Here is a 57671-nt window from a genome sequence, read left to right as displayed (position 1 = left end):
GGAATTTCTCTTCCTGATGTGCCTTTTGTTCCGTAGATGTCTCCGTAAAATACGTCTGGATAGCCGCTTTCACGAGTCAGAATAAACGCATAAGCCAGCGGTTTGAACCAGGTTTGAACGGTTGATTCAAGAGATTGCCCGGGCTGTGTGTCATGGTTGTCGACAAAGGTGACAGCCTTCGTCGGATACTTGCCTGTAACGGTTCCGCTCAGGAGATTTCTCATATCATAGTATCCGCCCTGTGATGAAGCTGCCTGGAAGTTATAGTGAAGCGGAACATCAAAGACGGACTGATTGAAGCCGGTTTTGTTTAAGTAATTTTCAATTGCTCCTAGGTTGTTTTGCCAATATTCCGCAACGGTGAACATTTCTTTTCCTGTATTGGCTCTGACAGAATCAACCCAGTCTTTTAAGAAGGAAAACTTGATATGCTTTGCAGCATCAATCCGGAAACCGTCGAGCCCGACTTGATTGGTGTACCATGTTCCCCAGTTTTTCATCTCGCTTACAACGCTTGGATGGTCGTAATCAACGTCCGCATACATTAAGTAATCATAATTGCCGTTCTCGCCTGAAACCTCCCAATCCCATGCTTTGCCGGTTCCTCTAAGTTTATAAATGCGGCTCAGGCTTCTTGACTGATCCCAGTCAACACCGTCAAAATAGGCCCAATTCCATTTAAAGCTGCTGTACGTGTTGCCGCGTCCAGGAAAATTAAACCCGGTCCATGCCTGAATTTGATAATCACCGGAAGTTTCCTGGTTTCGGTTGCTTGGATTCACTTCGACAGCTGTCACCTGTTCTGTGTTGTCAGCACCAGCTTTATGATTCATCACGACATCACCGTATACTTGAATGCCAGATGAATGAAGTGTGCCGACAGCAGACTGCAACTCCGCTTTTGTACCATATTTTGTACGAACGGTGCCTTTCTGGTTGAACTCGCCAAGATCATACAAATCATATGGGCCGTAGCCGACATCCGACTGGCTTGTCCCTTTGTAGGCAGGCGGAATCCATACAGAAGTGATCCCGGCATTTGATAAATAAGAAGCATCTGCGCGCAAACGGTTCCATTGCTGGCCGTCATTAGGAAGGTACCATTCAAAGTACTGCATCATCGTTCCATTTGTCGAAGCAGCGTAAGATTTTCCTCCTCCTTGGAAAAATAATGCAACCGTTAGCACAAAAACAAGCAGCACACCCAACCCTTTTCTTCTCAACCGATCCCTCTCCTTTCATCTGGTAAAGCGCTTACATGAATAAATATAAATGGAAGGGGAGCTGATTGTATATGAGTGAAAGGAAGGATTTGTAAGTAAGGGGAGAGGGACTTTTGGGCAATAAAAAAGCCTTGGGAGAGGAACCTCCCCAGGCCGCTATATATTCAATTTCCAAAGCTCTTTTCCATCATGAAAATACACATTTCCTGCAGAATCAGCTGCTGCTTGCTTTGTCCCTTTTCGTAAAACCGACGTTTTATAGGACTTCATATCAAGTTTAAAAAGGATTCCCTCAACTGTGCCATACACATTCCCGTCTTTCCCAATAGCCAGAGAAGCGTTAGGAGTGTATCCTGTAACCTTTGAGGAAACAGGACGGACAACTAAAACCTTCCCATTAGTGAAAACAAATACGCTGCCATCAGCCATTCCCACCAGCCTGCCATCTTTCAAAACTGTTAGAGCCGAAATAAACTGCACATGCTTAAATGGGAGCTTGATCACTTCAGGCTTAGCTCTGGTATTCCCCGCTGGCAAAGCGAACAGGACGGCATTCGTTGTGTTTTTATTAACGCTGCCTTTTCCGAAAATTGAGGTGCCGGCGTAAATCATTTTGCTTCCAGGATGATAGGCAAGAGAGGCGATGCTTTGATCCTTGATGATCTGGTGTCTGACAGAAGATTTATGTGCCGATGTGTCATAGATAATAAGTGCCCCGCCTGCAAGGCCTGCTCTTGGTGCTGTTCCAAAGGCAATTTTGCTTGTGCCCTCAATTGAAGCGGCTGCCATCGGGCGATCCTGTCCGTTTCCGTCATAGGTCGCAACCTGCTTTGGATTACGGCCGCTGATCCATGCAGAGGAAGGATTATATTCCAGTATTTTTGCTCCAGGGTAAACGCCAAAATACAATATTTCATTAAGAGATGTCATACTTTCCATCTGTCCGATTGCCTCCTGACGGACGGTCTTATTCGCTGAGGCCTGGTAAGTACCCATTTTCCCATTCAGAAAGCCTGAGCTGTAAATCTTTCCGTCACTGCCTGCTCCTATTTTATGGAGCTCTACAGGTTGCTCAGGGAGAGATAAATTGAGATTGGAATAGGAGCGGTCACCAAGCTGATAAGTAAAATACCGGTCTGAGTTGCCGACTTTTCCGGTGAGGATGTCTCCTGATACTCCAGGCATTTTAATAAAATCAAGCGATACAAGACTTGTCGGAATCCGGTTATTTACAACCTGTACTGATTTTCCTGTTCTTAAATTGTATTGATAAAGGGAGGTTCCGCTGCCATAATAAACTGCATTTTCAGATGGTGCTTTAGCGGAAACACCTTTAGATGTGGCGGATAATTCTTTCACAAACTTCTTCGTTTTTGCTTCAAAAACGAGGATTTTTGCCGCTGGATTCAGTTTGACAAAAACATAGCCTCCAGCTGTTTGGATATCGTCAATTTGCTTTTGGCCTTTGTATTTCGCCGGCAGAAAACTTTCTTTTTTTCTTGATTTTATATCGTAAGCGACGAGCGCGGCAGGGGAGCCGGCACCAATGAACAGTTGGCGATTCGCAGCATCCTCCTCAACGCTTTTTGCTTCCGTTTTGCCTGCTAATACAGTACCAAGATCCTTAAACCCTTTGCCTTGTATGTAGCTGAACAGCTTTCCTTCATTGCCGGAAACGCCGTACACTGTTTTGCTGGAAGAGCTGTAGGTTAGTCCCCAGATAGAAGTGCCATTCTTGGTTGTTGCTTTGCCGAGCTTTGTCATTTTCATCGTGTTCGGATCGTAGCGGAACAATAGCTCTCCTGGTGTTGTTCCAATCCAAACATTGTCGCGGTCGGCCTTAATGGACCAGCCAGCTGTTGAGCCATCAAGTGATTCTATGTCAACCAATTTTCCGGTAGTCAGGTTCGTGACAGCGAGTTTCGCTGGCAGCCCCTGAAGAACGGTATACATGAAAGGCTCTCCCTTTTTGTTTAAGGCGCTGGCAGCAGCCGTTGCATTTAAACTGGTAATCTGGGGACCTATTTTTTTGAAAGATGGTGCTGAGCTTGAGACAGGCTGGAAGATCAAGCTGGAAAGCACCAACATTGATATAATTACTGAAACCTTTTTCACTTACTTTCCTCCGTTATCAAAGTATGATTTATGTATATTATATCGGTATATTATACCGATAGTTTACATATAAAAAGTAAAGTTTACCTAAATATGTAAAAAAGTGAACTTTCGAACCGATATATGAAGGGGAATTATCATGCAGGTTTGGAGGAAGAGGAATGCCTAAAAGCACTAAAAAGCAGCAAAAAGCACAGCAGGAACTTATTAGTTTACTTACGGTCGGGGCAGCGGCAGGGGCATACTGGATGACTAAATCATTTATAGCAGCAGGTATCATACTTTTTTTACTGCTTGGAATTTTAATGGCAGTCATTCTGCTGCTCAAAGCAGATAGAGAGAAAAAGCTCCGGCAGTCTGGCATTCAGGAAATTGATAACATGGATGGCATTCAATTTGAGAATTATTTAGCTGCTTTATTCAAACAGTTAGGCTATTCGGCGAAAGTTACCCCTTCTGGAGGAGATTATGGCGCAGACCTGATTCTTCAAGGGGAAAAGGGGCGGATTGCTGTTCAGGCAAAACGCTATAAAAGCAAGGTAGGCATTAAGGCTGTACAGGAGATTGCTTCAGCAAAAGCCTATTATTCAGCAAATGAGGCATGGGTAGTAACGAACAGTGAATTTACAGCTCAAGCTAGAAATTTAGCTTTGTCTGCTCATGTTCGGCTAATCGGCAGAGATGAATTGATTCAGCTGATATTGAAAACTAAAAAAGCATCTTAAAAAAAGTCCAGACAGCAAATCCTGTCTGGACTTTCTTATTATGCATACTGTTCGTTATATTTCTCGTTGAAACGATCCTGGCCGCGCAGCAGATACAGAACTCCTTCAATAACCCCAAGCACTTCTGGAATTCCTGTCCAGCAAAACAGAATATAAAGGAGACCTTGTCCTGGTTTACCTAAATAAAATTTGTGTATTCCAAATCCTCCAGTAAAAATGCCAAGTGCAGCTGCGATATATTTGTTCTTCATTTTTCCACCTCTCCTCAAATTTGTTTGTTACAGTAACATTAGCCTGTATTGGGGAGGGGCAAACCTAAATAATTTGCTGTAATGTTTTAACACTCCCTCTCACTTTGGAAGTAAACATTATTTTCTTGCCTAAATAGATAAATAGGCCGCTAAACCCAGATAATAACTGAGTGGTTTAATCCGGTTAACAATTAGGATTAAAGATACCGTTAAAAATAGGCACATATAACTATATTTAGCGGAAAGTGAAAAAAATTTTGCCATTACCTTTTAAATTTTTAAAATAAAATTAACAAAAAAGGATTATTTTATGTTAATATTAGTTCGAAAGACCCGAGATGTTAAAGCTTCAATAGTCTATTATTAAATTAGCAGCCAGCTTTAATGTTTCAAGCAGCAGTTTGGTTTTCCCTTTCAAATCAAATAAAAGAAAGCCTTCCATTTATGTGGAAGGTTTTTCTTTTGCAATAAGAAATTTTTTACATTATGGTAATGTTTCTGACATTAATCCTTAATTTTCCTTTGGTATTTTGTTTAGAGTACACAACCGCTGCTTTTGTCCTCAGATTATCTGCGTTTTTGTCACATGCATCTCTTTCGACCTGTTAATGGAAATTTTTGAGTCTTTTTTCCCTATCTCTCCATGACATAATTATTATGTTTTGGTAGAATATACAATTATAACTGTTTTGGAGGCATTATTTTGAAGTTTCTTCGTGCATTGCTCGCAACTATCGTCCTTGGATCACTTCTTACATATCCCACACTGGCTTCTGAAGGTCCCTTTGAAAATCTTGGTCCGCAAGTTCAATATGTGAATGTCATTAAGGGGAAGGCCGGGCTGACTCAATACGGCCAGCCGATTTATTATGCCCTTTTGCAGGGGGAGCCTGCAAAGCTTGCTGTTGTAGACCTTCAGTCCCAAAAGATTCTGGATATCGAGACCCTGGAAGGCGCTAAAGCAGCCTGGTCCATAGAGGTCACACCTGAAAGAAAAGTATACATAGGAACGACTCCGAATGAGCATGTGTATGAGTACAACACAGACTCAATGGAAATGAAGGATCTTGGAAAAGCATCAGATAATACGGATACAACGATATGGGATATGGCTTACGATACGAAGAACAATCGTCTGTTCGGCGTCACTTCCTATGGCGGAAGAGTCTTTTCCTACAGTGAAGGAAAAGGGTTCAGTTCACTTGGACGTGTCGTTGACGGCAAGCAGTATGCCAGAAGCGTAGTTTATGATGAAACTCAGAATGTTTTATATGCAGGAGTGGGGTCGCCGGCCTCCCTTATTAAATGGAACTTAAACACAGGGGAAAAGACAGATATCCTTCCTTCTGAGTATACTTCGTCAGCTTCTGTCTACGATTTGGATCTAGTGAATGGCAAGCTTTTTGCCAAAATGGAAGGCTCAAGCACAATGCTTGTATTTGATACCGCTAAAGATCAGGTCGAGCATGTGTTAAATGCCGATTCCAGAGGGGTTTCAAATGTATGGAATGGGAATAACGTTTTTTACAGCAGTGCAGGCAAGCTGTTTCAATACAACCTGGATACGAAAGAGTCAACCCCTTTAAATTCCAACCTTTACGGAGCAAGTGCTGTTTCCCTGGACATTGTGAATGTAAATGGGCAGCCAAATCTCCTTGGTCTGTCTGGAAATGGCGGGAAATTTTACAAATATAATCTATTGCAAAATCGGTTCTCTTATTCCAATTTAAAGCTTCCAGCTCAATCGGTGGAAATTTACCGCGTTGGCGAGGGCGTTGATGGGTCGATCTACAGCACCGGATTTATTTCCGGCAAGCTCGGTGTATACAACCCGAAAGACAATTCTACTGAAATGCTGGAAGGGCTTGGGCAGGTAGAAGGGTTTGGAAAGCTGAATAATTCTGTGTACTTTGGCGTTTATCCAAACGGCAAGCTTTATGAATATGATACATCAGACAAATGGAGCAGCGGCTCAAATCCAAAAGAAGTTCTGAATTTGAGCAGCCTTGGACAGGACCGGCCTGTATCAATTATCCCAGATGATGAAAAGCAGAGGCTATATATTGGCTCCATTCCGAAAAGAGGTCAGGCGCAGGGTATGTTTACGGTGTTTGATCCTAAAACAAGAACGATTCAATATCAGCAGCCTCTTGCTTATGAACAAAGTGCCTCTTCTATGGCATACGACCAAAACAACGATATGCTCTATATGGGAACAAGTGTCTATGACGGCAGCGGAAAAAAATCAGATGAGAGCGCAAAGCTTTATGCAATCGATACAAAAGATGAAGGCTATAAATTAAAAGAAATCGAAATTCCTGGCGGATATTCCATCATGCTGAGTGCCCTGACGGTAACGGAAGATGGCAGGGTATGGGGAATTATTGATAATAAGCTGCTTGTTTACGATCCAAAAACGGACAAGTCTTTAGTCTTCCCGATCAGTTCTGATCAGATTAAGGGAATGTTCAAAAATGAGAGCCTGCTGATCGGAAAGGACGGAATGCTTTACGGCACACTGCAGGGCATGCTGTTTAAAGTAGATCCGTCAACTTACCATATTTCAAAATATAGTCAAAGCAACGTGTTCCATCTAGCAGCTGATAATGATGGAAACCTGTATTACAACAGCGGTGCCAACCTTTGGAAGGTAAACACGGACCGGCTAACCAAAGAGGACGAACTGGATACGGATAAGCTTACGATCCCGAACGTCTCTGATTCAGATTCGCCGTTTCCTGTAGCGAGGGTTTATTCCAAACAGCCTCTTATCCTCTACAAAAAGAGCGGGGATTCGATGATTCCAGTGAAAACATTGGCGCCAAACAAATTTTACAGGGTTTATGGAACCTATAATAATTACTATCACGTAGGAAATCAGCATTATTTTTATTCTGAAAAGTACAAGATGTCCACCTATGTCGGCCGCATCTTCACTTTATCAAATTCGCAAATTCTAAAGCCCGATGGATCGGTATTCAGAGATATCAAGCCTGGAGAGGAAATTAGGGTATACAGCTATGACGAGCAGAGCTATGAAGTCGGCAACGGCTACAAAGTGATGAAGTCAGGCGATATTTCCTACTACGTTGGTACGTTGAAGCTGACAAAAGATGCCATGCTCTTTAAATATGGCGAAACTCTTCCAGAATTGAAGCTCTCAGCTGGAGAAGAATATGAAATCCTGAAAACGGACGGAAATAAAATGGAAATTGGAAATGGCCTGTATATCGAGTTCAACAAAGACGGTATGGAATACAGTAAAAATTAATGTGATGAAAAGCCAGGGAAGAAAACTCTCCCTGGCTTTTTATATTTTTAAGATAGTATCTAACAAATTTTAACGTAATAAGTAAATGTTTAAAAATTGGATGGTCAGGTAAACGGTGATCAAAAATTCTAATAAAAGGGATATTTAGGAGGCAAATAGGGGTGTGTAATTGTATAATATTGCAAAAATACATCAATACTTAAGCTAATTGTAACTTTATTGTAATATAACGCCAATATGTAACTTAACTGTTAAACTACTGGCTCTTTCTCTCATGTATACTAAAAAAGTGCAAAAGGAGGAAGAACATGAAAAAAATGAAGAAACCAGCCATCGTTTTAGGATTAGCTTCATCGTTACTTTTTGGTTCATATCTGCCAAATGCCATAACACATACAGCTCACGCCGAATCTGTATCGGTCGTTGATATAGGAAAAAAATACATAGGTGTTCCTTACAAATATGGGGGCACAAGTCCTTCAACAGGATTTGACTGTTCAGGATTTATTGGATACATTTTCAATAAAGCAGGAATCAGCCTGCCGCGAACAGTTTCCTCTATGTATAGTTCAGGAATTGTAACAAAAGTCAGCGCTAAGCAGCCAGGAGATCTAGTGTTTTTTGCCACAACCTCTTCTTCAGCCTCCCACGTGGGCGTTTATGTAGGAAACGGGCAATTTATGCATGCTTCTACCTCTCAAGGCGTAACCATCAGCTCTCTCAGCAACAGCTACTGGAACCCAAAATATTTAGGAACAAAGCGTGTAGACGCTTATAGCGCAGTACTGGGTGCTTCTGCAGAAAACTACACTCAATCAGCTAAAGACCTATGGTCAGACATTCAGAAAAAATATAGCGGCAGCGCTTCAATCACCCGTTTAGAATCGACTACATTAGGGGAATACAATAGGTTAAAGTCTAAAAGTTCAAGCACGGAATTCAAGACTTATGTGAACCGTACAGCCCATATGATCGACGGCGTGAAAACAGGCCTGAATCTTGACAGCAGCAGAAGACAGCTGAACAGCAGTATGATCAGCCCTCAGGTTCTTAACAACAGCACTGCTGCAAATTATGATGACTTGTCTTATCAAATTAAGAAAAATGAACGTGTTATTGGAAAAGTTTACGGCGCTTCTAACCGCAAAGTGCTCAATGACCATTTTGTCACATCAGCTAAAATTGTAAAGGAATCTGTTAAATATGAGGTTTCTATGCACAGACTGATGAACGATATTGAAGGCAATATCAAAAAAGGCAGCAAAACAATGGCCAATGAACAGTTTGCTATGCTAAACAGGTTAGAAAGAAGAGCAGTCGACATCAAAGCTGCCGGCAACAAACTTCATCCAGGAAGCTATGCAGCTCAAAGCGGCATAAACCAGGATTTGAAAGCGCGCAAAGCATCACTCCAAAAACAGCTATAATTTCATAGAATAGGAGATACTGAAATTCTCAGTATCTCCTATTTTTTATGCCGTTGGAAAAAATTTCATGGTAAACTAGTAAACGAGCATATTAGGGAGGTTTACTAGTTTTGAAAAAATTGATAAGTACGATGCTGGCTGCTTCTATTGTTTTGGTGCCTATGGCGGGTAAAGCGAACGCTGTTACTAATGAATTAAACATGACGGCTAAAAAAGAACTGCTGACAGAGACAGCACTGAAATACCAAATACCGCCTGAAATTTTGAAAGCAATTGCACTAAGGGAATCAAACTTTACGCAATTTAATGGTGATGGCTCACCTTATATGAATCCTGTTGATAAAGGGATCGGGATTATGCAGGTTACGCCTTCTACTTTCAGTGAATCAGAGAAACAAAGCCTGCAAATGAATGAAGACCGGCTTAAAACAGATACTCAGTATAATATTGAAATGGGAGCAAAAATCCTAAAGTTAAAATGGGACCTTGGAGGAACTAAGCTGCCAAAAGTGAACAGCGGCAATCCTCTGTATTTGGAAAGCTGGTACTATGCCTTGATGGGGTATAACGGTGTCTCAGCATCAAATAATCCCACTGTCCCTCAAACGAATCCCTATCAATCGCAAATTTATCAGCTGCTGAAAAACAGCCAGATTAAAACACAGGGCATCCCGACAGATCCAAGCAAATTTGGATTTGATGACCAGGGCAGACTGACAGGAACTGCTTTACAGTGGGACTATGCTTATACACCTTCAATGAATACCTCTCATTCTGGAAAGGTTATTTTTACAAATCAGGATGGCGCTAATCTGCGTGCAACTCCAGATGGGACTGTTGTTGGACGTATTGCTGGAAATGAAAAGATAGAAATTCTGGATGATCACCCTGTGGAGTCTGCCAGTCTATATAATCTTTTTTCCTATTACAAAGTAAAAGCAGATGGTAAAACAGGATACATGTCATCCTCTAATTTCAAGCTGCTGCGTTTTCCGCTTCCTAACCCTGAGAATTTGTCAGGGCAAAAAGAAGCCTATGCAAGACTTGTTATTAAAGCTGACACACCGATCGTTAAAAAAGAAAATGGCGTGTACAAAACTCTCAGAATGGCTAAGACCGGTGAAGGGCTGCGCGTCTACACCATTGATGGGGAGTACTATGGTTTAGGAGCCAACTTATTTGTTAAGCAGAATAGGAATGCAGCTGATCTAGTAGTTGGCTTGCTTCGAGTTAATAACCAATTCATCTATTTGAAAGATATTACGGATAAAACCTATGTGGCGATGGATAACAAAGTGTACGCCAAACACGCTGGCAAAGATGAATTGATTCTTGGCAAGGCTGTTGTTATGAAGGACATTGCGATATACAATGCCAGCGGGAAAGTCTTCCGCACCGGCAAAACAAAGGAACGCCTGCGTGTTTATAAGATTCTGCCAGATCGTTATGAAATCGGCGGCGGATACTATGTGAAAAAGCAAAATGTAGATTATTATCCTGTATTTTAGAGTACAGGCTGCAGGTACCGGGATTTCCCCGGTATTTTTTTATGGAGAATTCATACCGAAGCAGCGGTGTCGGCATCTGGTGAAAATAATGGCTGTTTTGGTGAATATAACAGCCGTATTGGTGAATATCTGCTTAAGAATGGTGAATATGCCGGCTGGTTCGGTGAATATGACAGGGTGCAGAGAAAGAAAAATGAGTTTTGGCTGAGTAAAAAGGCATTTTGCCCATCACTATTAGGGGCACAATCATTTGAAATAACCCCAAACATGTCATGAGCTCTTTGAAACCGGCCTTTAATTAAAAAATCCCTCCCCTAAAAACAAAAAACCCGCCCCAAAGAGGCGAGTTTTCTTACCTAGGCACAACCTTCCGAATCACCGGGATAGACTGCATGACTTTAACTACCACAAAGCTGATCGCAATCGTGACAGCTGTCATAATGGGTATCCCAACTAATGGATGAAACGTAAAAGCATCAAGACCTAAAAACTTGGCAAGCAGAATGAAAATGAATGGATGAACCAAGTAAATCCCGAGGCTCGCTTTGTTAATCGGATCCATCCACTTCATAACGCCTGCATTTGATTTCAAATTAGCGCTGATATCCTTAAACAGGATAAAAACAGCTGCAGAAACAAAAACAGTTGAAACATTTAAGTAATGGTAGAAGAAGCCATCAAAGGTTCCCTGATTTTCCGTTGTAAGAAAAAAGGTTCCGGCAAAAGTAAGCACTAATCCAACTAAGCCGACAAGATAATAGAAAATCTTGCTCGCGCGGCTGAAGGAGTAGGTGAAAAAGTAGTAGCCCATAATAAAGTAGCCGATGTATCCGCTCGCAGGATACGCATCCATTCCGATTTTAATATGATAAAACTTGCTGACAAAGCTGAAGACGCAAGTGGAAACGAACCAAAGAATGATAAACAGCTCGAGGTTCCTGCGGGACGTATTTCCAATGAAGTCTTTTAAAATCGGAGTAATGACATAAAGTCCGATAATGACATACATAAACCACAAATGGTAATAAACTTTGTCTTCCAGTACAGCTTTCGCCGCAGCGGCAGGACTAGGATCAAGCTTCCCCGTTTTGATTTGAATCGCAAGGTAGAAGATGCTCCAGGCCGCGAATGGAATAAAAACTTTAATAGCACGTTTTTTGAAGAAAGTCTGCAGCGGCTCCCTCTTGTCGGGGTTCAGCAGCAAAGCGCCGCTCATCATGAAAAAGATAGGAACACACCAGCGTGTAAGGGTGTCAAACACATGCCCGACCCACCATTGATTTTGCGGAAGGTCTTTGTATTCATATAGTATTGGTGCAGCTGAGTGAAGCATCACTACGCCGATGGTAGCGATTACTCTCAGCCAGTCAAAGTATACAATTCTGTTTTTTGCCATCTCATCACCTGCTCGTCCTAGTATACCCCATCATTATATATCCCCAATATTCGCATTTTAAACCTCCTCTTGCAATGCAAGTATTTCCAGCCGGGCAAGGATAAGAGAAAGTGGTATAATGAAGCATAGGTGCTGAAATTTAACAGTCTTGCACAGTACCTTCCAAAAAAGAATAGAACTGGAGTGAAGAATATGAAAAAGCTTGCCTTATGCACAATGGCGGTTGCAGGTCTTCTGTTTGCCTCTCAGGGAAATTCTGCCCTTGCTTCTACCGGGAGTGCTGCAGCAAATGAAGGGGCCAGCCTTCAAAAAGAGACACTTCAATTTGGAGAGCTTATTAAAAAAGGGGACTTGTACTCTATTAACAGCAGCTATGACTCTTTTACATATCAGCTGAAGCAAACAGAGAATGCAATTGGGAAAGTGGCGGGTCAGAAAAACCGCGACAAGCTGAACGAGACATACGTCCGTCCGGCAAAAATTGCAAAAGAGCGTGTCATCTATGAAGTCTCTGAATATCGGCTGATTCATAAAACAGGCATTGACCTTTTAAATAACGAGACAAGTCTTGCAGGCAAAAAAACGAGGATGCTGGGCAGATTGGCTGAAAGAGCCATTCAAATTAAAGCAGCCGGCTATTATGCGTCTATCCCTTCTGCTATTCCGCAGTTTTTAAGCGCCTCAAAAGGGCAGCTGGATAACGGCAAATTTGTTGATGCGGGAAAAGGAACAGTTTCACGGTTTGATTATGAAGTGTTCATTTTGACCAACATGCAGCGTGTAAAATATAAACTTTCGCCGCTGACACTTGATGTGGAGCTTTCTGGAGTGGCGAAGAAAAAATCCGAGGATATGATTGCAAAAGGTTATTTTGATCATCAATCACCGACCTATGGCTCTCCATTCCAAATGATGGAAGCTTTTCATATACCTTATCATTATGCAGGCGAGAACATTGCAATGGGATATAGGAGCCCTGCAGATGTCGTGCAAGGCTGGATGAACAGTAAAGATCATAGAGAAAATATTTTAAAGGAAACTTACAATCGTATTGGTACAGGCTACTCACAAAATTACTGGACTCAAATGTTTGTAGGCAGATAGATAACTGAAAAATCCCCGCTCTCTTAATGGAGAGCGGGGATTTTTTTGGTTAAGTAGGTCTATATAACCAAAATAGAATAAACTATTTACCCTCATTCTTAACAAATTAAACCAAAAACTATGTAAAAATTCACATATTATCCATACTAAATTTACAAACTTAAAATTAAACTCATACTGGCTTAATATTCTGAGAATATAATTACTTTGATTTGAGAAAGATGTCAGTTTTCTGCATCAAAGGGAGAATTTGGCAGAACTTCTTGAGGAGAAAAGAATATAAGGAGGCGTAAAGATGAAACGAGAGATTACGAGTTTGGTTATTGCATCTGCAGTGATCACCGGAAGTGCATTTAGCCCCGTTATGATAAAAGCTAGTGCAGCAAGTGTTCAGCAGAAGCAGACAGTTGGACAGGAAACGGCCTTGCTTAATGGAAAGCCGATGACTGTTCACACAACAGTTTGGAACAAACAAAAGCTTTATTCAGTAAACGATTTGGCTAAAGCTCTTTCAGCAAAAGTACAGTATGACAAAAAGCTGAAAGCAACAGTAATCTCTATAGGTACTGGCAAAAGCAAGCAGTCAGTTACTGTAAAATCAGGCACAAACGAAGTAGCAGTAAACGGCAAGAAGGTTAAATTACAGGCACCGCCTAGACTTGTTGGAAAGACAATCTTCATGGACGCGAAGACTTTCGTACAAGCTTTCGGCGGCGGTATATTAACAGATAAAAATCTATTAATATCTCAAATGGGCAGCTTCAAAATGGCAGCAGCGAAAATCAATGTAGACAGCAGTGCAAAAGCCATTAAATCTCTAAAAATGAATGGCAAGTACTACTACTCTGTACAGGAAACGGCTGCAGCACTTGGAGCTAAAGTTTCTGTTAAAGGAATCACAATTACCTTAACAAAAGAAGGCAATACTTCAGTAATTAATTTATCACATAATATTATGGAGGTTAATGGTAAATCTGTCAACCTGCATTCATACCCGGTTATGGTAAAAGGAACTGTCTACGCTGACCTGCTTGACATTGTCAATGCCATTGATGCCGATATGATCAAAGGCGAAAACGGCTATGAACTAAGAAAAATCAAACTGCTTGGCGGCGACAGCTTTGCTCCGATCTGGATCAACAGCAATACCCTTTTAGTGACAAACGACAATGGCATGGATGAAGTAACTTACATGCTGGATGCGAAAACTAAAAAGACTGTTAAAATATTCAACGGAACAGAATTCACTGTTTCCCCTGACCGCAAGCAGGCTATCTACTCTGATCCAAACGGCTTTGCTCATCTAGTTAACCTTTCAACTGGAGAGGACAAGCAGCTGAGCGCAGAAGAGGATTCTATCAAAACAGAATACGTTTGGGCAGCTGATGGTTCAAAAGTATACATGTTCCAAAATGATAAAGCTGATCAAATCGGAATGCTTGATCTTACAACAGGTACTGCAACAAAAGTGTTCGCTGATTCACTAGCTTATAAATCTGACCTTAAGCTTTCTGCAGACGGCAAGAAATTGCTATATGTAGTCGGCAAAGAAGGAAAGACAACCAACACAACAGATGGCACTGATGTTGACAACATCGATATGACAGGCACAGAGCCTCAAGTATATGTTATTGACCTGACTGCAAAGGAAATCAAGCCTGAAGCTGTCACAACTGGCACTGAAAACAAAGTGTCACCAGTATTCCTTCAGGACGGCAGCATCATTTACATCAGCTCCAATCCTGACAGTGAAACAGAACTTCCAGTATTGAAAAAGATCAATGCAGATAAATCAGAAACAGCTCTAGTATCTAATAAAGATATTATTTCTCTTCAGCAGAATGAAGAAGGCAAGCTGTTCATCCTGACTGCTGAGGCAGCTGGTTCTGCTGTTTATGAAGTGGACACTGCTTCTAAAAAGCTTACTCAATTGATGAAGACTCCTGCTGAACTGACTTCAATCAATGTATCAAAAGAAGGCATTGCAGCAACAACTGCAGGTCTTGCTGGAGATAAAGTTGTTCTCTATGTAAATGGTAAATTAGCAGATTTAACAAAATAATTTTATTAAAGGAGAAGATGAAAAATGAAATTAGTAAAACGTTTATCCGTTTCCGCTGTTGCTGTTGCCGCTGCTGTAGGTTTCACATTCGGAGGTTTCAATCAAGCTGATGCTGCAAGTGTTTCTGGTAAAGTAACGGTTGCAGGTTCAACTGCCCTGCTTCCACTGACACAGGCTGCTGCAAAAGAATTCAAGCGCTCTAACCCAAGAGTTTCTATCTCTGTATCTGGTTCTTCTTCCATTGCTGGTCCTCAATCTGTACAAAAAGGATCGGCTACAATTGGAGCTTGTGACTGGAATGCAACAACTGCTGTTCCTGGATTCAGCGCATTCAAAGGTTTGACTGCTTACAAAATCGCTGTTATCCCATTTGCTACAATTGTTAACTCTAAAAACCCAGTGAAAAACCTTTCCACTTCACAGCTTCAAGGAATTTTCACAGGAAAAATCACAAACTGGAAGCAAGTAGGCGGAAACAATGCACCAATCGTTGTTGTAAACCGTAAATTTGGTTCTGGTACTCGCGTAAACTACAACTTGAAAGCTCTTAAAGGCGCTAAAATGATGACAAGCGGCTCTCATTACCAAGAAGCTGGAAAAAGCGGTGAAATGGTTACAGCTGTAACGTCTAATGCTAATGCAATCGGTTATGTTGACCTTCCATATGTAAAAGGCGGAATCAAAGCTGTTTCTTACAACGGTGTAGCTGCTTCTGTATCTAACATTCAAAAAGGCAAATACCCTGTATGGGGTACTGGCTACCTATTGACTAAAGGAAAAGCAAAAGGTGCTAACGCTGCGTTCATTTCTTATGTAACAGGTTCTAAGTTCCAAAACGGTTCTTTGAAAAAATTGAAATTCATCCCTGTTAAATCTGTACGTTAATCTATAATTTGATTCATTTGCTTGATTACTAACCCCCTTTTAAATTAGAGAGCCAGCCTCACCCATTTTGTGAGGCTGGCTTACATTAGTGCTGGAGGAATTTAAGGCATGGCGAAGATCGAACAAGAACTGCCGGCAGATCTGCTCAGTGTCAGCGGCAGCAAGAACCAATCCAAATATGTAAAGAACCGCCTCTTTAATCTTTTTGCGATTTCAAGTGCACTCATTCTAGGACTTGTCCTGCTTTCCATTATTGTGTTTATTGGAAAAACAGGTTTGCTCGTTTTTAAAGATGTCTCCCCGATGGAGTTCTTCTTCTCATTAAAATGGGATCCTGACAACGCCCAAAAGTTTGGCGCCGGTGTATTTATCATTGGAACTGTTGCTCTAACCGGACTCACTCTCCTGCTCGCAACACCTATTTCCCTGGGTTTGGCTGTTTTTACTGTCGAAATTGCACCAGAGTGGCTGAAGCGGCTCATGAGACCTACCCTTGATTTGCTTGTTGGTATTCCTTCTATTGTATATGGCTACCTGGGATTAACGATTTTAATTCCGTTTATCCGCCAAGTGACGGGAAGTGCAGTAGGAAACGGACTTTTTGCAGCTGCACTAGTCTTGACCATTATGGTTCTTCCGACCATTACAAGAATCAGTGATGATGCGCTAACAGCCGTTCCCCGTGAGCTGCGGGAGGCAAGCTATGCTCAAGGAAGCACCCGCTTTCAAACGATTTTCCGCGTGATGCTCCCAGCAGCAAGAGAGGGAATTTTTACCGCCATTATCCTTGGCATGGCCCGATCCATTGGTGAAACAATGGCTGTCGTTATGGTCATTGGGGGAGCCGCACAGCTTCCGCCGGACTTGTTTACTTCAACACACGTTTTAACGAGCTACATTGTCAGCTTTATTGTTGACGTTCAGACAGGCTCTACTTATTACAATGCGCTTTACATGATGGCATTCCTGCTGCTTGTCATCTCAACGCTTATGATTGTGATGATCCGCAAGATTCGGACAAAAGGGGTTTCATAATGGAGACAGTTGGATTTAAGAAAAAAAGAAGCCAGTCGCGATATATGGTCGATAAGGTCTTTACCTATTTACTATGGGTTTTGATGGCCGTCATTTTCATCGTGATTTTTGCGATGCTCTTTAAAATTATGTTTAAAGGAGTCATGCTGACGAGGCCGGACTTTTTTTGGAAGCTGCCGGATGATATAGAGGTAGGCGGGGGAATTGGACCGTATTTGTTCAACTCTTTTTACGTGCTGATCATCTCTCTTATTATCTCCATTCCGATTGGAATTGGTTCAGGCATTTATCTGTCTGAATATGCTCCTCAAAACAAAATGACAGAGTTTATCAGAACGTGCGTTGAGAGTCTCGCTTCCGTTCCTTCGATTGTGTTTGGTCTTTTTGGCTATATGATTTTTGTTGATATCTTCGGAGTCGGGCAGACATTAATCGGAGCGGGAATTACCCTATCGCTGCTGAATCTGCCGGTTATTGCCCGTGTTACAGAGGAAGCGATTCAGGCAGTCCCGAACGAGCTGCGCGAAGCTTCTTATGCTATGGGAGCAACTAAATCCGTTACCATTTACCGGGTTGTCATCCCGGCCGCTCTTTCCGGTATTTTAACAGGGGTCAGTCTTACAGCATGCCGTGCTTTTGGTGAGTCAGCCATTATTCTCCTTGCTGGAGGAACTGATTTCTCTGGAGCACTTGCCGACTTTAACCCGCTGTCACCAGGCGGAACGCTGCCAGTCTATCTTTGGTATGTGCAGTCAACAGCACTTGTTGCAGATGCTCCGCAGATTGCAGACAAAGCTGCAGCTATTCTCGTTATTATCGTGCTTGCCATCAGCCTTCTCACCCGTATTCCGATATGGCTGAAGGAAAGAGGCATGAGAAGAAAAACATCAAAATAAAGAAAATAGGCTGCCCCAGTCCAATAGAGGCAGCCTGCTTTTTGCTAGTGTGCTTCCTGAGGGAAATGGAGGAGACACCAATCTTTTGTTTCTTTATCGGCAAAAGACGCTTCTGCACTAGTGCGGTAAATCTCTCTGTAGTCCTCTTCAGTCATCAGAAGTACCTGGTTTACGATCTCACATTCTTTTGCCATTGTCGTATCGGAGACTGTGCGGTTATCTGTATTAATGGTGACTTTGATGCCATCCTGGTAAAACTGATAAATGGGGTGGTCGCGAAAATGCTGTACGGCCTTTGTCTGAATGTTGCTTGTCGGACACATTTCAAGCACAATCTGCTTTTCTTTGACAATTTGGTAGGCTTCAGGGCAGTCCTTAATAAACACACCATGCCCGATTCGTTCAGCACCCAACAGTTCAACTGCCTCAAGAACGTTTTTGCCGATCCCTGTTTCACCTGCATGGATCGTGACTCTGTAGCCTAATTCCTTCGCCAGGGAAATGGGCTTAATGAATTTTCCGCAAAATCCTTCTTCTTCAATCGCGCATAAATCAATTGCTGCGACGCCTTTTCCGAGAAACTTCGCTCCCTGATTTACCACTTCAAAGGCCTTTTCCACAGACATCGACCTCATACAGGAAAGAATGAGGTTCCCCTTTATTTCATAGTGTTTTTCCGCATCCCGCATTCCCTCTATCACACTTGCAACCACATCTTCTATGGTGAGTCCTTTTTCCGTGTGCAGCAGCGGCGCAAAACGGACCTCCATGTATTTCACGTTTTCCATGGCGGCATCTTCAAATAGTTCAAAGGCTATTCTTCTTAAATTTGCTTTTGATTGCATCACAAGGTTCGGCAAATAAAAGGCAGTTAAATATTCCTCGAGGGATTCGCACTCTAAAGGGGCGATGAGGTGGTTCTGCAATTCTTCTTTTCTATAAGAAGGCAGAGGGATGCCTTCCTTTAAGGCAATCTCAATAATCGTTACAGCCCGCAAGCTGCCGTCCAGATGACAGTGAAGTTCAATTTTAGGCAATGATAGAAAGTTCATGTTTTCCTCCTTCTATATAAAAAAGTATAAAAAATTCCTGATTAAGAAGAAAATACACATGATGTATCTTCTCCGTAATCAGGAATTTCGGTTCCTGGTAGAGACCTCCAAACCATATTATTGGAGTTATACGAATTAAGAATCTTATGAGCTTTTTAGAAATCATATTAAACACTGTCTCTAAAGTCAATACGTGTGGCAGGTTATCTGACAGACTGCATTATTCAGCAGGCGGATAGGCCTTCCATTTGGAAAGATCCATTTCTTCTTTCGTTAAAAGAGAATGTGAAAATACGAAATTCCAAGGCTTGCTTGTATTTTCCATCACCGTCAGGCCGCCTGTTTGAAAGACTCCTCTTGCAATAATGTCCCCTGACGCATCTTCAATCACGAGCGGAAGCTGATCAAGCTGAATCGCTTTTTCACTGCCGTTCCGGATTAAAAGCGTTACCTGTAAATCCCGGTTCTCCGTAAAAACAGCTTCAAGACCCATTAGATTCACTTCGTTTTGGTTCAGCGGTTTAAGATTTTCTACGATCTTTTCTAAATGAGCCGTCTGCTCTTTTGAAATGGACTCTTTCCAAGAGGCATCCAAATCCAGTCGGTGCGTGTTCCGCTTTTTCAATTCAAACGCAAGTGTCCATCCCTCTTTGGGAATTTCTTTTCCTTCAAGCAGGGTTTCTTTATCAAAAATAAATCGCCATGGTCTTGCACTCAGAGACGGCAGCTCGCCGAATCGCTCCATATCAAACGTTTCTCTTGCTGATACCTCTTGGTTCTCATCAAGAAGCAGCAGGGAGAGCATTTCAAAGGTGATCGGCTGCGGCACTGTGCTTCTGATAAAGCCGGTGATTGTAAAAAATTCATCATATTCATCGATTTTAAAGCCTGTGATCGACAGCTGGTTCTCTTCAAGATCCGGCAGCTGATTCAGGTGGAATTGATACACATACTGCTCCTGCTTGCTGATTTCCCACTCAGGATGCAGGGAGAGGACTGGCTTTTTATTCGTTTCTGCTGTCATGATTCCACATCCTTTGATTCCTGTACATTGGCTGCAAGAGCCCTGAGATTCACGAGCACTTCGAAGCGATAGCCCTTCAGCATGTCTTCAAATGCTTGAAAGGCCTCCATCTGAAACAAGCGGTACGGATCTTCCTGGCCGTAGCCGCGAAGCCCAATGCCGTCCTTCAGTTCGTCCATGACGTCAAGGTGCCTGATCCATGCTTCATCAAGCAAAGAGAGGGCAAATCCTCTTGCAGAAGCAAGAACTTCTTCGTTATCTGAGAGAGAGGAGAGCTGCTCCATGTATGCTTGGAAGTCAGATGAAAGCAATGCGTCAAGTTCGCGGCGGTCCTTTTCATTAAACTCTTCTGCACTGCTGCTGATCTCCATAATCGCTTGCAGCTGATCGTGCAGGACGGCATATTCCTCCTGCTCCTTCATTGATAGTTCCAGGAAGAAGGCATCCAATGTGTCAGCTGTGGCCTGGCTGAATATTTCTTTTATATAAGGAAGAAACTCTGTATCTTTTAAAATATCATTCCGGATGCCGTAAACAGCTTTTCGCTGCTGATCGAGGTGATCCTCAAGCTTTAATAGATGAACGCGGGAGGAGAAGTGGCTGTTTTCCACACTTTCCTGAACCTTGTTCATGAATTTTCTTGGATCTGGCGAAACAATAAGGCCAGTTTGATCTGTCTGCACCTTTTTCGTCCATTTTTCCAGCTCTTCATCATCATATTGATTGAGGAGGTCATCCTCAAGAGAAACGATAAAGAGAGAGGAGCCTGGATCGCCCTGGCGTCCTGCGCGGCCGCGGAGCTGCATGTCAATGCGCTTGCTTTCATGGCGCTCTGTTCCAATAATGTGCAATCCGCCAAGCGCTGCAACACCTTCTCCGAGCAGAATGTCCGTTCCGCGCCCGGCCATGTTGGTGGAGATCGTAATCTGCCCTTTTTGCCCGGCAATGGAGATCATTCTCGCTTCCTGCTCTTCAGTTTTGGCGTTAAGCAGAGAGTGGCTGATACCCGCACTCGTTAGGGCTTCTGACACTTTTTCAGATTGCTTAATGGAAGTAGTTCCAATTAAGATCGGCCTGCCTGTGGCTGAAACGGTCCGAACTTCTTCGACAATCCGGCTATATTTATCCTGAAGCGAAGCATAGACGAGATCAGGCTCATCTTTTCGGATATTCGGTTTGTTTGTCGGGATTTCAATAACATCCAGCTGATAAATGTCCATGAACTCTTTTTGAGCAGGCAATGCGCTTCCTGTCATGCCGGAAAGAACCTCGTACATCCGGAAATAATTTTGAACGGTTACCGTTGCCTGAGTCAGGTTTTCCTCATTGATTTCAAGTCCTTCTTTTGCTTCGATCGCCTGGTGAAGGCCATTGCTTAAGTTTCGGCCTTCCATCACGCGGCCGGTAAAGGCGTCGACAAGTTCGACTTTGCCTTCTTTGACAATATAGTCAACATCCTTGCGCAGAATAAATTCTGCCTGAAGCGACTGATTTAAGTAGTGAAAAAGAATCTGGTGCTCAGCAGAATAGAGGTTATCAACGCTGAACATCGCTTCGATCTTCGCGATGCCTTCTTCTTTTAGATGAACCTGGCGGGAAGGAAGATCAACTTCAACATCCTTGCCTTTTTCAAAAGACTTGGTCAGCATGGCAGTAATATGAAACAGCTCTGTTGAAGCGCCGGACTTGTTGGCGATGATAAGCGGTGTTCTTGCTTCATCAATCAGAATGCTGTCAATTTCGTCTATAATCGTAAAGGCTTTTCCGCGCTGCACCTTTTGGGACAAGTGGCTGACCATGTGATCGCGGAGGTAGTCAAAGCCGAATTCATTTCCTGTTCCGTATGTAATATCGCAGCGGTACGCTTCCTGTTTGACCGGAACATCTGTGCCGGATACGTTCAAGCCTACAGTCAGTCCTAGAAACTGATGAATCTGGCCCATCAATTCAAAGTCGCGTTTTGCGAGGTATTCATTTGACGTAATGACATGAACGCCTTTTCCGTACAGGGCAAAAAGAAAGCTCGGCAGCGTGGAGACAAGCGTTTTTCCTTCACCAGTCTGCATCTGCGCGATATTTCCATCAGATTGGACAAGGCCGCCGATTAACTGGACATCATAATGGCGCAGCCCGATGGTTCTTTTGGCTGCTTCTCGGACAAGGGCAAAGGCATGCGGGCGGACTTCTTCCATTTGTGCGCCGCTTTGGAGGGATTCCTTCAATTCAGAGGTTTTTAAACGGAGCTCTTCGTCAGAAAAGCCGGCATATTGAGGTTCCAATGAGTTGATGTGTTCAACGGAACGATACAGTTTTTTCGTTTCAGCACGGGATTTTAATTCCATGTATTTGTTATATAGTAATGACATCTTAGACGCTCTCCCATTTTTGAAGTATCCATAATCTCCGTCATTATAACATAATTCTGCAAAATCATTGCCAGAATTACTATAATTTGCTTCGTGATTCAAGGCCTAAGGGCGCGAGGAGTATTTTAATTTGCTTCTGTTTATGATATTGTTTACTAGGTAGTTTTTATGGACGGCAAATTTCTTCCTTATATATAGGAAGAAAGGCGATTTGTGGCGAAATTGTGAAATGAACAATCACCTTTCGTCAATCCATGACATATAACTGCTCTGGTGTGCTAAAATGATATAGTGTTTGACCACTATCTATTAAGGAGAAGATTGTAAATGAAAGTGCCTATGCTTGATCTTTCTGAACAATATATGACCCTGCGGGATGAAATGCTTCAGGTTATGGACGAGGTAATGAAGTCCTCCCGATTCATCCTGGGTGACAATGTTAAAAAATTAGAAGCTGATGTAGCTGAATTGAGCCATGTTCCTTACGCGGTTGGCGTTGCCAATGGAAGTGACGCGTTACATATTTCATTACAGGCATGCGGAGTAAAAACTGGAGATGAAGTCATTACAACTCCATTCACTTTCTTTGCTACTGCCGGTGCGATCGCGCGCTGCGGTGCTAAGCCTGTTTTCGTTGATATTGACCCTGTTACATTCAATATTGACCCTAAGCTGATTGAGGAAAAAATTACGCCTCAGACAAAGGCAATTATTCCGGTTCACCTTTACGGCCAAATGGCTGAAATGGATGCCATCATGGAAATTGCGAAAAAGCACAATTTGTACGTTGTAGAGGATGCCGCACAGGCAATTGGTGCAACCTATAAAGGAAAAACTCCTGGGGAATACGGCGATACAGCAACATACAGCTTCTTCCCGACAAAAAACCTTGGAGCATACGGCGATGCGGGTATGATCGTATCCAAGCACCAAACAATCGCAGACGAAATGCGCGTGATCCGCGTACATGGCGCGAAGAGAAAATACTACCATGACATCCTTGGCTACAACAGCCGTCTGGATGAGCTTCAAGCAGCTATTTTGAACGTGAAGCTTCCTCACTTAAGCGAGTGGTCAGAGCTTCGCAGAAAGCATGCGGACCGCTATTCAGCATTGCTGAAAGAAAAGCTTGGAACAAAGGTAGTGACGCCTATTGAAGAAAGCGACAGATACCATGTATTCCACCAATATACGATTCGCGTAGAGCGCCGCAACGAGCTTCAGGAATTCCTGAAGGAGCAGGGTGTTGCAACCATGATCTACTATCCAAAACCGCTTCACATTCAGCCGGTATTTGCTGAACTCGGATTAAAAGAAGGCGACTTCCCGATTTCTGAGCAGGCAGCAATGGAAGCTATTTCTCTTCCAATGTTCCCGGAATTAACAGAAGAGCAGCAAGACATTGTTGTGGAAGCGATCGCGAAATTCTATCAATAATGGACTTTAAAACTGGCAGGGGCATCCCCTCTGCCTTTCATTTTTATCTGCCTCTTTTAAAAGGTTTACAAAAGAGGAAAAACGGATATTAAAATAAGTCGCCTTTTTAGAAAAGGGGCTTGTTTATTATTTTTAAAACCAAGGAGCCTAGGAATGAATACTGAAAAACGCGATTATTTTTACGAATACATCCTTTACTTCTGGAAAAAGAAATGGCTGATCATCGGCATCCCGGTTATCGTGGCGATTTTGGCATTTGCTGCATCACAGCTGCTGGCTAAGGGGTATGAAGGGACGGCAACTTACTATGCTGCTTCTCCTAAAGTCAACTACCTGGATGATCCGGAACTGATCCAAGCTGAATATGGCGACAAATACGGAATGAAAGTAGAACCAACCGAAAGCAAAAAGGTGAAATTTACGGTTGAAGGAAAAGACAGAAAAACAGTACAGGATGTCCTTACAAAGGGCACTAATGCGTATGAGAAGGCATTGATGGATAACTACAACAGCCGACTTGAATCAACTCAGAAATACAAAGATATCTATGAAAAACGGTTAGCAACTATAGAGAAAACTTTTCAAATCCAAAATGATTTGCAGGCAAATAAAGGTTTATCTTGGCAGGAAGAAAATGCGTCCAAACTAGCAGAAGGTGTATCTATAAACAATGATACAGTTACAAATCTGCAAGATACTGTTAAAGGGATGGAAACTGATTTATTTTTCTTTAAGAAAGATAAACCAAGGCTAATGTCCAAAGAAATCACAAAACAATCCAACCACGCAAAAGCCAATACAATCATCGGATTCGTCTTTGCTCTGTTCCTGACACTGCTCGGACTGATGCTGTCCAAGTACATCGGTGATGCGAGAGCGAGAGAGGAGAGAAGACATGACTAATTTTGCTGTAGTAGGAATGGGCTTTATCGCCCAAAAACATATAAAAGCGATTGAAGATGCCCCTCATGCCAATCTTGTAGCTGTCTGTGATACCAATCCGGAGAGACTGAAAGAATATGAAGGCAAGGTCAACACCTATACAGATCTTGAAGAAATGCTGAAAAACCAGGAAGACCTGGATGTTGTGAACATCTGTACCCCATCTGGCCTCCATGCACCGCTTGCTGATATTGTGGCGCGCTACAAAAAGCATATGGTCATGGAAAAACCGATGAGCTTAACAACAGAAGACAGCGAGAAAATCATTCAGTCTGCGAAAGAAAACGGCATTAAGCTTGCGGTGGTGCATCCGAACCGCTTCCGTCCGGTTATTCAATTGCTCCGCAAGGAAATGGATTCCGGCAGCTTCGGCAAGCTGAGCCATGCAAACGTAACCGTAAGATGGAATCGCGGTCAGGAGTATTATGACCAGGCGCCATGGCGCGGCACGAAGAAGTTTGATGGCGGGGTTCTGATGAATCAGGCGATTCATAATTTGGATCTTCTGCTTTGGTTCATGGGACCTGTGAAAAGCGTTCAGGCAATGGCTACTACGAGATTCCGCAAGATTGAAACGGAAGATCTGGCAGCAGGCGTTGTGGAGTTTGAATCAGGCGCGCTTGGCATCATCGAAGCGGCCACAACGATTTATCCGAAAAACCTGGAAGAATCTCTTTCTATTTTCGGTGAAACGGCCAGCGTGAAAATCAGCGGCCGTAATGCCAACTTTATCGAGACTTGGGATATCGAAGGCGTATCAGAAGATGAGAAAAATGAATTGAAACAAATGATTGAAGCAGATCCATTCGGAAAGCCAGGCCACCAGTGGATTATTGAAGATATGGCATTGGCAGTAAAAGAGGACCGCGACCCGGTTGTAACAGGTGAAGACGGACTCGCACCGGTCAGACTGATCAACGCATTGCTTGAATCAGCTGAAACCGGCAAAAAGGTGACCTTAAACAAGGAGATGAACGTTCATGGGATTCAATGAACTGCTTACTAAAATAGAAACAAAAAACGCAACAATCGGTGTCGTAGGCCTCGGCTATGTAGGACTTCCGCTTGCTGTTGAAAAAGCAAAAGCAGGCTTTAAAGTAATCGGCTTTGACGTGCAGCAGTCACGTGTGGATATGGTTAACGAAGGAAACAACTACATCGGTGATGTTGTAAATGAAGACCTCAAGGAAATCATTGATAACGGTCTTTTAGAAGCTACTACTGATTATTCTAAAATTCAAGAAGTTGACGCTGTTGCGATCTGTGTGCCAACACCGCTTGACCACCATCAGCAGCCTGACACTTCTTATGTAGAAATGTCTTCAAATGAAATTGCGAAATATGCGCATTCCGGCATGCTCGTTGTGCTTGAATCAACAACATATCCTGGCACAACAGAAGAAATCGTTGTTCCGGCATTCCAAAACAAGGATTTTGTGATTGGAGAAGACATTTTTGTTGCTTACTCTCCAGAACGCGTAGATCCAGGCAACAAGCAATTTAAAACAAAAAATACGCCAAAGGTTGTAGGCGGCGTAACAGAAAACTGCACTAAGGTCGCTTCAGCGCTTTACCGCAGCGTACTGGAAGGCGAAGTATTTGAAGTATCCAGCCCGGCTGTAGCTGAAATGGAAAAAATCTTCGAAAACACATTCCGCCACATCAACATCGCCCTTGCAAACGAAATGGCGATTCTTTGCGAGCGCATGGGCATTGATGTATGGGAAGTGATTGATGCAGCGAAAACAAAGCCATACGGCTTTATGGCATTCTATCCAGGTCCAGGACTTGGCGGACACTGTATTCCAATCGACCCGTTCTACTTGACTTGGAAAGCAAGAGAATACAACTACCATACTCGCTTGATCGAGCTTGCTGGTGAAATTAACAATGCAATGCCAGAACATGTTGTGGAACGCAGCATGCGCATCCTGAACAAAGACGGAAAAGCGCTTCGCGGAGCCGGCATTGTGGTTCTTGGTGTAGCCTACAAAAAAGATATCGATGATGTGCGCGAATCTCCAGTATTGAATATTCTTGCACAGCTTTATGAAGAAGGCGCAGACGTGAAGGTTGTTGATCCTTATGTTTCTTCTTTCAAATGCCTTGGCGAAAAAATCGAAACGGTTCCATTGACAGAAGGCCTTCTGGAAGATGCAGATCTTGTTCTTCTGACAACAGACCACAGTGATTTTGACTACGAAATGATTGCACAGCATTCAAAATCCCTTTTCGATACACGCAATGCAATGAAAAATGTTGCAAACAAGCCTGCGAGATACACAAAACTATAATAGGAGCGTACTGCTATGAATGTTATAGATTCTTCTGTAAAGCTGGATGAAACCGTAAAGATCGGCCATTTTAACGTCATCGAAGAAGGCGTTAAAATTGGCTCTGATGTTACTATTGGAAACCATGTCACAATCTATGCCGGCACAGTAATCGGCGCCGGTGTCCGCATTGCGGATGGCGCGATTATCGGCAAGCAGCCGACACCAGGGAAAACAAGCACAGTCAAGCTGACTGCCGCTATGCCTGCACTGGAGCTTGGCGATCAAGTAACAGTTGGAAGCAACGCCGTTCTTTACGCTGGAGCTAAAATCGGCCATTCCACTCTTGTGGCAGACCTTGCAAGTGTCCGTGAAAATGTCGAGATCGGCAATGAGTGCATTGTCGGCCGCGGCGTGACTGTTGAAAACCATGTGAAAATCGGCAACCGTGTGAAAATTCAATCCAACTCTTATATCACAGCTTACACTGAGCTTGAAGACTTTGTGTTCATTGCACCTTGTGTGACAACAACAAATGACAACTTCATGGGCCGGACAGAAGAGCGCTTTGACAAAATCAAAGGCGCCACAGTGAAAAAAGGAGCCCGTGTCGGCGGAGCTTCCATCATTCTTCCTGGCATAACCATTGCTGAAGAAACCTTTGTTGCTGCCGGTGCGCTTGTTACTAAGGATACCGAGCCGGAAACTGTCGTCAAAGGCCTTCCAGCAAAGTTTCTTAAACAGGTAGACAAGAGGGAGCTGCTGTAACTTGTTAAAGCACCTCAAGCGTTTTGGAGGAGACTCCCTCCTTTACGCACTGATGAATGTCGGCACAAAGCTGATTGCTTTTATTATGGTTCCTGTTTATATCGAGCTTCTTGGACCAAAACAGTACGGTGCCCTTGGACTTGTGGACTCTTATACAAACGTGCTGACATTTCTGGTCATTTTCGGAACTGATTCAGCTTTGGCCTTTTTCTTTTATGACACGAGAAATGAGAAGAAAAAGGAAGCCTTTTTTAAGAATGTTCAGCTGTTCCGTTTTTCTGTAGCACTTGCTCTTATTGTCATATCTTTACTTTTAGGGCCTCTTGCAGCAAATTTAAAAACAATCAGCGGCATTGAAACGCATACTGTCGTTTGGCTGTTTCAGATTTCTCTTGTGGTGATCTTACTTGAATCTTTAATCACCCTTGTTTTGACCTATTATCGTTTTTCTTTTTTAACTAAACGGGTCGTTGTGATGACCGTAGTAAGACTCGGCCTTGTGGCGCTCCTTTCTTATCTCTTCCTAATTTGGTTTAGTAAAACACCCGACATGATCGTGTACGGAAGAATAGTGGCAGCCGCAGCTATTATCGTGTTTTTGCTGCCTCAGATTAAGAAGTTCACGGTTTTTAAATTTGATAGGGAATTGATGAGGGATGTGCTGAGATATGCAGCCCCGCTAGTTCCTGCATCACTTGCATTCTGGCTTATTGCCTCAGCAAACAGATCCTTTATTGTTGGGTATTTAGGATATGACGAAAACGGGGTATACGAAGCAGCATTCCGTTTTGCGACTGTTATTACTTTGCTCACATCAAGTGTTCAAATGGCATGGCGTCCATATTCTATGTCTATTAAGGATAAGCCTGATTCCGTTAAGGTTTTCAGCAAGATTTATGTGTTGATATTTGGCATAGGCATGCTTGGCTTAATGGGTGTGGCAACTGTCATGCCTACGATCTTTAAATGGTTTGTTAAGGAGAGCCCCCGAGCAAATGTCTATGTACCGCTTCTCAGCCTTGCGTCTTTCTTAAACTTTTATTATCTGATCATTTCAGTTGGCTTGTTCATTAAAAAGAAAACAAAGCCTATATCAACTCATTTCGGTATAGCAGCCGTTTTGAGCATCATACTAAATGTGGTGCTGATTCCTTCTTTTGGTTTATGGGGAGCAGCGGCAGCAAGCGCCATTTCCTACGGCTATGCCTGCGTGGCAATCTTCATCGCAAGCCAGAAGGTTTATCATGTACCGACACCTGTCAAACGTCTGTTGCTGATGTTTGTCACAAGCCTGCTGTCTGTTGCAGCAGTGCAATATATTCTTGAGTATTCCAGCTTAAGCGCGTGGTATATCATTATTCCGTGGCTGTTCTTCTTGGCATCCAGCGGAGGGATCCTGCTTTCGCTGAAAACAAAAAGCAGAACGGAGGAAGCAGCTTGAAAGTTATAACGATCATTGGGGCAAGACCTCAATTTATCAAAGCGGCTCCTGTATCAAGAGAGCTTCGCAAAAAGGCAGAAGAAATTATCGTCCATACTGGACAGCATTACGATAAAAACATGTCAGACATCTTCTTTGAAGAACTGAACATTCCAAAGCCAGACTATCATTTAAATGTGGGTTCAGGCTCTCACGGCAAGCAAACCGGCGAGATGCTGATTCATATCGAGGAAGTTCTGCTGAAGGAAGAGCCGAATTATGTACTCGTTTACGGTGATACAAACTCCACATTGGCTGGTGCTCTTGCAGCAGCAAAGCTCCACATTCCTGTTATTCATATTGAAGCAGGACTGCGCAGCTTTAATAAAAAAATGCCGGAGGAAGTAAACCGGATCATGACAGACCACGTATCTGACATGCTGTTCTGCCCAACAGATACAGCGATTAACAACCTGCAAAATGAGAACCTTACACACAACGTCTTTAACGTCGGCGATGTGATGTATGATGCGGTGCTTTACAACCAGAAGCTTGCTGCTGATTCCCGCATTCTTGAGAATCATGGACTGGAAAGTAAAGGATATCACCTGATTACCCTTCACAGAGCGGAAAATACCGACTATCCTGAGAAGATGAAGAACATTATCGAAGCCTTCAAGCAGATCGATAAAACACTTGTGTGGCCGATTCATCCAAGAACGAAGCATAAGCTGGAAGGCTACGGCATTGATTTGAATGATGTGCCGAACCTGAAAGTGATTGAGCCTGTCGGCTACCTTGATATGCTCCGTCTAGAAAGTGAAGCAGAGAAAATCCTGACTGACTCTGGCGGCGTGCAGAAGGAAGCCTACTTCCTGAAGATTCCTTGCGTCACGCTTCGTGAAGAAACAGAGTGGGTTGAGACTGTTTCTTATAAAGGAAATGTGCTTGTAGGATCTGATACAGACAAGATTCTTGCTGCTGTAAACAGCGAATACACTTCCAATTATGAAAATGCCTTTGGCGACGGACAAAGTGCACGCTATATCGCTGAGCGCATCAGCCAATAAACGAAAGCGGACTAAGCCTGGTCCGCTTTTAAATTGAACAAACAAAGGAGATTAGCGGGAACGATGGTATATTTTTTTATTTGGATATTGGTTCTTGCCGTATCGTTTTACTTGTTTAAGAAGGCATCCGGCTCCATGTCCTTGCTGACCCCTAACTTAATATCCTTAACGTTTTACTACTCCCTTTTGATATCCAGCTTCATTGGATCCTTGCTCGTTGCCATGAACATCGACGACCATTACATGATCAAGCTGCTGTCAGATGATGTTTACCGCTACATGGGCTTTTTCTTTCTTTGCTTTATTATGCTGTTTATGCCGCTGTCCATGCTGCTTGTGGGCAAGCTGTTCGGGTTTCAGGCAGAGCATGAATTTAAAGCGTATCTCGAGGCGCCGGTTTATAAAGAAGAAAGCTCAAAGCTGCTTTTCTATCTTTATGTGTTTTTCACCTTTCTGGCGGTTGCAGCTATCGGGTATACCATATTGAAAGTTAAAAGTGTTCCTCTTCTTGAGATGCTCAAAGGGGCAGATAACTTGAGCGAACTGAGGATCACTGCATCAAAGGATTTTGGCGGCAGTACAATTATCCGAAATATTTTCGGTATTGCCTTGGCACCGCTGCTGTCCATGATCACATTCGTTCATTTTTATCAGAAAAAAGAGTATAAATGGTTTTTCCTGTTTGCCATCACAACTTGCGGCGCTCTATTTATGCAAGTATATGACCTGGCAAAAGCGCCTATTTTCTTTTACATGATCATGGTGATCCTGCTGCTAATTTACTTAAGAATAATACGGTTAACCTGGTTAAGGCTTGGAGTGCTTTTAGGCGGTGCAGTTGTCCTCCTGGTGGTCATGTACATTTTCATCATGGGTGTAACAGATCCATCACAGTTCCTTTCTTATAATAAGGGTCCTGTTGGAAGGATGCTGCTGTCACAGATAGCGCCGTTCTATCTCCATCTTGACTTGTTTACAAACAGGGTCGATCTTTTAGGCGGAAGAAGCCTGCCATCCTCTATTATCGGTTTGTATGATATGGATCAGGTGCGATCGGCCAAGCTTGCGATGGAAGCCTTCTTCCCGGCAAAAGTAGAGGCAGGAACAGCAGGCGTGCTGAATACCCTTTATGCTGCAGAAGCCTATGCGAACTTTGGCTATGCAGGCCTCTTGATTGGAACAATGTATGTAGGAATTTACATTCAAGTCGTTTATATGATTTTTGTCAGACTTCCTAAAACACCATTGTTTCTTTCCCTGTTCGTATTTTTCACAGTCAATATACCAAGGGTCATCATCGGCGGCTTCGCGGACTTCTTATGGAATCCGCAATGGATTGCTGTGCTGGTTATTCTCGTCGGTCCTTATATCCTGCTGCAGCTCTACAAAGTGGTGCAAAAGGCAAGGGTTCATGCAAAAGAGGGACGTCTCGGTAATTCTTAAAAAGACGCACTGGCTCAAAGCCGGTGCGTTTTTCTGTGCGAAAAATCTACATAAAATTAACATTTCATGTGGTTCTTTTGCCTTATAATGAAAGCAGCAGACCCATATTTTGCATAAAGGATGGAAAAACCGATGATGAAAAAGTCTTTATGGGCTTTCCTGGTTGTATTAAGCCTATTCGCTGCATGCTTAGCAGGCTGCAGCAGTACAGAGGCAGATGCGAAAGGTAAAGCCGCAGAGGCAATGAAGCAGGTCTATACGGCTGCTCAGAAACATGATCAAAAAGCCTTCAACCAGCTGTTCAGCCACTCAAATATCGCAGCAGACGAATTAAAAGTCAGTATGATGATGTTCGCAGACAAAGCGGATGCAGCAGGCGGTGTCAGCAAGCTTAACTTCACCGAAATCCCGCAGGGCAAGCTGAAGGAAGATGCAGCCAAAGCGCTGAAGGATCAATATAAGGACAACTGGAATGTTGTGTACGAGGAATCAAAGGTAAGCACGCCGTATTTCTGGATCTTGCAGAACATAGATGGCACGTATTATGTAGTCAATGGAGACGAGTCCGAAAAGAAGGACATTGTGAAAGAGTAGGGAGGGCTGCTGGTTTGGCAGTCTTTTTTTGTTTGGAGAGAAGCTGCATATAAACGGGAGAACCCGCATGATATGTGTCGAACTTGCTCGTTAAATTCTCTACCCGCATGTAAAGCATACAACCTGCATAAAAAAATTCAAAACCCGCATATAAATTTCGAAAACCTGCAAATAAAATTCAAAAACCCGCATATAAAAGTCTCAAACTCGCATATAAACCACGTTATTTCCAATCTCATTGCAGTTTAAATCATCAATTTCGCTTAAAAGGTTATGAAAAAGCCGGTTACAAGCCCATTTTTTAATAAAATGGTTCAAAAACATGAAAAGCCAGCCGTTTATTAGGCTGGCTTTCATATATTACTTTCGAATCGTCGTTCCCGGGTAGTAGTGAGCAATAATTTGTTCAGCAGTATACCCATGGTTCGCGTACCCTTTTGCTCCGTATTGGCTCATACCAATGCGGTGGCCCCAGCCTTTGCCGTCAACGGTGATGGAAGCTGGATCGCTTTCCTGGCTTACTGTGCCGGATGTTGTTTGAACCTGGACGCTCGCGTCTGAGACGGTCGTTTCACCGCTTGCAGTCATAACAGATGCTCCTTTAATGGAGTACTGATTTTGCGTGCTTCCTGCACCTTGAACTGTGATGGAAGGCTGTGCTGTCAGGGTAAACCAGTTGGACATCAGGTAGCCGTAGCTGTTGGAAGTAGTCGGGAACAAGTGCCTGATCACACTTTCGTTTCCTGCTTTTGTTACGGTGCCGGCAGAGGTGATAAGAGTTACGCTGCCGACTTCGCCGTTTGCGCCTTTTGCATTCGCTTTGATGCTGTAAAGAGCTGTGCCTGCAGGAAGTCCAAAGCTTTTGATCAGGGCGCTTGAGCGGAATTCTTCTGTCCAGCTGGCGAGTCTTGATTCTTCATATGGATCAGATACACTGACAAGGTAAGGCACCTGTGTGCTGTTCCAAACCTCGCCGATATTGGCGGTTCTTCCTCCGCTTGTGGAGAAGAAGAAAGCTTGAATCGTTTTGCCGTTGTATTGAACAACCTGGCCTTTTGTAGCATCTACTGCTGCATTTGTATCTTTTGCTTCACTTGTATAGCCGTTGTAAACCTGGCTTGAAGGAGTGCTGGATACGCTTTTGCTTGCTTCAGCATAGCTTCTTGCCACGATGGCCTGTGCTTTTAAAGCTTCTGTCGGCCAGCCGGTGGCCATTTCATTCGGGATAACCCCTTTGACGTAATCCTCCATGCCCAATAGGTTATAGAGGGTCGCTTTGCCGCCGCTGCTTTTTATTTCAGCTGTGCCTTTAAATGAACTTGTTTTGCTTTTTCCGCTCTGTTTGTAAGAAAAGAGAGACAAAGAGGAAGGCGCATCAGCGAGCAGGGTAGAGGCTGATGATACCCAGCCTTTTGAACCGCCGGCAAGCTGAATGTTATACCATACAGTACCTGAACTGTCTGTAAAAGAAGAAAGGTACTCTGCAGCCTCTGCTTTTTTCATCGTACTGATCTTTTCATAGCCTGTTGTTGAAGCCCCTTTGTAGACCCCTGTTGCTGAAGTGAACTTGGCGTATTTTGGTGAAGCATTTTGGACTTCCGAAATGCGGAAGCCTGCGCTTGATTGGTAGCTGTCATTTCCAGCTGTGATGGTTGTGACAGTTCCTGATGCCGCAGCAGTCAGGTAGACTCCGGGAACAAGCAATGTTTTTTCACCAGAGCTTAGGTTTTCAAGCTCAAACAGAGATTCGAGCTTGAAAGGAAGACTTGAAGCACTGCCGAGACTGACTCTTACTTGATTGTCATAAGCAGGCTTATCATAAGCTAATGCATTGGATTGAAAGCCGAGAAGCAGGCCAGCTGCGAGGCAGGCGCTGCCGATCCACTTGCGGGATGCCATCGTTTATTTCACCTCGCCGTTTTGACTCTGAAGCCAGCCGGCTTTGCCATTGGATAGCTGTACATTAAACCATACTTCATTTGTTTTGCTGTTTTTAAATGTGCCGAGGTATTTTACTTGCTGGCCTTTTGTCACAGTACCGACTGTTTTGTAGTCTTTTGTGTTAGCTCCGCTGTATACAGAAGCGCTTGTTTTCACAATAACGGAAGATGGTGCGGCAACTGCTGAATAGCTGACATCAGCTGCTGCAATCCAGCCGAATTGGTTCGGTGCATATTCAACGCGGTAAAACTTCCCGTCTGCAGCTGTTACTTGCTGAGTTACTTTAAGAGATTGGGAGAGTGCGCCGCTTGAAACAACACGGTAGCTATAAAGAGCGCCAGAATGAATATCGGCAGAAAGAGATTTTACATAAACCTGGCTTGGCAGAGTTGGGATGCTGGTGCTTGTGTCCTCAAGAGCCTGGCGCAGTGATGCCACATCTGATTCGAGCTTTGTAATCCGGTCTTTTTGCGGGTTCAGCTGGCTGTTTACCCAATCTACACTGGCCAAAACAACATTAGAGGCAGCAGAAGTGCTTGCGAGAGGAGCAGCAGCTCCTCCTACAAGCAAGCCTGCTCCAAATACAAGAGCAATCGTCGTCTTTTTCATCTAATTAATATCCCCCTGTGAAATAATTTGCAATGCCGTTGAAAATCCCCTGTGCTGCGCTTTTGCGGAAGGCTTCTGTGCGAAGCTTTGCTTCCTCTGTCGGGTTTGAAACAAATGCAAGCTCAACAAGTACGCTCGGCAATTCATTATGCTTAAGAACGTAGAAGTTCGCAGTATTAGTGCCGCGCTCGTACGTACCGACTTGTTTTGTAAGGGCGTTTTCAATCGTATCAGAAAGCACTCGGCTTTTTTCGCCGTTAAAGTTATAAGCTGTGTTGAAGTATACTTCTGATCCGCGTGCTGATTTGCTTGTGCTTGAATTTTGGTGCACGCTGACAAACATGTCTGCATCTGACGCATTTGAAATGTCTGTGCGCTCGTACAGCTCAAGGAACGTATCATCATCCCGTGTATAAATGACCTTCGCTCCGTTTTTCTCAAGCAAATCGCCAAGGTAAAGGATGACACCAAGATTGACTGTTTTCTCATAAAGGCGTGAAGGGCCAACTGCGCCGCTGTCTTTGCCGCCGTGTCCGGCATCAAGGACAATAGTTTTTCCGTAGACGCCTGTTGGAAGAACAGAGATGACGAGCTTGTCAGATTTATTTCGGACAGTGAACATATATCCTGGCTGCGGTGTAACAGTGAGCGTGCTGCCGGATTGAGAAATATTCTTGATGCCCTTAATTTGCTGTGAAGGAAGATCCACATTGATCCCTTTTGTATTGAACTGAAGCGAACGGTCGCTTAACAGCTTGTAGGACAGATCAAATGATTTGGTTTTGGTCCAGCGCAGCTCTGTATCTGTTTTAGAAGTAGCTGCTACAACCGGACTAGCTAGGGAAACCGGGATAAATGCAGCCGTTTTATCGGCCTGAATCCAGCCTCTGACTCCTTTAGCCGTTTCAACATTCAGCCAGCCATTCAGCGGTCTTAAAACAGTCAAAGTCTCACCGGATTTTACGCTAGCAGCAGCTTTCGAGGAAGCTGAAGCAGACCGGTAAATAGAAGTGCTTGATTTTGTATAAGCATATTGGCGGTCAGATAGGGATTTATAAGCTTCCCAGCTCGGAATCCAGCCGTTTTTGCCATTTTCAGATTGTATATTAAGCCATGTTTCTCCTGCATCGTTGATTGTTTCGCCCATTACTGTGATTTTGCTGCCGAAACGAAGTTTTTCCACAAATGAATTGGAGTAGTCTGCACCTGAACGAAGCTCAGCCTGGTAGGTGCCGATGTATCTGCCTTCATTTAATGTGATGGCTTTTTCACTCAGCAGGGAAGCTGAGATCCAGCCGAATGTGGTGGCATTCAGCTTGATGCGGTACCAAAGTTCGCCAGATTTGTTCGTGAATTGATCCACAACTTTTACGGCATTGCCATAATTGAGAGTGGTCACCTTCGAGTAAGAAGTATCTGCCCCTTTACGGACATTTGCTGCCTGTACCTGAACATAGTAAATGCTGGATAGAGCAGGTTCAGTGCTCGTATCCGCCTGTTTCACCCATCCCAATTTTCCTGGAAGGTATTCTACGCGGAACCATTTTTCAGAAGCAGCGTTTGTGAACTCGGCAATCGCTGGCAATTCAAAGTTCACAGGTGCCTGGTAAACAACCTTGTACCTTGTTTCAGCACCGCTGTGGATAACGGTTGGCGAAATTTTAGCGTACACCGTTTTGGAAAGGTCGGCTGGCTTTACTTGCTCGGTTGTCAGCTGTTCGGCTTTTGTCCATCCAGCTGTACCGTTCTCAAGCTCCAGACGGTACCAAAGCTCGCCTGCATTGTTTGTGAATTGGTCAATAACTTTTACCGCACTTCCTTTAGTAAGGGAGGCAACAATGGAGTAAGAAGTTTCTGCTCCTCTGCGGACATTGGCATCAGCTGTCTGCACATAATAAACACTGGAGAGAGCAGGTTGAGTTTTCGTATCCGCCTGTTTGACCCATCCAAATTTTCCTGGAAGATATTCTACACGGAACCATTTTTCAGAATCCTTGTTAATAAATTCGGCAATGGCAGTAAATTCAGAATTCGCAGGTGCACTGTAAACCGTTTTATAACTTGTTTCAGCGCCGCTGTGGATGATGGTAGGTGCTGCTTTTGCGTACACTTTCTTGGAAAGATCAGCTGGCTTCACAGATTGCTCGATTGATAGCTTCTCAGCTTCCGTCCAGCCCATTGTGCCGTTTTCAAGCTTCAAACGGTACCACGGCTCTTTGCCTGCAAAAAAATCTACCACTGTTACTTTTTCATTTGTGAGTAATTGATGAACAGACGTATAAGAGACGTCAGCACCTCTTCTTAATTCAAGGCCTGACTTTGCAACATACCCTGAGTATGTATCTGGCTTTAATTGGAGTTCTTTAAAGGGAATCCAGCCTTTTGAATGTGGTGTTTGTACGTTGTACCAGATCTCATTTTGCTTTTGATTGATAAAGGTGCCAAGAACCTTAACCAATGCATTTTCATCAAGCTTTTCTTTTACGGCATAAGTACCTTTTTCGGCACCTGAGAGCACTTCAGCGTTTTGATCTTCAGTAAACATGTAAGCTGCTGTGTCATTTTGCTCTTTGATGCTTTCGCTGTGTACCCAGCCTGTAACACCCTGATAGACGACTTTGTACCATTTTTCATTTTGCTGATTCGTAAATTGATCGATTACGAGGACTGTGTTTGCTGCGGAAATTGTTTTGACTGTTTTGTATGCTTCTGTTGCACCTCTGTGGATCGCAGCTGACGCTTGCGTTTTTCCGATGAACGGCACCTTTTCTGCTGCGTGAACTCCTTGAGACTGCATGGGCAATAAACTAGAGACGACTAAACCTGTGGCGATGACCCATTGAAACTTAATTTGTATTCCCTCCCAAATTTGTTAGCATAGCTTTTTTCGGCTTGTCTGCAAAGTGATGATCAGAGCTTATGACGAAGGCATCACATTTCTTTGCTTCAGGCTCAAGAGCCTCTTTTCGAACGAATGCGTTCTATTAATCTATTTATCTGATAAAAACGCTTTATCTTATTAGAGCGGCAAAAGTAAGGAAAGAGACTTACGAAAAAGCTTTTTACAAAAAAAAATCCTCTGCGGTGTAGAATCAGAGGTATTTTTGTCTATATTTTAACAAAGGTGTCATACGATGTCTGCACAATTTATGATATTTTTACATAACTTTTAAATAAATACCTTTATTTGTAATGAAAATGCAATTATAATATTAGTCGATTAATAGGATAAAAGACTCAGATGAGTGTTCTGCGAAAAATCACAGATAAATGACTATGAAGGGCTTTAAGTCAACACCATCCTTAGTTCCTGCGGAGAAGAATCTTATATGTATTTCGCTGATGAAGGAGACATCATTCAAATAGAGGCAAAAGTAAAACTTACGCCTGTATCAGAATAAAAAATTGCCCTCCGCGCCTGGAGGGCAATTTTTTATTGGCCGGCACCGGAGCCGGAGGAATCCTCGCCGGAAGTATCTGTGCCTTCCTGGTTTTCCTGATCCCTGATGGAAACTGTTTTATTTTCCAGATGATCCTGCAGGGTTTTCTGCAGTTCTTCTACACTATCCGGATCAGGCTTATAATAGTAAGTCGGTGTGTATAAATCTGTTCCTTTAAGCTTTAATTTATCGATTTTGTCAGTTGAGAACCCGGAGTAGTTTTGCTGGAAGCCGAGTACTTCTGGAATTCTAAGGTTTGTGTCAACGTTTTGGCCTACTTTGCCTGCAATGTCATCGATTTGCAGGAAGTTTTGCGGCGCTGTTGCTTTTTTGATCACAGCCGTAATGATCTGCTTTTGGCGTTCATTACGTCCGAAATCGCCTCTCGGATCTCTTTTTCTCATCCGGGAGTAAGCAAGTGCTTCTTCGCCGTTAAGGTGGTGCATTCCTTTTTTAAAGTTGATCCGCTCTCCATTTGTATCATTGTGCTCCCAGAAAGCGAATGGAACATTCACATCAACGCCGCCCAGTTCATCCACAATGTCTTTGAATCCTTTAAAGGAAACCTCTGCATAATAATCAATCGGGATATCAAGGAAATCTTCAACCGTTTGCACAGTCAGGTCTTTGCCGCCGATTGAATAAGCTGCGTTGATCTTTGTTTTGTTCTCTCTGCCAGGAATGTGAACGAGCGTATCGCGCGGAATGCTGAGCATTTTCATTGATTTATCTTTCGGATTCAGCGTAATGACAATCAATGTATCGCTTCGTCCGCCTTCACCGTTTGTTGAGTAATTTTCTACCCCCATTAAAAGAATGGAGACGGGGTCTTTCGAAAGCTGAACGGCTTTTTCCCGTTTTTCGGACTTCTCGCCCCTGCTTAACTGATGATAGGATTTATCTGCCTGCTGGTAGGCGTTGTATGTGACATAGGCAAGATAGCCGCCAAACGCCAGTACAATCAGCAGCAGAATAAGCAGAATCTTTTTCCAGCGGCTTTTTTTCTTCTTTTTTCGCTTCCTAACAACTCTTCTATATTCAGTCATTTTTCCATCTTCTCCTAACGTGCTTGGTCCCAACACTTCCTTTATTCTGTTTCCGCGTCACTTTCCAAATAAGTGACAAGCCCTTCTTTAATCGAGCATTTTCCGTTGGTAAGCTCTGTCATCCAGTCGCAGAATTCCTGCGTGGCATCTTCCGCAACATATGTTTCAATTTCAACCTGGTCAAGATAATGGATCTCTTTTATTTCATATATAGAAGAACGCAATTCGTTTTCAGCTTTCCCCAGAAGGGTATATTCTATCGTCGTGTGCATAACCTGCATTAATTTTCTTTCAACAATGCCTATTGCATTAAGGCCTTCTGATACAGATTTGCCGTATGCGCGAATCAGGCCGCCTGCCCCAAGCTTAATGCCCCCGAAATAGCGGGTGACAACTGCCGCCGTATCCTTCAGATTGCGTTTTTTTAACACTTCCAGCATAGGAACACCGGCTGTGCCGCTCGGCTCGCCGTCATCACTGGCTTTTTGGATCGAATCGTTTTCGCCGATCAGATAGGCAGAACAGTTATGGTTTGCATTCATATGCTGCTTTTTAATACGCTGTATAAAAGCCTGGGCTTCTTCTTCTGTTACAGCACGGCTTATATGGCAAATAAATCGGGATTTCTGAATGATTAGTTCATGCTCTCCCGTGCCTTTTACTGTATAATAATGAGGAAGCATGCTCGAACACCTCCTGTAGCAAGACCCTTATTTCATAAAGAAAACCGACAATCTCTACTGAATTGTCAGGCTGTGAATAGCATGTATAGATGAATAGCATATATATTAGAAAGCAATTGAAATTACATTACTCTATTATAAAGCGCAGGAAGATGAAACATCAATCTTTATCTGAATTTTACATAATATACAAAGATTCATCCAAGATTAGACAGGGCGACCATTTTTGGCATTGGAGGGAAATACGTGACTTCCAGAAAACTCGATTGTGAACTGCTTGATCAAATACTGGAAAAAATGATACATACCGTTGATGGAAGCAAAGATGAAATTTTCACCATCGGAGAGCAGTCAAGAGCTCAATATGAATCATTGGTCGAAGAGCTGAAGCAGATTAAAATGCAGGTAAATACGGTTATTGAAGAAGGGGACAAGCTCGAGGTTCAGTCCCGCCACGCCCGCAAACGGCTCTCAGAAGTCAGCCGGAATTTCAACCGGTTTAGCGAGGATGAAATTAGGGAAGCGTACGAAAAGGCTCATACGCTGCAGGTGGAACTGACAACCATGCAGCACAGGGAAAAGCAGCTTCGCGACCGGCGCGACGAGCTTGAGCGCCGATTGCTTGGACTTCAGGAAATCATAGAGCGCTCAGAATCGCTTGTCTCCCAGATCAGCGTTGTGCTGAATTATTTAAATCAGGATTTGAAGCAGGTTGGCATGCTGCTTGAGGATGCACAGCAGAAGCAGGATTTCGGCCTTCGCATTATTGAGGCTCAGGAAGAAGAGCGGAAGCGGGTCTCAAGGGAAATTCATGATGGTCCTGCTCAAATGCTGGCAAACGTGATGATGCGCTCAGATCTTATTGAACGAACGTTCCGCGACCGCGGGCAGGAAGAAGGGTTCAAAGAAATCCGCAGCCTTCGGCAAAATGTGCGTGACGCTTTATATGAAGTGAGGAGAATTATCTATGACTTAAGACCTATGGCTTTGGATGATCTTGGACTGATTCCCACCTTGCGAAAATACATGGCAACGATCGAAGAATATAACGGCAAGACGAAAATTGATTTTCAAAGCTTAGGGGAAGGAGAGGAACGGCGCCTTCCGCCAAGATTTGAAGTAGCGCTTTTCCGCCTTGCGCAGGAAGCCGTGACAAATGCTCTGAAGCATTCTGAAGCCTCTGAAATCACCGTAAAGGTTGAAGTATCAAGTGAAAATGTCAATCTCGCTGTAAGAGATAACGGCAAAGGCTTTGAAATGAAAGAAATTAAAACAAAGAAAAACAAATCGTTCGGCCTGCTCGGAATGAAGGAACGGGTTGAGCTGCTTGACGGTAAAATGACAATTGATTCTAAAATCGGCCTCGGTACTTTTATCATGATCCAAGTGCCTGCCGTTTAATAAATAAAAAAATGTAAGCGGAAAGTCTTGCATTTTTCTTGTATACTCTTCTGCTTTATTGCGGCAAACTAACGACAAAAGGCATATTGACGGAGTAGAGGAGAATGGGACTAGAATGAGAGTGGGGAGGCGTGTATAGCATGAAGACAAGAATAGCCATTATTGATGATCATCAATTATTCAGAGAAGGCGTTAAACGTATTTTGGATTTTGAACCATCCTTTGAAGTAGTCGCTGAAGGTGACGACGGGGATGAAGCAGTGCGCATTGTCGACGAGCACAGACCTGACGTCGTCATTATGGACATCAATATGCCAAACGTTAACGGTGTGGAAGCAACAAAGCAGTTAGTTGATGCCAACCCAGAAACGAAGGTCATCATTCTTTCCATTCACGACGACGAAAACTATGTAACCCATGCACTGAAAACAGGTGCACGCGGCTATTTGCTGAAGGAAATGGATGCGGATACGCTGATCGAAGCAGTCAAGGTAGTCGCAGACGGAGGATCATACCTGCATCCGAAAGTCACACATAACCTTGTAAACGAGTTCCGCCGCTTGGCGACAACTGGCGGAGGAGGCGGCTCACAGCACATTCAGCCGGAAGTTCGCCGTCCATTACATATCCTGACCAGACGCGAGTGCGAAGTTCTGCAAATGCTCGCTGACGGAAAAAGCAACCGCGGCATCGGCGAAGCACTGTTCATCAGTGAAAAAACCGTTAAAAATCACGTGAGCAATATCCTGCAAAAAATGAACGTAAACGACCGTACTCAAGCTGTTGTTGTAGCGATTAAGAACGGCTGGGTGGAAGTTAGATAATTTGGAAGAGAGAGCCTGTCCCTTTAGTGGGATGGGCTTTTTTTATTGATGAGGTGCAAAATTAACTTTTTCGAAGTGGAAAATGGATTTTGGCACTTGGTGAAGAAGGATATTCCCGAACCGCAGCTTTATATTCCCGAATAGAGAGTGGAATTTCCCGAAACCGGCTGTTATATTCTCAAAATAGGGGCTTAATTTCCCGAAGGGCCGGTTACAAAGAGCGGACCGGGTTAGGGAGCAATACTTAAAACTGCACAGGGTAATTGGAGCCGCAAAATTAACTTTTGGAGAGTAGAAAATCAATTTTGGCACCCAGTACAGCAGCATATTCCCGAACCGCAGCTTTATATTCCCGAATAGAGAGTGGAATTTCCCGAAACCGGCTGTTATATTCTCAAAATAGGGGCTTAATTTCCCGAAGGGCCGGTTACAAAGAGCCACCCCGCGTTACAGGCTCTAATCCCCACTCTTAAACAAACGTTTGATTACCCCTTTTTTCAAAAAGAAACTAATGAATTTTCCCCGAATATTCTATACACTATAGGTATTGCTTAAAATTCGTGTAAGGAAGGTTTCAAGCTATTATGAAAACGGCGATTTTAACTGATAGTACGGCCTATATCCCGAAAGAACTGCGGGGAAAATACCATATACATATGATCCCTCTCAGTGTGGTTCTCGGCGGAGAAACCTATCAGGAAGAGGTCAATTTAACAGCGGATGATTTTTATACAGAGGTTCGGCATAAGAAGGAGCTGCCGACCACATCTCAGCCATCTGTCGGCTTGTTTCAGGAAACGTTTGAAGAGATGGCCAAAACGTATGACGCAGTCATCAGCATCCACCTGTCCAGCGGGATCAGCGGGACCTACAACGGTGCCATTGCAGCAGGCAAGATGGTGGACGGGCTTAAGGTCTACTCCTATGATTCTGAAATTAGCTGCATGGTACAGGGCTTCTTTGCCATTCAGGCGGCAGAGCTTGCCGCGCAAGGCGCCGAGCCCAATGAAATCATCCAGAAGCTTGATGAGACGAAACAAACCGTTAGAGCTTACTTTATGGTGGATGATCTTACCCACCTGCAGCGCGGCGGCCGCCTGAATGGTGCGCAGGCTTTTATCGGAAGTCTTCTGCAGGTGAAGCCGCTGCTGCATTTTGTTGATAAAAAGATCGTTCCGTTTGAAAAAATCCGGACCCGCAAAAAAGCGCTCAGCCGGATTTTTGAGCTGTTTGATGAAGATGCCAGAATTGGCTTGCCATTGAGAGCAGCGGTCATTCACGCAAATCGTGAAGAGGAAGCGAAGGAGTTAATGAGCGAGCTTTCTGCTGAATATCCGCATGTGGAATTTTATTTGAGTTATTTTGGACCTGTCATTGGCACTCATCTTGGTGAGGGAGCGATCGGTCTAGGATGGTGTAAAAAGGATTAATGGATTAAAAGCCCTGGATTAAATACAGGGCTTTTATACTGATTTTTGGACAAGTATGGACAGATTTCCATAAATCGGTCAAAATATCTCTGCAGGAAGGTGAAGAAATTGAAGGACATGAACGAAAGCTCGCAAAGAACTTACAAGCATTGGTCTACGCTTGAGGACCGAAAACTGATCTCGCTTCGTGAAGAAGGCATGAGATACAGGGAAATTGCCGCCAAATTGGAGCGCACAAAGCTAAGCGTTGAAAAGCGCTACCGCAAAATTATGAACCAAAAGGAAGATGCCTACTGAATACCTCTCCTCCGTTAACCCCTGAACTCCTCTTCTGCAGCAGACAGCTATTGCAGCAGGAAACCCCATTTCTAAAAGAAGAAATCCTCGCATTCCAATCTCAACAACTGATCACATCTGTTCCTGGTGTGCAAAAGATCTCCGGCAAATGGAGATGTGCAAGATGCCACGTGAAGGAGCAGCGATTTTACGCTGTATTTTACTGTGCCAGCTGCCATAAAGACTGCCGCTATTGCAGAAACTGCCTTATGATGGGCAGAGTGAGCGAGTGTACACCGCTTTATCGCTGGACAGGCTCTCCTAATAAAACAGATAAACAGCCATGCCTGCTGGATTGGAAAGGAACACTCTCTCCTATGCAGGAAGCAGCATCTCAGAAAATGGTGGAAGCTGTTGCAAATGGAAACGAACTCCTTGTCTGGGCCGTTTGCGGCGCAGGGAAAACCGAAATTCTTTTTAAAGGCATCCAAACTGCCTTGGAAGCAGGAAAAAAGGTGTGCCTTGCTTCACCACGCTCAGATGTTGTGCTGGAATTAAAGCCTAGACTGCATAAAGCTTTTCCTGAGACAAGCATCGCTGCTCTGTACGGCGGCACCGAGGACCGTTTTGAAAATGCCATGCTGACAATCGCCACTACTCATCAGCTGCTGCGCTTCTACAAGGCCTTTGACGTGATGATTGTGGATGAAGTGGATGCTTTCCCTTACTCAATGGATAAGGCCCTGCAGTATGCAGTCAGTACCGCACGGAAGCCAGAGAGCAGCCTGATCTACTTAACAGCCACACCTTCTTCTCACATGCAGCAGCTAGTAAAGAAAGGGCAGCTTGACGCTGTTCAAATTCCGCAAAGATACCATGGCCATCCGCTTCCTGTTCCTTCTTTTAAATGGATCGGAAATTGGAAAAGGAAGCTTGAGAAAGGAAAGCTCCCTGCACTGCTGGAAGAATGGATTAAAAAGCACCTTGCAGAAGAGAAGCAGGCCTTTCTATTTGTGCCTGATATTGAAACTCTTAAAACTGCTACGGCTTTGTTAAAAGAGCTCGACACCCGGATTGAAGGCGTTTTTGCAGAAGATCCTGATCGGAAAGAAAAAGTCATGAAGTTTCGGAAAAAAGAAACTCCCGTAATCGTTACAACGACCATTTTGGAAAGAGGCGTAACCATTCCCAATTCCGATGCTTGCGTGCTTGGCGCGGAGGATGATGTTTTCACCGAAAGTGCCCTTGTACAGATCTGCGGAAGGGTAGGGCGGCATGCGGATTTTCCTAATGGGGTGATATTATTTTTCCATTTCGGAAAAACAGAAGCCATGGTCAAGGGAAGACACCACATTCAGCGCATGAACAATCTTGCGGAAAAAAGGTAAGTTTTTTATAGTAAGGGTAATAGTTTCCACTAAAAGGAGGCGTCAGCATGGTCGTAAATGTGATGGAACAAATTATGGCTGATTTGCTAGATACTCATTTAAAAAGCCTGCAGATGAATTGCACGTGCGAGAAATGCCAGAGCGACGTACTGGCTCTTGCCTTAAATCGGACAACTCCCCGCTATGTAACAGAAAGGGCTGGCACCACCTACGTAAAAGCAGCCTTCATTGACAAACAGGAAGCTACATCACTGATCATCATTCTCGCCGAATGTGCTAAGCTCGTCTCGGACAATCCTCTGTGTGAAAAGAGCCGTCAAAATGAGATGCCTTTTATGTGACGCACGTCTCTCAGAAACAGTCTCCTGGAAAACCTTGCTGCTTATGGCCGAACCCCCTGCTGCCTGCCAAGATTGCCTGTTGCCTTTGAAAAAACTGGGAGGGCCATATTGTCCCGTCTGTTCCAGAAGCATGCCGGATAATCAGGAATGCAGCGACTGCTTCAGATGGAACAAAAACCGCGAATGGGCTGGTGTATTAACCAAAAACATCTCGATTTATCAGTACAATGAAGAGATGAAAGCTGTTCTGGCGCGGTACAAATTCCGCGGTGACGCCGAGCTTTCCAAGCTTTTTGCCGGAGAAATGAATAAGACATATAGAGAGCATTTCCGAGAAGCAGAAGCAGCCGTCCCCATCCCTCTCTCCGAAGAGCGGCTGTACGAAAGAGGCTTCAACCAGGCTGAGCTGCTGGCAAAGCAAATTCCTATCCCCATGCTCCACCCCTTGAAGCGCATCTCCACTGAAAAACAATCCAAAAAATCCCGCAAAGAGCGCCTCCAAAACCTTCACCTTTTTCAGCTTTCCTATGCAGATGATATTCAGAACAAACACCTCCTTTTAATCGATGATCTTTATACAACAGGCTTTACCGTCAGGCAGGCAGCCAAAATTCTTCTGGAAAACGGTGCCAGCTCTGTCTCCTCACTGACCTTGATCAGAGGCTAAACCTTTTCCTTCCTGCACCGATAATGAGAGTAGAGTACAATAATAGGAGAAAACCATATGAATGAATTAGCGAATTGCCCAAACTGCGACGGGCTGTTTGTCCAAACCCAATTCCGAACAGTCTGCAATGACTGCTACCAAAAAGAAGAGCGGAAATTTGATGCAGTCTACAGTTACTTAAGAAAAAGAGAAAATAGAAGCGCCAATATTGATGAAGTTGTTGCGGGTACAGGTGTTGAGGAAGAGCTTGTTCTGAAGTTCATCCGTCTTGGGCGCATCCAGATTTCCAATTTCAAAAATCTCGGCTATCCTTGCGAAAAATGCCGCGCGATGATCAGAGAAGGGAAATTGTGCCTGAGCTGCAAAAAAGATTTGGAAGCACAAATAAGCCAAATGAATCGCGAAGAAGATCGCCTGCGCCAAAAGGTCCAGGAATCACGCAATACCTACTATGCCAATTCTCCTGAAAAATAGAAACGGACTAAACATCAAGTAAATCCTGACGATACTAAGAGTATCCAAGAAGTCCGAAAAATAAGTGATGGAGGGGTTTTCATGAAGATTAACAACCACAATGTATCTGGAATTAATCCATATCAAAAAAGTCTAGATAAAATGGCCAAACCGGAAGCGGCTGCACAGAAAAAAGACAAGGTAGAAATTTCAAGCGCAGCGAAAGACCTTCAGGCAAACAGCATTGTTCAGGCCCGCCAGGAAAAAGTGGAAGCATTGAAAAAACAAGTAGAGAACGGAACATATAAAGTAGATCCAAACACAGTTGCAAACAGCATCGTAGATTTCTTTCGCAAGCAATAAACAGGAGTGATAAGCTATGCCGGCAGAAAAACTGATTTCAAGCCTGGAGAGGCTGCTTCAATTGAATACGGAGCTTTACGAAATGGCACTTGAAAAAACAGACCTTCTGAAAAAGGACAGAGCTGATGATCTGAAAAATCTTCTTTTAAGGGAACAGGCAGCCGTTCGGTCCATTCAAGAGGCTGAGGCTGGAAGAATTCAGTATGCGGCAGAGTTTTTGCAAAGAGAGCATGACCTCACCCTGACAGATTGCATCAATAAAGCAAAGGGCGCGGAGAAAGTAAAGCTAACAAGCCTTCTCGGGGAATTCACTGATGTGATGAGCAAGCTCAAAACAGCCAATCAGCTGAACCACCAGCTGTCCCAGCAGGCCTTGCAATTTGTAAGGATGACAATGGATATGCTGCTGCCGAGAGAACAAACGCCAAACTACTCCCGCCCAACTGTACAAAAGGAAACGGAACCGAAGCGAAGATCGCTCTTCGACTCAAAAGCATAAGCACGGAGGAAAAAACATGACGTCAACCTTTTTTGGTTTGGAAACGGCTCGCAGGGGAATGACAACCCAGCAGGGAGCCCTGTATACAACCGGCCACAATATATCAAACGCCAATACACCAGGCTACACCCGCCAGCGCGTCAATTTCGAGCAAACAGAACCTTACCCTGCACCAGGCTTAAACGCAGCCAAAATTCCAGGCCAAATGGGAACAGGCGTCCAGGCTGGATCCATTGAACGCATCCGTGAAGGATTCTTAGACCTGCAATATAGAGGCGAGAGCACAAAGCTCGGCTACTGGGATTCCAGATCAGAAGCCATGCAGAAGATGGAAGAGATCATGAACGAGCCATCTGATACCGGTTTGTCTAAAACGATGGACCAGTTCTGGCAGTCACTGCAGGACCTTGCCGTTAATCCGACGAATGCAGGAGCGCGCGCCGTGGTACGGCAGCGTGGACAAGCTGTTGCCGATACGTTTAATTACCTGTCCAATTCACTGACAGCCGTCCGCGGTGATTTGAAAAGCGAAGTAGATGTAACAGCGAAGCAGATTGATTCGATCGGAAAGCAAATTGACAGCTTGAACAAGCAGATTTCTTCTGTTGAACCGAATGGCTATCTGCCGAATGATTTATATGACGCTCGTGACAGTTTGATTGACCAGCTGTCTTCTCTTGTAAAGATTGATGTTTCTTATACAGGAAGCGGCGGGAATGCACTTCCGATTGCTCAAGGAATTGCGACAATTAAAATCATCGGCAGCGATAATACACCTGCAGGGACGCTTGTGGATGGCCCTGGGAGGAGCTCAGCCGATGTTTCGGTATCGTATGACAGTAATGGTTCTTTGACTGGCCTGAACATAGGAACTAATACAGTAAATTTTGACAAGCTTGATAAAGAAGGGAAAATGAAGAGTTTAGCAGATTCTTATGGGTTTGTTGATTCCTCAGGGAAAACGCAGGGAACGTATGGAGAAATGATAGACAGTCTTGATGCAATGGCGTTTAACTTTGCGCAGGAGTTTAATAAGGTTCATCAGGCGGGCTACAATCTGAACAGCACGAAAGCAGACTTTTTTGCTCCAATGACTGATGCAAAGGGGGCAGCAGCCTCTATCAAGCTATCAAATGAGATTTTAGCTTCAACAGACTATATTGCTGCGTCCGGCACAGGAACTGTAGGGGACGGAAGCAATGCTACAAAGCTTGCCAACGTGAAAAACGGCAGCTTCGTTATTGACGGGAAAACAACCACGTTCCAAAACTTTTACGAAAGCTTAATCGGCGGAATGGCGGTCGACGCACAGGAAGCAGACAAAATGACCCAAAACAGCACAACATTAAGAGACGCGGTCGACCAGCGAAGACAATCTGTCAGCGCCGTCTCCCTTGATGAAGAAATGACAAACATGATCCAGTTTCAGCATGCATACAACGCTTCAGCCCGGATGATCACCGTTCAGGATGAACTGCTCGATAAAATCATTAACGGCATGGGCCTCGTCGGAAGGTAGGTAAGAGATAATGCGCGTAACACAAGGAATGCTCGCCCAAAACTCACTTAGCAATCTAAGCAAAAGCTACGGCAGCATGGACAAGCTCCAAAACCAGCTGTCCACAGGAAAGAAAATCAGCAGACCTTCTGATGACCCGGTTGTGGCCATGAAGGGAATGTTCTACCGGACGAACCTGACGGAGGTTGAGCAGTTTAAGCGAAATTTGTCTGAATCTTATACATGGATGGATAATTCGGAGAGCGGGATTGAGCAGGGGACGCAGGTTTTTCAGCGTTTTCGTGAGCTGACTGTTCAGGCACGGAATGGTTCGAATAGTGCGGAGGATTTAAAAGCAATCGGTGCTGAAATGGAACAGCTTCGCGAGGATTTAATTGGAGTGGCAAATACCCAGGTAGCAGGAAAATATATATTCAACGGCACGTCAATCGATCAGCCGCCTGTTGCTGCAGATGGTACTGCTAGTTTCAAAACGGATAGCTTTAATATTGAAGTAATAAAAGGTGTTTCGCTGAAGTCCAATGTAAATGGGGTAAATGCTTTTGGCGGGAAAGTAAATGACAAGGATCTTTTCCAAACCATGCAGGACGTTATTAACGCAGTAAACACCAATACATTGGGAAGTAATGATCCTCTGGCAAACCTGGACAAGCATTTCAATAATATGAGTGCAGAACGTTCAGAACTTGGTGCTCGTTACAATCGACTTGAATTGATTGATGACAGGGTAGCACAGCAGGAGGTTGTCGCAAATCGCATTCTTTCTGATAACGAAGATGCTGATATCGAACAGGTGATTACAGACCTGAAAATTCAGGAAAGCGTCAACCGCGCAGCACTCAGTGTCAGTGCTAGAATAATACAGCCAACTCTAATGGACTTTTTACGATAAGAATGAAAAGCTATCTTTTTAGAAAGATAGCTTTTCTTATAGGAGGAGTAAAATGCAGATCCCTCAGATCAGATTAGAGAGTACCCAAGGAAGAATTGGGCTTACAACCATTCAGCCAAAGATGGAGCAGGAGCAGCCGAAAGCAGATCTCTCAATTGAACAGCCTCAGGCTGAGCTTTCAATTGAAACGATTCCAGCGAAAATGACAATTGATACGACAGAAGCAAGGGCTGACGTTGATTTGAAAAGCATTGCGAGAAGGAAAGCGGAAGCGGCACAGCAGGGGTATCAGGATCTATTGAGCGGGATTGCCAGAAGATCGGACGAAGGTGAGCAGCTGATGAGGATTGAGAACGGCGGCAATCCTGTTGTCGAGCAGGCTCAGGCAAATAGCGCGTCCCCTGTTTATGATTTTAATATTGGCTTTGTTCCCTCAGCTGGCAGCGTGAAAATTGATTTTCAGCCGGCGCAGGTAAAGATTGACGTTGTTCCGCGGAAGCCGATTATTAATGTGAAGCAAAATAAGCCAGTCTTAAACTACGAACCAGGCAAAATAGAAGTCCATCTAGACCAGCGGCCGGAACTTAAAGTAGATTTTGTTACGGTCGATATCAAGGTATAATGGACGGGAAAGGTGTGACAGCATGCTGAAAACAAAATATCATGGTGAGATTGAAATTAACGAGGCTCAAATCTTGCAGTTTGAGAGCGGGATACCAGGGTTTTTAGATGAAAAGCAATTCGTGGTTCTGCCCTTGGAAGAAGGATCTCACTTTTTAATTTTACAATCTATCACCACTAGTGAACTGGCCTTTGTCGTCACAAGTCCGTTTACCTTTTTCAAAGAATATGAATTTAACTTGGATGACAATACAGCTGAAAAGCTGAAAATAGAAAAGCCGGAAGATGTACAGGTAATGGTCATTTTAACCCTGCAGGACAAATTCGAGGATTCCACAGCGAATTTGCAAGCGCCGATTATCGTAAACGAAAAGAACAGCTTGGCCAAACAGGTCATCTTAAATGACCCAGCATACAAAACGAAACACAAGCTTTACTAGGAGGTGGAAGCATGCTGGTACTGACAAGAAAACTAAACGAGTCCATTAAAATCGGTGATGACATCGAAATTAAAATCGTGGCCATCCAAGGCGACCAAATTAAACTCGGCATTGAAGCACCAAAGCACGTCGACATCCACCGCAAAGAAATCTACCTTTCCATCCAAGAAGAAAACAGCAGCGCAGCCTCTATCTCTGTAGATCTTTTAAACCAGCTGAAAAATCTCTAAAATCTTAAACAAACGTTTGATGTTTTTATTTTTTTCTAAAATCTATTAAACGGAAAGAACTTCCTGTCGATATAAGAAGTGTAGCAAGCAGCTGAAAAGGCGGCCGACTTTGGAAGCTGACTTGCAAATTCACATGGATGTGAAAACGAAACTCAAGGAGGAAATTAATAATGAGAATTAATCACAATATTGCGGCACTTAATACTTACCGTCAGTTGAATACTGCATCAACAGGGCAATCTAAATCAATGGAGAAGCTATCTTCAGGTCTTCGTATCAATCGTGCAGGTGATGATGCAGCAGGTCTTGCGATTTCTGAAAAAATGCGTGGACAAATTCGTGGATTAGACCAAGCATCTAAAAACTCTCAAGATGCGATTTCTTTAGTACAAACTGCTGAAGGTGCATTAAATGAAACTCATGATATTCTTCAACGCATGCGAGAATTAGCTACCCAGGCAGCTAATGATACAAACGTAGGTGCAGACCGTACTGAGATTCAAAAAGAAATTAATCAATTAACTTCTGAAGTTAACCGAATTGGTAATACTACTGAGTTCAATACTCGTAAACTATTAAATGGTAGTAGTGGAGGTACTGGTGTTGCTGGAACTAAAGGAACAGACACACTTGCTATTGGAACAGCATTAGTTGCTGGTGAAAGTTTTAATGTTGATGGTGTGAAATTTACAGTAAAAGCAGCTGGAGCTGCTGATTATACAAAAAATGAACTAGAAGCTGGAGCAGATGCAACTGCTCAAGCGGAGAATTTAGCTAGAGCGCTTCAAAATAGTTCGTTATCAGATAAGTATGATGTAACAACTAACACAGGTACCTTGACATTTACTCAAAAAGAAGGATTTGAATCTGCTACTGCTTTAACTGCAACAATTGATTCAGCTTCTGGTGGTGTTACTTTAACAAATACTGGTACAGGTGCTGAAGGTACAGATGGAAAACTAACAATGCAAATTGGTGCAAATGGTGGTCAAACATTTGTTGTTGATATTAAAGATATGCGAGCGGATGCACAAGCTAATGGTATGAAGCTTTCTGGTACAGGAACAGTATCAACGGATTCAGGGAAGACAGCGGTCTTCGTAAATAATGCTGTAACTAACGGTACTGATGATAACGCAGTTTTTGGAGCTTTAGATGTTTCTACTGCTGCTAATGCATCAGCAGCAATTGATGCAATTGATGACTCAATTAAAGCTGTATCTGGTGAACGTTCAAAATTGGGTGCTTATCAAAACCGCTTAGAGCACACCATCAACAACTTAAACACATCTTCTGAAAACCTAACTGCTGCGGAATCTCGTATCCGTGACGTAGATATGGCGAAAGAAATGATGAACCAAACTAAGAATTCAATTCTTTCTCAAGCAGCACAAGCAATGTTGGCTCAAGCGAATAGCGCACCTCAAGGAGTTTTACAACTTCTAAGGTAAATATTCGAAGGGCGTCTTATCTAGCAATGGATAAGAGTATAACTGGGTGAATTGCTGGAACTTCCTAAAGCTCCATCAACCACAACGTAACTGGAAACGGTAAGCGTGATGGTCTGAAAATGATGAAGGTGAAACAATGGATAATCAGCAGCCAAGCTCCTGTGAGGAAACTCTGGAGAAGGTTCAACGACTAGAGAAGTACGGTCTAAGGCGAAAGCTATGACTATGAATCTCGTAGGGCAGCAAAAGCTGTTCGAAGTGCCCAGCTCCATGAAAAACATGGATGAAGATATAGTCTATTCTGTAGTCGAAAGATACAGTCGCAAAGCAAGCGAACCAACAACCACAAGGAGTTTTACAACTTCTTCGTTAATTTTAGATTATTTGAGAGGGACTCTAGTTCATATACTAGGGTCTCTTTTTTCTCTATTTGAAAAAAATGATGATTAAAGATATATAATAGTCAAAAACAGGAGGAATTATGAAGATTCCAATTTCGAAATTAAACCAATTAGCGTATTTAGAAGTAGTTGATAAAATTATTGAGCTCAATAAACATGCTAGAGATTTCTGGTCAGACGCATTAGGATGGGCACCAATGGAAGTATCAAATTTTTTAAGTAAGTCAAGATTGGATTGGCAAGTATCGTTGTCTCATTCAATGAAGAAGTGGAATGAATGCTCTTGTTTTGAAGCGGAAAATGGAGATTTAATACTTGCTTGGGCAAATCTCGGTACTTTGGTAGAGGGAACTATAAAGCTGTTTCTTTCCGTATATTTAAATGATTATCTGGATGACTCCACGAATTTTAAGACCAGAAGAGGAGATGTTTTACAGCCTGACGAGATTTCATTTGAAAAACTTCGCCAATATTTTAGAGATAAAGTTTGGAAAGATAGGGAATCTGCTTCAGAATTTGACGATTGGGTTTTATTTATGCAGCAGAGGAGAAATGCTATTCATGCTTTTAGAAGTAGAGAAATTGGTACTTTTGCTGAGTTTAAATCCCATACAAAAAAATATTTAGCTTTTTTAATGTATCATCTAGCCAGACTGCCTTACCCAGATGACCAATATGGTCCAAATTTATACCTTAAATAATACATGGAATTGCTTGGTTTGTAATAAGAGATTGAAGACCTATGAAACAAATAGCAAAATAAGAATATATTATTATAATGTTTAAGCTAATCTTAAGCCCTAATTCCTTTCGAGGAGTTAGGTTACCCATTTGTGCTAAGTGCCAACCATTACATGGTCACCGAAAGGAAGACTTATGAAATTGCTAGATGACATAGATGCTGTTCCAACGGAAGGGGAAGAACTAGATACTAATGGGCTGATCGGTATGTCCAATTCGTCCTCAATCAAGAACATTGAAACTTACAGAAACTGATTCGAATAAAGATAGTGAACTGTCGAAAATTTATCCTGTTGCAAAAGACCGTAAGGCTCCCTGTAACTTCGATCTTGCCTACTGGAATCCTTGTAGAGTTTAGTGATATCTCCATCTCCTACAATACGGGCTAATCGAATATTTTTCTCCAAACTAGAAAGCTCTAGAAAATTATTCATGTAAATTCCCCCCAATTGTCATTATGTAAGAACAAATGTTTCGTTTCGGTGAGTAGCTATTAAATATTTTTCACTGAAGCCGATATAACGAGTAGAGAACAAATGAGGAGTGTTTCACATGTCCATTAATACTATATCTGCACAGCATGTTCCTCACACCCAAGAAACCGAAAATAAAACAAAACAGGATCATCTCATTCCGGTAGTTCAAGAGAATGCTGAGACGCAAATTACAAAGGAACAGCTGGAAAAAGCAATCCACGGAATGAACGATTTTGTGCAATCCGGCAATACCCACCTGCAATTTAAACTTCACGAGAAGTTAGACGAATATTATGTAACTGTAGTAGATGATCAAACCAATGAGGTAGTGAAAGAGATTCCTTCGAAAAGGCTGCTTGATACTTACGCGGCAATGAATGATTTTATAGGTTTATTAATGGATAAAAAAATCTGAGGACGGTGAAGCAGTATGACTACAATGCGCATTAGCGGACTTGCGAGCGGCATGGATATTGATCAGATGGTCAGCGATTTAATGAAGGCGGAGCGGATCCCTCTTGATAAGATGAAGCAAAACAAGGAGACGCTTGAATGGCAGCGGGATGATTACCGTGACATGAATAAGCTGCTGAAAGACTTGGATCAGACGATTTTTGATGGGATTGGCAGGCAGGCTTCATTTATACAGAAAACAGTCACAAGTTCTAATGATGCCAGTGTTTCCGCAAAAGCAATCAGTGCATCAAGCAACTTCACTTCTTCTGTAGAGGTATCCCAGCTTGCAAAACCTGCTTCATGGGTTTCTGATACTGCTCCAACTTTCACAGCAGGCACTGCAGCAGATTTAACGTTTAACGTAATGGACCCGGGAGCTACTGCTGCCAGAACAGTTAAAATTTCGATCAGTGCCACAGATACGATTGATAATGTGATTTCGAAAATAAATTCCAGCTCTCTTGGTGTTTCTGCTATGAAGGAAAACATTCAGGTAGGGACTCAGCCAGATCCAAACGATGCTGCTAAAACGATTCCGGTTTATGCGGAGCGAGTAGTTTTTTCCAATAATCAAACTGGAAAAGGAGCTTCTATTTCTACATCTGATGCCAGCACTAAAAACGTCATGGCAAGCCTTGGTTTTGATACAAGTCAAGATACTTTAAAAAGTACTGATGGAACAAACGCCGTTGTTAAACTTAATGGCTTTCAGATGGAAAAAACCTCAAACACTTTTTCCGTTAACGGTGTTGAATATACACTCAAACAATTAACAACTGCGCCAGTATCTGTTTCAAGTACCACAGACGTAGACGGCATCCTGGACACCATCACAAAATTCGTTGCCAAATACAACGACACTATCGATAAAATTAACGGCAAAACATCTGAAGACCGATATAAAGACTATACACCGCTTACAGACGTTCAAAGAGAATCCCTTTCAGACAAGCAGCAGGAGCAATGGGAAGAAAAAGCAAAAAGCGGCTTGCTGCGAAATGATAGTCTTTTAGCAAGCGGATTAAACAGTCTTCGGAACAATATGTATGCACCGGTTAAAAGTTCAACCAATGTAACAGGGTATAACCAGCTTTCTGAAATTGGAATTACCACTTCTCCTAACTATTTGGACAAGGGAAAGCTTGTCATTGATGAAGCAAAGTTGCGTCAAAAGATTCAGGAGAATCCGAATGCGATTTATCAGCTTTTCAATGCGAGCGGAACAACTGATGATACATCCGGTATTGGGAAACGCCTGCGCGCATCCATCAAAGACACCATCACAAAAGTCGAAAGCAAAGCCGGCAACAGCATGATGACGAACCAAAAGTTCACCATCGGTAAAAACTTAAACGATCTCGACAGCCGCATCACAGCTTTCAACGCCCGAATGACCCAAGTCGAAGACCGCTACTACCGCCAATTCACTGCTATGGAAACGGCCATTTCCAAGGCTAACCAGCAGTCTGCCTACATTATGAACAATTTCGGCGGCGGACAATAAGAGGAGATTGAAAAATGGCAATAAATAATCCCTATCAAGCCTATCAGCAAAACTCTGTGACCACTGCATCCCCTGGTGAACTGACTTTGATGCTGTATAACGGCTGCCTGAAGTTTTTAAAACAGGCGCGCACAGCGATTGAACAGAATCAGATCCAAGATAAAAATACAAACTTAATCAAAGCACAAAAGATCATCCAGGAATTGATGGTTACTCTTAATATGGACGTGGAAGTTTCTAAGAACCTCATAGCGCTTTATGAATATATGAACCATCAGCTTATTCAAGTAAACCTGAAAAATGATTTGGAAATTCTCTCAGAGGTTGAAGGCTATGTTACTGAATTCCGTGATACTTGGAAAGAGGTCGTCCAACTGAACCGAAAGCAGCAGTTTGGAAATGGCGGACAAGTTTAATGAGTGCTGTTCAGTCAATTTTTGACAAGACGAAGGAGCTTTTAACTAAAGCCAGCGAGCCTGTTTCTAAGGAAATGCGGGAAGAGTTAATCCAAAAGCTCGACAGTTTGCTTGATGAGAGAGAGCCTTTTCTTCGCCAGCTGGCAGCGCCGTTTTCTGCCCTTGAGGAAAAACAGCTTGAGCAGATTGCTTCTTGGAACATAGAGCTTGTCGAGAGAATGACAAGTATCAAAGAGGATATTCAAAAAGATCTTGTGAATGTGAAAAAAGCAAAGACTCATACAGTGAAATATGTAAACCCCTATCAGTCAGTTTCGATTGATGGGATGTTTTATGATAAGCGTAATTGACCTTAAAAGATGTATTGTCTTTTAAGGTTTTTTTATGTCATACTATAAACAAATATTGGAAAAAAGGGGTTTCTCCAATCAAACGGTTCCCTTTCTTTGCCTTGTTTGTCCTGATCCCTTTGTTTACTGCCTGCGACATGTATTATGATCCACCCCTTCCGATTATCACTTCTCAAACTATCGATATTCCCGCCAGACAGGGGAGCACCTGCTGGGCCTCAGGTTGTAGAGACAGCGTTGGGGGAAAGCTACTCTTGCGGGGAGTAAAACCAACTGCTGTTTCACCAAATGCTCCTGTTTCCATCAAGTTCAACTATAAGCCTGCGCCTTTCAAGATGTATCTTCAGCAATTTCCTGATGAGCAAGGAGTAAATATTCCGTTGAAAAAAGGCTCTTTTCAAGCCCCGAGTGAAAGAGGCATTTATTATTATATGGTATCTGCTTATTGGAAAAAGAAAGAGGGCAGCGGAGGGGATACATCTGCCGGCTTTGTGATCGAGGTAAAATAAAAAGAACCTGACTCCAG

52 protein-coding genes, 1 pseudogene and 1 riboswitch (1 of these 54 running past the window's edge) are annotated in these 57671 nt (G+C 43.3%); of the genes and pseudogenes, 41 read left to right on the top strand and 12 right to left on the bottom strand.

Translation table 11 applies throughout. From position 1 onward, the window contains the following. Both amyS and LRR81_RS09580 read right to left on the bottom strand, forming a co-directional pair. Positions 1 to 1187 carry the 5' portion of an alpha-amylase gene (amyS, locus tag LRR81_RS09585; RefSeq protein WP_408631599.1) on the bottom strand. The gene continues 319 nt to the left of window position 1, outside the view, so 1187 of the gene's 1506 nt are visible here — the first part of the coding sequence; the start codon lies at positions 1185 to 1187; the stop codon falls past the left edge of the window. 192 nt (positions 1188 to 1379) lie between these two features. Continuing rightward, positions 1380 to 3176 carry a hypothetical protein gene (locus LRR81_RS09580; protein WP_231789142.1) on the bottom strand — a complete coding sequence of 599 codons (1797 nt, stop codon included), beginning with the start codon at positions 3174 to 3176 and terminating at the stop codon, positions 1380 to 1382. Positions 3177 to 3499: 323 nt separating this feature from the next. On the opposite strand from LRR81_RS09580, the gene LRR81_RS09575 reads away from it, so the two are divergent. Then, entirely contained in the window at positions 3500 to 4063 is a 564-nt protein-coding gene (locus LRR81_RS09575; RefSeq protein ID WP_231789141.1) for a restriction endonuclease, read from the top strand. Positions 4064 to 4101: 38 nt separating this feature from the next. Here LRR81_RS09575 and LRR81_RS09570 read toward each other — a convergent pair whose 3' ends face one another. Further along, a complete protein-coding gene (locus tag LRR81_RS09570; protein WP_231789140.1) occupies positions 4102 to 4314 on the bottom strand; it encodes a TM2 domain-containing protein in 213 nt (70 codons plus the stop codon). A 703-nt stretch (positions 4315 to 5017) separates the two neighbouring features. Between LRR81_RS09570 and LRR81_RS09565 the strand changes: the two genes are divergently transcribed. From LRR81_RS09565 to LRR81_RS09555, 3 genes are all read left to right on the top strand, one after another. Then, complete coding sequence (locus LRR81_RS09565; RefSeq protein WP_231789139.1) at positions 5018 to 7585, top strand: hypothetical protein; 2568 nt, start codon at positions 5018 to 5020, stop codon at positions 7583 to 7585. 308 nt (positions 7586 to 7893) lie between these two features. After that, entirely contained in the window at positions 7894 to 9012 is a 1119-nt protein-coding gene (locus LRR81_RS09560; RefSeq protein WP_231789138.1) for an NlpC/P60 family protein, read from the top strand. Between the two features lie 110 nt (positions 9013 to 9122). Continuing rightward, complete coding sequence (locus LRR81_RS09555) at positions 9123 to 10520, top strand: transglycosylase SLT domain-containing protein (RefSeq protein WP_231789137.1); 1398 nt, start codon at positions 9123 to 9125, stop codon at positions 10518 to 10520. A gap of 352 nt (positions 10521 to 10872) precedes the next feature. Here LRR81_RS09555 and LRR81_RS09550 read toward each other — a convergent pair whose 3' ends face one another. Continuing rightward, positions 10873 to 11916: an acyltransferase gene (locus LRR81_RS09550; RefSeq protein ID WP_231789136.1), complete on the bottom strand. Its 1044-nt coding sequence runs from the start codon at positions 11914 to 11916 to the stop codon at positions 10873 to 10875. A 192-nt stretch (positions 11917 to 12108) separates the two neighbouring features. Between LRR81_RS09550 and LRR81_RS09545 the strand changes: the two genes are divergently transcribed. The 5 genes from LRR81_RS09545 to pstA all read left to right on the top strand — a co-directional run bounded on the left by LRR81_RS09545 (position 12109) and on the right by pstA (position 17898). Next, positions 12109 to 13020, top strand: coding sequence for a CAP domain-containing protein (locus tag LRR81_RS09545; RefSeq protein WP_231789135.1), 912 nt, complete (start codon positions 12109 to 12111; stop codon positions 13018 to 13020). A gap of 295 nt (positions 13021 to 13315) precedes the next feature. Beyond that, positions 13316 to 15082 carry a stalk domain-containing protein gene (locus tag LRR81_RS09540; RefSeq protein ID WP_231789134.1) on the top strand — a complete coding sequence of 589 codons (1767 nt, stop codon included), beginning with the start codon at positions 13316 to 13318 and terminating at the stop codon, positions 15080 to 15082. 24 nt (positions 15083 to 15106) lie between these two features. Beyond that, a complete protein-coding gene (locus LRR81_RS09535; RefSeq protein WP_231789133.1) occupies positions 15107 to 15967 on the top strand; it encodes a phosphate ABC transporter substrate-binding protein in 861 nt (286 codons plus the stop codon). A gap of 108 nt (positions 15968 to 16075) precedes the next feature. Continuing rightward, positions 16076 to 17002 carry a phosphate ABC transporter permease subunit PstC gene (gene pstC, locus LRR81_RS09530; RefSeq protein ID WP_231789132.1) on the top strand — a complete coding sequence of 309 codons (927 nt, stop codon included), beginning with the start codon at positions 16076 to 16078 and terminating at the stop codon, positions 17000 to 17002. After that, the gene (pstA, locus tag LRR81_RS09525; protein ID WP_231789131.1) at positions 17002 to 17898 is read left to right on the top strand and encodes a phosphate ABC transporter permease PstA; all 897 of its coding nucleotides are present in this window, start codon (positions 17002 to 17004) and stop codon (positions 17896 to 17898) included. Before pstC ends, pstA begins: the two co-directional genes overlap by 1 nt. A gap of 44 nt (positions 17899 to 17942) precedes the next feature. On the opposite strand, the gene add is transcribed toward pstA, so the two are convergent. The 3 genes from add to secA2 all read right to left on the bottom strand — a co-directional run bounded on the left by add (position 17943) and on the right by secA2 (position 22340). Beyond that, positions 17943 to 18950, bottom strand: coding sequence for an adenosine deaminase (gene add / locus LRR81_RS09520; protein WP_231789130.1), 1008 nt, complete (start codon positions 18948 to 18950; stop codon positions 17943 to 17945). A 55-nt stretch (positions 18951 to 19005) separates the two neighbouring features. Continuing rightward, a riboswitch (purine riboswitch) is annotated at positions 19006 to 19104 on the bottom strand. Between the two features lie 66 nt (positions 19105 to 19170). Then, complete coding sequence (locus tag LRR81_RS09515; protein WP_231789129.1) at positions 19171 to 19974, bottom strand: accessory Sec system S-layer assembly protein; 804 nt, start codon at positions 19972 to 19974, stop codon at positions 19171 to 19173. After that, a complete protein-coding gene (gene secA2 / locus LRR81_RS09510) occupies positions 19971 to 22340 on the bottom strand; it encodes an accessory Sec system translocase SecA2 (protein WP_231789128.1) in 2370 nt (789 codons plus the stop codon). The genes LRR81_RS09515 and secA2 overlap by 4 nt, the downstream gene beginning before the upstream one ends. A 327-nt stretch (positions 22341 to 22667) precedes the next feature. On the opposite strand from secA2, the gene LRR81_RS09505 reads away from it, so the two are divergent. The 10 genes and pseudogenes from LRR81_RS09505 (at position 22668) to LRR81_RS09465 (ending at position 32287) form a co-directional block, all read left to right on the top strand. Beyond that, positions 22668 to 23777 (top strand): DegT/DnrJ/EryC1/StrS family aminotransferase, encoded by a 1110-nt coding sequence (locus tag LRR81_RS09505; RefSeq protein WP_231789127.1) that lies wholly within the window; start codon positions 22668 to 22670, stop codon positions 23775 to 23777. A gap of 153 nt (positions 23778 to 23930) precedes the next feature. After that, positions 23931 to 24680, top strand: a complete 750-nt coding sequence (locus LRR81_RS09500) for a GumC domain-containing protein (protein ID WP_231789126.1) — start codon at positions 23931 to 23933, stop codon at positions 24678 to 24680. After that, positions 24673 to 25713 (top strand): Gfo/Idh/MocA family protein, encoded by a 1041-nt coding sequence (locus LRR81_RS09495; RefSeq protein WP_231789125.1) that lies wholly within the window; start codon positions 24673 to 24675, stop codon positions 25711 to 25713. The genes LRR81_RS09500 and LRR81_RS09495 overlap by 8 nt, the downstream gene beginning before the upstream one ends. Continuing rightward, entirely contained in the window at positions 25700 to 27013 is a 1314-nt protein-coding gene (locus tag LRR81_RS09490; protein ID WP_231789124.1) for a nucleotide sugar dehydrogenase, read from the top strand. The genes LRR81_RS09495 and LRR81_RS09490 overlap by 14 nt, the downstream gene beginning before the upstream one ends. 15 nt (positions 27014 to 27028) lie before the next feature. Then, positions 27029 to 27202, top strand: a pseudogene (locus LRR81_RS21425) (N-acetyltransferase); the annotation flags it as partial. Positions 27203 to 27253: 51 nt separating this feature from the next. After that, entirely contained in the window at positions 27254 to 27760 is a 507-nt protein-coding gene (locus LRR81_RS09485) for an acyltransferase (RefSeq protein WP_408631598.1), read from the top strand. A gap of 1 nt (position 27761) precedes the next feature. Then, the gene (locus LRR81_RS09480; RefSeq protein ID WP_231789122.1) at positions 27762 to 29201 is read left to right on the top strand and encodes an oligosaccharide flippase family protein; all 1440 of its coding nucleotides are present in this window, start codon (positions 27762 to 27764) and stop codon (positions 29199 to 29201) included. Continuing rightward, positions 29198 to 30250 (top strand): non-hydrolyzing UDP-N-acetylglucosamine 2-epimerase, encoded by a 1053-nt coding sequence (gene wecB, locus LRR81_RS09475; RefSeq protein WP_231789121.1) that lies wholly within the window; start codon positions 29198 to 29200, stop codon positions 30248 to 30250. Before LRR81_RS09480 ends, wecB begins: the two co-directional genes overlap by 4 nt. A gap of 63 nt (positions 30251 to 30313) precedes the next feature. Beyond that, positions 30314 to 31693: an oligosaccharide repeat unit polymerase gene (locus LRR81_RS09470; RefSeq protein ID WP_231789120.1), complete on the top strand. Its 1380-nt coding sequence runs from the start codon at positions 30314 to 30316 to the stop codon at positions 31691 to 31693. A 132-nt stretch (positions 31694 to 31825) separates the two neighbouring features. Then, complete coding sequence (locus tag LRR81_RS09465) at positions 31826 to 32287, top strand: hypothetical protein (protein ID WP_231789119.1); 462 nt, start codon at positions 31826 to 31828, stop codon at positions 32285 to 32287. Positions 32288 to 32647: 360 nt separating this feature from the next. Here the strand turns inward: LRR81_RS09465 and LRR81_RS09460 are convergent, their stop codons facing one another. From LRR81_RS09460 to LRR81_RS09440, 5 genes are all read right to left on the bottom strand, one after another. After that, positions 32648 to 34186 (bottom strand): SpoIID/LytB domain-containing protein, encoded by a 1539-nt coding sequence (locus LRR81_RS09460; RefSeq protein WP_231789118.1) that lies wholly within the window; start codon positions 34184 to 34186, stop codon positions 32648 to 32650. 3 nt (positions 34187 to 34189) lie between these two features. Continuing rightward, positions 34190 to 34837, bottom strand: coding sequence for an SH3 domain-containing protein (locus tag LRR81_RS09455; RefSeq protein ID WP_231789117.1), 648 nt, complete (start codon positions 34835 to 34837; stop codon positions 34190 to 34192). A 4-nt stretch (positions 34838 to 34841) separates the two neighbouring features. Then, on the bottom strand, positions 34842 to 37634 hold the full coding sequence (locus tag LRR81_RS09450; protein WP_231789116.1) for an SH3 domain-containing protein: 2793 nt from the start codon (positions 37632 to 37634) through the stop codon (positions 34842 to 34844). Positions 37635 to 38270: 636 nt separating this feature from the next. After that, on the bottom strand, positions 38271 to 39323 hold the full coding sequence (locus tag LRR81_RS09445) for an LCP family protein (RefSeq protein WP_231789115.1): 1053 nt from the start codon (positions 39321 to 39323) through the stop codon (positions 38271 to 38273). Between the two features lie 41 nt (positions 39324 to 39364). Beyond that, a complete protein-coding gene (locus LRR81_RS09440) occupies positions 39365 to 40006 on the bottom strand; it encodes a YigZ family protein (RefSeq protein ID WP_231789114.1) in 642 nt (213 codons plus the stop codon). A gap of 246 nt (positions 40007 to 40252) precedes the next feature. On the opposite strand from LRR81_RS09440, the gene LRR81_RS09435 reads away from it, so the two are divergent. From LRR81_RS09435 to LRR81_RS09330, 22 genes are all read left to right on the top strand, one after another. Then, positions 40253 to 41407 (top strand): sensor histidine kinase, encoded by a 1155-nt coding sequence (locus LRR81_RS09435; protein ID WP_231789113.1) that lies wholly within the window; start codon positions 40253 to 40255, stop codon positions 41405 to 41407. Positions 41408 to 41547: 140 nt separating this feature from the next. Then, positions 41548 to 42231 carry a response regulator gene (locus tag LRR81_RS09430; RefSeq protein ID WP_231789112.1) on the top strand — a complete coding sequence of 228 codons (684 nt, stop codon included), beginning with the start codon at positions 41548 to 41550 and terminating at the stop codon, positions 42229 to 42231. Positions 42232 to 42815: 584 nt separating this feature from the next. Next, entirely contained in the window at positions 42816 to 43661 is an 846-nt protein-coding gene (locus LRR81_RS09425) for a DegV family protein (protein ID WP_231789111.1), read from the top strand. A gap of 108 nt (positions 43662 to 43769) precedes the next feature. Further along, positions 43770 to 43958: a hypothetical protein gene (locus tag LRR81_RS09420; RefSeq protein ID WP_231789110.1), complete on the top strand. Its 189-nt coding sequence runs from the start codon at positions 43770 to 43772 to the stop codon at positions 43956 to 43958. A gap of 50 nt (positions 43959 to 44008) precedes the next feature. Next, positions 44009 to 45325, top strand: a complete 1317-nt coding sequence (locus tag LRR81_RS09415) for a DEAD/DEAH box helicase (RefSeq protein ID WP_231789109.1) — start codon at positions 44009 to 44011, stop codon at positions 45323 to 45325. Positions 45326 to 45372: 47 nt separating this feature from the next. Beyond that, positions 45373 to 45666 (top strand): late competence development ComFB family protein, encoded by a 294-nt coding sequence (locus tag LRR81_RS09410; protein WP_231789108.1) that lies wholly within the window; start codon positions 45373 to 45375, stop codon positions 45664 to 45666. A gap of 130 nt (positions 45667 to 45796) precedes the next feature. Then, a complete protein-coding gene (locus LRR81_RS09405; RefSeq protein ID WP_231789107.1) occupies positions 45797 to 46333 on the top strand; it encodes a ComF family protein in 537 nt (178 codons plus the stop codon). Between the two features lie 57 nt (positions 46334 to 46390). After that, on the top strand, positions 46391 to 46807 hold the full coding sequence (locus LRR81_RS09400; RefSeq protein ID WP_231789106.1) for a TIGR03826 family flagellar region protein: 417 nt from the start codon (positions 46391 to 46393) through the stop codon (positions 46805 to 46807). A gap of 81 nt (positions 46808 to 46888) precedes the next feature. Then, entirely contained in the window at positions 46889 to 47149 is a 261-nt protein-coding gene (gene flgM, locus LRR81_RS09395; protein ID WP_231789105.1) for a flagellar biosynthesis anti-sigma factor FlgM, read from the top strand. Positions 47150 to 47165: 16 nt separating this feature from the next. After that, entirely contained in the window at positions 47166 to 47648 is a 483-nt protein-coding gene (locus LRR81_RS09390) for a flagellar protein FlgN (protein WP_231789104.1), read from the top strand. 16 nt (positions 47649 to 47664) lie between these two features. Next, the gene (gene flgK / locus LRR81_RS09385) at positions 47665 to 49167 is read left to right on the top strand and encodes a flagellar hook-associated protein FlgK (RefSeq protein ID WP_231789103.1); all 1503 of its coding nucleotides are present in this window, start codon (positions 47665 to 47667) and stop codon (positions 49165 to 49167) included. 10 nt (positions 49168 to 49177) lie between these two features. Then, entirely contained in the window at positions 49178 to 50059 is an 882-nt protein-coding gene (gene flgL / locus LRR81_RS09380) for a flagellar hook-associated protein FlgL (RefSeq protein WP_231789102.1), read from the top strand. Positions 50060 to 50111: 52 nt separating this feature from the next. Then, positions 50112 to 50681: a DUF6470 family protein gene (locus LRR81_RS09375; protein WP_231789101.1), complete on the top strand. Its 570-nt coding sequence runs from the start codon at positions 50112 to 50114 to the stop codon at positions 50679 to 50681. Positions 50682 to 50703: 22 nt separating this feature from the next. Further along, a complete protein-coding gene (gene fliW, locus LRR81_RS09370; RefSeq protein ID WP_231789100.1) occupies positions 50704 to 51120 on the top strand; it encodes a flagellar assembly protein FliW in 417 nt (138 codons plus the stop codon). 11 nt (positions 51121 to 51131) lie between these two features. Further along, positions 51132 to 51350: a carbon storage regulator CsrA gene (gene csrA / locus LRR81_RS09365; RefSeq protein WP_231789099.1), complete on the top strand. Its 219-nt coding sequence runs from the start codon at positions 51132 to 51134 to the stop codon at positions 51348 to 51350. A 170-nt stretch (positions 51351 to 51520) separates the two neighbouring features. Then, on the top strand, positions 51521 to 52801 hold the full coding sequence (locus LRR81_RS09360) for a flagellin N-terminal helical domain-containing protein (RefSeq protein WP_231789098.1): 1281 nt from the start codon (positions 51521 to 51523) through the stop codon (positions 52799 to 52801). A 481-nt stretch (positions 52802 to 53282) separates the two neighbouring features. After that, the gene (locus LRR81_RS09355) at positions 53283 to 53903 is read left to right on the top strand and encodes a hypothetical protein (protein WP_231789097.1); all 621 of its coding nucleotides are present in this window, start codon (positions 53283 to 53285) and stop codon (positions 53901 to 53903) included. A 592-nt stretch (positions 53904 to 54495) separates the two neighbouring features. Next, positions 54496 to 54834: a flagellar protein FlaG gene (flaG, locus tag LRR81_RS09350; RefSeq protein WP_231789096.1), complete on the top strand. Its 339-nt coding sequence runs from the start codon at positions 54496 to 54498 to the stop codon at positions 54832 to 54834. A gap of 15 nt (positions 54835 to 54849) precedes the next feature. Further along, positions 54850 to 56379, top strand: a complete 1530-nt coding sequence (locus LRR81_RS09345) for a flagellar hook-associated protein 2 (protein ID WP_231789095.1) — start codon at positions 54850 to 54852, stop codon at positions 56377 to 56379. Between the two features lie 14 nt (positions 56380 to 56393). Next, positions 56394 to 56795, top strand: a complete 402-nt coding sequence (fliS, locus tag LRR81_RS09340) for a flagellar export chaperone FliS (protein ID WP_231789094.1) — start codon at positions 56394 to 56396, stop codon at positions 56793 to 56795. After that, positions 56795 to 57145, top strand: coding sequence for a flagellar protein FliT (locus LRR81_RS09335; RefSeq protein ID WP_231789093.1), 351 nt, complete (start codon positions 56795 to 56797; stop codon positions 57143 to 57145). Before fliS ends, LRR81_RS09335 begins: the two co-directional genes overlap by 1 nt. A gap of 254 nt (positions 57146 to 57399) precedes the next feature. Continuing rightward, entirely contained in the window at positions 57400 to 57654 is a 255-nt protein-coding gene (locus tag LRR81_RS09330) for a hypothetical protein (RefSeq protein WP_231789092.1), read from the top strand. Positions 57655 to 57671 lie beyond the last annotated feature (17 nt).

Origin of the sequence: Metabacillus kandeliae, assembly GCF_021166585.1 — a bacterium.
Lineage (GTDB): Bacteria > Bacillota > Bacilli > Bacillales > Bacillaceae > Metabacillus_B > Metabacillus_B kandeliae.
This window is presented reverse-complemented; position numbering and strand designations above follow the sequence as displayed.

Coding starts and splice junctions, on each gene's coding strand:
- LRR81_RS09505 (WP_231789127.1), top strand. CDS start 22,668: ATGAAAGTGCCTATGCTTGATCTTTCTGAACAATATATGACCCTGCGG.
- LRR81_RS09460 (WP_231789118.1), bottom strand. CDS start 34,186: ATGGCATCCCGCAAGTGGATCGGCAGCGCCTGCCTCGCAGCTGGCCTG.
- LRR81_RS09535 (WP_231789133.1), top strand. CDS start 15,107: ATGAAATTAGTAAAACGTTTATCCGTTTCCGCTGTTGCTGTTGCCGCT.
- flgL (WP_231789102.1), top strand. CDS start 49,178: ATGCGCGTAACACAAGGAATGCTCGCCCAAAACTCACTTAGCAATCTA.
- LRR81_RS09515 (WP_231789129.1), bottom strand. CDS start 19,974: ATGACAGCAGAAACGAATAAAAAGCCAGTCCTCTCCCTGCATCCTGAG.
- LRR81_RS09335 (WP_231789093.1), top strand. CDS start 56,795: ATGAGTGCTGTTCAGTCAATTTTTGACAAGACGAAGGAGCTTTTAACT.
- LRR81_RS09430 (WP_231789112.1), top strand. CDS start 41,548: ATGAAGACAAGAATAGCCATTATTGATGATCATCAATTATTCAGAGAA.
- LRR81_RS09470 (WP_231789120.1), top strand. CDS start 30,314: ATGGTATATTTTTTTATTTGGATATTGGTTCTTGCCGTATCGTTTTAC.
- LRR81_RS09495 (WP_231789125.1), top strand. CDS start 24,673: ATGACTAATTTTGCTGTAGTAGGAATGGGCTTTATCGCCCAAAAACAT.
- LRR81_RS09455 (WP_231789117.1), bottom strand. CDS start 34,837: ATGAAAAAGACGACGATTGCTCTTGTATTTGGAGCAGGCTTGCTTGTA.
- LRR81_RS09345 (WP_231789095.1), top strand. CDS start 54,850: ATGACTACAATGCGCATTAGCGGACTTGCGAGCGGCATGGATATTGAT.
- LRR81_RS09400 (WP_231789106.1), top strand. CDS start 46,391: ATGAATGAATTAGCGAATTGCCCAAACTGCGACGGGCTGTTTGTCCAA.
- LRR81_RS09465 (WP_231789119.1), top strand. CDS start 31,826: ATGATGAAAAAGTCTTTATGGGCTTTCCTGGTTGTATTAAGCCTATTC.
- flgK (WP_231789103.1), top strand. CDS start 47,665: ATGACGTCAACCTTTTTTGGTTTGGAAACGGCTCGCAGGGGAATGACA.
- flaG (WP_231789096.1), top strand. CDS start 54,496: ATGTCCATTAATACTATATCTGCACAGCATGTTCCTCACACCCAAGAA.
- LRR81_RS09405 (WP_231789107.1), top strand. CDS start 45,797: ATGCCGGATAATCAGGAATGCAGCGACTGCTTCAGATGGAACAAAAAC.
- LRR81_RS09545 (WP_231789135.1), top strand. CDS start 12,109: ATGAAAAAGCTTGCCTTATGCACAATGGCGGTTGCAGGTCTTCTGTTT.
- LRR81_RS09445 (WP_231789115.1), bottom strand. CDS start 39,323: ATGACTGAATATAGAAGAGTTGTTAGGAAGCGAAAAAAGAAGAAAAAA.
- LRR81_RS09375 (WP_231789101.1), top strand. CDS start 50,112: ATGCAGATCCCTCAGATCAGATTAGAGAGTACCCAAGGAAGAATTGGG.
- csrA (WP_231789099.1), top strand. CDS start 51,132: ATGCTGGTACTGACAAGAAAACTAAACGAGTCCATTAAAATCGGTGAT.
- secA2 (WP_231789128.1), bottom strand. CDS start 22,340: ATGTCATTACTATATAACAAATACATGGAATTAAAATCCCGTGCTGAA.
- LRR81_RS09485 (WP_408631598.1), top strand. CDS start 27,254: ATGCCTGCACTGGAGCTTGGCGATCAAGTAACAGTTGGAAGCAACGCC.
- LRR81_RS09500 (WP_231789126.1), top strand. CDS start 23,931: ATGAATACTGAAAAACGCGATTATTTTTACGAATACATCCTTTACTTC.
- LRR81_RS09560 (WP_231789138.1), top strand. CDS start 7,894: ATGAAAAAAATGAAGAAACCAGCCATCGTTTTAGGATTAGCTTCATCG.
- flgM (WP_231789105.1), top strand. CDS start 46,889: ATGAAGATTAACAACCACAATGTATCTGGAATTAATCCATATCAAAAA.
- LRR81_RS09550 (WP_231789136.1), bottom strand. CDS start 11,916: ATGGCAAAAAACAGAATTGTATACTTTGACTGGCTGAGAGTAATCGCT.
- LRR81_RS09425 (WP_231789111.1), top strand. CDS start 42,816: ATGAAAACGGCGATTTTAACTGATAGTACGGCCTATATCCCGAAAGAA.
- LRR81_RS09575 (WP_231789141.1), top strand. CDS start 3,500: ATGCCTAAAAGCACTAAAAAGCAGCAAAAAGCACAGCAGGAACTTATT.
- LRR81_RS09410 (WP_231789108.1), top strand. CDS start 45,373: ATGGTCGTAAATGTGATGGAACAAATTATGGCTGATTTGCTAGATACT.
- LRR81_RS09450 (WP_231789116.1), bottom strand. CDS start 37,634: ATGCAGTCTCAAGGAGTTCACGCAGCAGAAAAGGTGCCGTTCATCGGA.
- LRR81_RS09440 (WP_231789114.1), bottom strand. CDS start 40,006: ATGCTTCCTCATTATTATACAGTAAAAGGCACGGGAGAGCATGAACTA.
- fliS (WP_231789094.1), top strand. CDS start 56,394: ATGGCAATAAATAATCCCTATCAAGCCTATCAGCAAAACTCTGTGACC.
- pstC (WP_231789132.1), top strand. CDS start 16,076: ATGGCGAAGATCGAACAAGAACTGCCGGCAGATCTGCTCAGTGTCAGC.
- LRR81_RS09540 (WP_231789134.1), top strand. CDS start 13,316: ATGAAACGAGAGATTACGAGTTTGGTTATTGCATCTGCAGTGATCACC.
- add (WP_231789130.1), bottom strand. CDS start 18,950: ATGAACTTTCTATCATTGCCTAAAATTGAACTTCACTGTCATCTGGAC.
- LRR81_RS09390 (WP_231789104.1), top strand. CDS start 47,166: ATGCCGGCAGAAAAACTGATTTCAAGCCTGGAGAGGCTGCTTCAATTG.
- fliW (WP_231789100.1), top strand. CDS start 50,704: ATGCTGAAAACAAAATATCATGGTGAGATTGAAATTAACGAGGCTCAA.
- LRR81_RS09570 (WP_231789140.1), bottom strand. CDS start 4,314: ATGAAGAACAAATATATCGCAGCTGCACTTGGCATTTTTACTGGAGGA.
- pstA (WP_231789131.1), top strand. CDS start 17,002: ATGGAGACAGTTGGATTTAAGAAAAAAAGAAGCCAGTCGCGATATATG.
- LRR81_RS09355 (WP_231789097.1), top strand. CDS start 53,283: ATGAAGATTCCAATTTCGAAATTAAACCAATTAGCGTATTTAGAAGTA.
- LRR81_RS09490 (WP_231789124.1), top strand. CDS start 25,700: ATGGGATTCAATGAACTGCTTACTAAAATAGAAACAAAAAACGCAACA.
- LRR81_RS09360 (WP_231789098.1), top strand. CDS start 51,521: ATGAGAATTAATCACAATATTGCGGCACTTAATACTTACCGTCAGTTG.
- LRR81_RS09580 (WP_231789142.1), bottom strand. CDS start 3,176: ATGTATACCGTTCTTCAGGGGCTGCCAGCGAAACTCGCTGTCACGAAC.